Origin of the sequence: Streptomyces kurssanovii (assembly GCF_040677245.1) — a bacterium.
GTDB classification, from domain to species: domain Bacteria; phylum Actinomycetota; class Actinomycetes; order Streptomycetales; family Streptomycetaceae; genus Streptomyces; species Streptomyces kurssanovii.
Window position 1 is genome coordinate 55,899 of sequence record NZ_JBFAQK010000022.1, and the last position, 49,870, is coordinate 105,768.

Consider the following 49,870-nt stretch of genomic DNA (forward strand, 5'->3'; position numbering starts at 1 on the left):
TGGCGCCGTCGTAGAGGATCCGGTCGTAGATCTCGTCGGAGCAGACCACCAGGTTGTGGCGCCGGGCGATCTCGGTGAGGCTGCGCAGCATCTCGTCGTCGTAGACGGCGCCCGTCGGGTTGTTCGGGTTGATGATCACGATCGCCTTGGTGCGGTCGGTGATCTTGCGCTCGATGTCCGCGAGGTCGGGCATCCAGTCGGACTGCTCGTCGCACCGGTAGTGCACGGCCGTGCCGCCGGACAGCGACACCGACGCCGTCCACAGCGGGTAGTCGGGCGCCGGTACGAGTACCTCGTCGCCGTCGTCGAGCAGCGCCTGCATCGACATCTGGATCAGCTCGGAGACACCGTTGCCCAGATAGATGTCCTCGACGCCGAGCTCGATGCCCTTGGTCTGGTAGTGCTGCATCACCGCCCGCCGCGCGGACAGCAGCCCCTTCGCGTCGCCGTAACCATGGGCGGTGCTGAGGTTGCGGAGGATGTCCTCGAGGATCTCCGGCGGGCACTCGAACCCGAAGGCGGCCGGGTTGCCGGTGTTCAGCTTGAGGATGCGATGACCTGCCGCCTCGAGCCGCATTGCCTCCTCGAGGACCGGGCCCCGGATTTCGTAACAGACGTTTGCGAGCTTCGTGGACTGGATCACCTGCATGTCTGTGAGCTTACGGGCGGACCACCCTGATCGCTCCGTGTTTATGGGCCACCGGGTGCACGGCGTGAATGTCTGCTTTGCTGCCCGCCGGGTGGCACGGTCGCGGCCCCTTCGAAACCGGGGCGAGGAAGGCCGGACGCCTGTGAAACCGGCAGTGGGCGGCATGGGTGTTGTCCTCGTCACCTTCCGGTAGGGTGACTCGCCCGAGCAGGCTCCCGGCGATCCGGGAGCGGTGCCACGACCGAGGAGGTGAGACCCATTCCCGCAGGAGCAGTCTGGGCGCTCTCTCCCACAGCCGTACGGTCCACCGGGCACAGGTGACCGCGAGGGCGCCCCCGCCGGTGCCCCCGAAAGGCTTTCATGTCGGTCCCCGAGCTGTACCCGTCCCCTTCCTCCGTCTCGTCCGTCGTCTCCGCGCTCCGCTCCGCCGGCTGCGTCTTCGCCGAGGACGAGGCGGATCTGTTGATCTCCGCGGCCCGCGACCACCACGAACTCGCCGCCATGGTCGAGCGGCGCGTCGTCGGTCTCCCGCTGGAGCACGTGCTCGGCTGGGCCGAGTTCTGCGGCGTACGCGTGGCCGTCGACCCAGGGGTCTTCGTGCCCCGTCGCCGCAGTGAGTTCCTCGTCGCACGTGCCATCGCCCTGGCCCCGCCCCGCCCCGTCGTCGTCGACCTGTGCTGCGGTTCCGGAGCGCTGGGGGCGGCGGTGCTGCGCGCCGCCGGCGCCGGTGAGCTGCACGCCGCCGACATCGAGCCCGCCGCCGTACGGTGCGCCCGGCGCAACGTCGAGCCCGTCGGCGGCCGGGTTCATGAGGGGGACCTCTACGACCCGCTGCCGGCCGCGCTGGCCGGCCGGGTCGACGTGCTCATCGCCAACGCCCCGTACGTACCCACCGGCGAGATCGGGCTGCTACCGTCCGAGGCCCGCGACTTCGAGCCCCTGGTCGCTCTCGACGGCGGCGCCGACGGGCTCGACATCCAGCGCCGGGTGACCGCGCGGGCCGGCCGGTGGCTGGCACCCGGCGGGTCCCTGCTCATCGAGACCAGCGAGCGGCAGGCGCCCGCCACCGTGGCCGCCTTCACCCGCCACGGACTCGAGACGGAGGTGGCCGTCTGCGCCGATCTGGACGCCACCGTCGTCATCGGGACACGGCCGCGTCACCACGACGGCGCGGACGGCGCCCGGGCCGGCCGGCCCGGCGGCCGGCATGGCGGGGCCCCGGGGCGATGACGCACCCGGGGCCCTGCCGGTCGGCGCGGTCGGCGCCGACCCGAAGTGTCAGACGTTGGCGCAGCCGTTGCCGCCGGCCGGGTTCAGCAGACCGATCACGCTGATCGCGTTCCCGCAGGCGTTGATCGGGGCGTGGATCGGGATCTGGACGAGGTTCCCGGAGATCACGCCCGGGGAGCCGGCGACGACGCCGTCGGCACCCGAGTCGGCCATGGCGGGCGCCGCGCTGCCCAGAGCCATGATGATGCCCGCGACGACTGCTGCAGCCTTCATGTGCTTCATTTCGATCCTCTCAGCAGTGACACCATGCGTGGCCACGACCTTCGCGCCACGCTGCCGGATTCGGTGCAGGCGTGCGTCACCGCAGAACTAGTAACGATTTGTTTCCCGCGCGGAAGCAACTCCGAGGCCGGTGATTGGAAAAGTCACTCGTATGCCTCATGATTCATTCTTCGAACCGTGTTCCGGATTTCGCTCTCGAATTCCGTGATACGGCCGCTCATTTGTTCCGGGGCAAGGCGACGCCCCCGGGCGCGTGTCGCGCTCGGGGGCGTACCGGGGGAAGGTGCGACTAGTCGACGGCCGAGCCGTTGCCGGACAGGACCGGGATGTCGCTGAGGATGTGCGACAGCGGCTCGTCACCCTTGGCCTGGGTGGAGTTCTCGACGCACTGCTGGTTCTGCGGCGCCGACAGGATCGGCACGTCCTGGACGGCGATCGGGACCAGGCCGATGAGGGAGCCCACGTTGGCCTTGGCCGGCAGGCCGATGCAGGGCTTGTTGAGCGAGCCCTGGATGAGGCTCATCTGGGGGCTCATGTCGCCGTGGGTGGAGGAGTTGCCGTAGTCCTGCGAGGCGAAGTTGCCGCTCGCCGAGTTGGTGCCCCCGTCGTTGCCGAGGGCCAGAGCCTGCGGGGCCATCATTGCGCCGGCACCCGCCATGGAAGCCGTGACCATGGCCGTCGTCAGAATCTTCTTGATCACTTACTTGTCCCTTTTCGCTATGAACGCTCGAACGAGGAGCAAGCTGATCAACTGCTTCGGCGCCGTTTGGTTCCGGGTGTTCACCCGAATGCCGCAATGTGGATCGGGACTGGTGCACAATTGGCGGCCCTGCAAGCTATCCGATCGGTGAATTCAATATGACAATTTTGGCGACCGGGCCCGTGTCCGCCGAGGAGAAGGGACGGCGGCGGGCCGTCAAGGAGGGCGTCGGCGGCGGCCGGGCCCTCGCCTGGCTGCTCGTGATCACGGGCGCGGCCGGGCTGCTGGCGGCGTGGGTCATCACGATCGACAAGATCAAGCTCGCCGAGGACCCGGCCTTCACCCCGGGCTGCAGTCTCAACCCGGTGGTGTCCTGCGGCAGCGTCATGGAGAGCGACCAGGCGACCGTCTTCGGCTTCCCCAACCCGATGCTGGGCCTGGCGACGTACTCCGTGGTGATCGGCGTCGGCATGGCGCTGCTGGCCGGTGCCCGTTTCGGGCGGGCGTACTGGCTGGGGCTGAACGCCGGCTGCGGTTTCGGTGTCGGCTTCTGCACCTGGCTGCAGTACCAGTCGCTGTACGAGATCAACGCGCTGTGCCTGTGGTGCTCCCTGGCCTGGGTGGCCACGATCTTCATGTTCTGGTCCGTGACCGCGCACAACGTCCGCCACCGGCTGCTGCCCGCGCCCGCCTGGCTGCGCGGCTTCCTCGACGAGTTCGGCTGGGTGCCGCCGGTCCTGCACACCGGTGTGGTCGGCATGCTGATCCTGACCCGCTGGTGGGACTTCTGGACGTCCTGAAGCGGTGTGCGACGACGAAGGACCCCGGCGGCCCGCTGGCCGCCGGGGTCCTTCGTCGTGCGGGGCGACTAGTCGACGGCCGAGCCGTTGCCGGACAGGACCGGGATGTCGTTGAGGAGGTGCGACAGCGGCTCGTCACCCTTGGCCTGGGTGGAGTTCTCGACGCACTGCTGGTTCTGCGGGGCCGACAGGATCGGGATGTCCTGGACGGCGATCGGGACGAGGCCGATCAGGGAGCCGACGTTCGCCTTGAGCGGCAGGCCGACGCAGGGCTTGTTGAGCGAGCCCTGGACGAGGCTCATCTGAGGGCTCATGTCGCCCTCCGTGGAGGCGTTGCCGTAGCTCTGGGTGGCGCCGTTGCCGCTCAGCGAGTTGGTTCCGCCGTCGTTGCCGAGGGCCATCGCCTGCGGCGCCATGGATGCGCCGGCGGCCGCCACGGAGAGCGCCAGCGCTGCCGTAGCCGTAACCTTCTTCAGCATTTTCTGTCCTTCTGTCGCTTGGGTGCCCGCCGATGGAGCGCACTGGACAACCAGGAGCCGAAGCGTTTGGTTCTTGCGATTCACTCCAACGGCCCTGTCGGCCGGGTGCCGTTCCGCGCGCGGGCCGAAGACATGCCGACGGGGACGGCCCGCCGCGCGTCGCGGCGGGGCCGTCCCGGTGGCCGCGGAACCGTCCTGCCCGGTCAGCCGCCCAGTGAGACGCCGCCCAGCATGGGCGTCAGCGAGCCGGCCGTCTTGAGCACCTGCCCCGGGGCGTCGCCCTTGACGTTGTTGAGCTCGGTCGCGCTGCCCGCGACCTCGCTCACCGTGGAGCCCTCGACCGTCTCCATGTCCGGGAGCGAGGTCACCAGCTCGGCGACACCGCCGTTGAGGCTCATGGGCGGCATGCCCGCCGAACCGGCGGCGAAGGCGGGAGAGGCCGCCCCCAGTGCCGCCACGGAACCGGCGATGATCGCGGCTGCCTTCGAGTACTTCATCTTTTCGAATCCCTTTCCCCGGCGGGTTCTCCGCCGTCGACAGGGGTAACGAGCCGCGGACGTACGGGAAACCCCGCATCCCGGCCTTTCTCCCGCGTCCGGCGCGACGTGTCCCCGCCCGCACGCGGTTCCTCTCAACGACCGAACGGCGAAACGGTTTTGCCGGATCACTCGTTGGAATGGCTCCGTTCGCGCCGTCGACGACCTGCCGTCATGTGTGACAGGCCCGTATGTAAGGCGAATGAAATGGCAGCCAAATGGCCGTACGTGCGCGTCCGGCGTGATTTCCAACTAGCTTTCTGACAAAGTGCACTCCTGTTTTGTCGACTTGATCGAAAATGGAGAGCCACCCATGCCGGAGTCGCCGGGCTTCGCTGCGCGAGGCGTCCTGGGAGCACTGCTCTGCACGGCGTTCTCGGCCGCTCCGCTCATGGCCGCGGCGGCCCCGGCCCCCACGCCGCCGGAAGCGTCCGGCATCCCCTTCACGCCGCGTTACCACGCGGTCCACCACGGCGGGATCGTCCGCGCCGCGAACTCCGCCATCACCTGCCGTAGTCCCAAAAGCACGTCGGCCGCGCCCTGTTCGTCCCTCCAGCGGGGTGCGCAGGGAGCCAACGGCGACTACGACATGTTCTACGTCGACCTCGACGACGACCCCAACACGTACAACTCGAGCCGGGCCCGCCTCGCCCTGCCGGCGGACTCCCGCGTGCGTTACGCCCGCCTGTACTGGGGCGGGAACCTCCGCGTCGGTGAACAGAAACCCCCGAAGGACAACGGCCGTGTCCTGATCGCCGAACCGGGCGGTGAGTACAAGGAGGTGCTGGCCGACACCCGGATCGCACACCGTGACGCGGACGGCAGCGACTCGTACCAGGCGTCCGCCGACATCACGCCCCTGGTGCGCGGCAGCGGCACCGGCTACTGGACCGTCGCCCAGGTCAACGTGGCGATGGGCCACTCGGAGGCAGGCGCCTGGGGCGGCTGGACCATGGTCGTGGCCTACGAGAAGGACACCGAACCCCTGCGCGAACTCGTCCTGTGGGACGGCTTCGAGAGCGTCCGCCCCGGCCGCGCGCAGCACTCCGTGACACTGACCGGCCTGCGGATCGGGCCACGCTCCGCCGGACGTGCCGGGCTCGTCGCCTACGACGGCGACCGCGGCGCGCGCGGCGACTCGGTGAGCGTGCGGGCCGACGACGGGAGACCGCTTCTGATCGAAGACCGCGCGAATCCGGCCGACGACGGCATGAATTCGACCATCGCCGATTTCGGCACCACGGTGACCGGACGGCGGCCCGCCCACGTCAACACGCTCGGGTACGACTCCGACGTTTTCGACATCCGGCCCGCCCTGACGGACGGCGCGAATTCGCTGACGTTCCGCTTCGGCGCCGAAGACAACGGGCATTTCCTCGGCGCTCTCTTCGTGCAGGCCGACGCGCGCCGCTGATTCACGCACCCACAGTCCACCGCGTTCGAAGAAGGCCGCACGTGCTGCAAAGAAACTGGACTGAGAAAAGCCGAATGACGGTGTTCCACCTGGTTCAGCCGGTGGAGGGGGGAGTCGCACGGGTCGTCACCGACCTGGTCAGGGCACAGGTCCGCGAGGGCATCCGGACCGTCGTCGCCTGCCCCCCGCAAGGGCAGCTTCCCCACCTGGCGGCACAGGCCGGCGCGCAGGTGCGTCCGTGGCCCGCCGGGCGGGAGCCGGGTCCACGGCTCGCGGGCGAAGTACGGGCCGTCACCCGGCTGATCCGGGCCGGCGCACCGCACATCGTGCACGCGCACAGCGCCAAGGCCGGGCTCGCCGGGCGGCTCGCCGTACGCGGCCGGGTACCGACGGTCTTCCAGCCGCACGCCTGGTCGTTCGACGCGGTACGGGGGCGCAGCGCCGAACTCGCCCTGACATGGGAGCGCCACGGCACGCGCTGGAGCACCCGCACCCTCTGCGTCAGCGAGAGCGAGCGCCGCGCGGGCGAAGCGGCGGGCATCCGTGCCCGCTGGGCGGTGATCCGCAACGGCATCGACCTGACGTACTTCACCCCTCGCGGCCGCGGCGGCCGAGAGGCGGCCCGCGCCCTGCTGCCGGAGCTGAACCGTATGCCCGCGCCGACGCCCCTCGTCGTCTGCGTGGGCCGCTTGTGCCGGCAGAAGGGACAGGACGTGCTGCTGCGGGCCTGGACCGAGGTGGCCCGCGCGGTCCCCGGCGCCCGGCTCGTCCTGGTCGGCGACGGGCCGGACCGGGAGGCGCTGCGACGGGGCGCCCCGCCGGGGGTGCTCTTCGCCGGCGACCGCGCCGACATCCGGCCGTGGCTGCACGCCGCGGACGTGGCCGTACTGCCCTCGCGCTGGGAGGGCATGGCGCTCGCCCCGCTGGAGGCGATGGCCTGCGGGCTGCCCGTCGTGGTCACCGACGTCGGAGGCGCCAGGGAGAGCCTGCCGCCCGGCCAGGAGCCGCACGCGCTGGTTCCGCCGGAGGACCCGCCCGCGCTCGCCGCGGCGCTGGCCCGGCTGCTGACCGGTCCCGCGCTCCGTCAGGACCTGGGCCGCCGGGCCGAGGAGCACACACGGGCCACGTCCGACGTGCGCACGACGGCAGCTGCCGTCATGCGCCTGTACCAGGAACTACTGAGCCCGCACCGGCCCTTGACGAGGGAGCGCAGCGAACGATGACGACGGAGAGTGCCCCCGCTCCTCACAGCGCCCGGGCGACGGCCGCCCGCCGCCCGGCGCCCTCGGTCCACGCGCCGCGCCGCACGGCGGCCCGCCGTCCACCCGTCCGTTCGCACCGCCTGTCCGCCCGCCGTGAACGTCCGACCGCGCTGCTCCTGGCCGACGCCACCGCCGCCGTCGTCACCCTGGCCCTCGCACCGGCCCTGCTGTGGCCCACGGCTCCCTGGCCTGCCGCCTCGGCCGTACCGCTCCTGCTGCTCCAGGGCGTGCTGCACACCTGGCGCGGCCTCTACCGGCACAGGCTGTCGCCGTCCGCGCTCGCCGAACTGCCGGCGCTCCTCGGGCTCGCGACGCTCCAGTGGTACGCCCTCACCGCCGCCTTCGCCGCCCGGGACGCCCACTACGGGGTCATGCTGGCCGCACCGGCCCTCGCCGCCGGCGGCCAGGCGCTGCTCGCCTGCGCCGGCAGGGCGGCCGTCCACCACGCGCGCCGTCGGTCGGCCGCGCGCAGGCCGCGGTCCGCGCTCGTCGTCGGCCGAGGGCCGGTCGCCCAGCAGGTCACCGCGACGCTCTACGCGCACCCCGAGTACGGGATGCGGCCCGTGGGGCAGGTCGATCCCGACGAGCTGGGCGGGCCGGTCCAGACGGCCCTGCCCGTCCTGGTCGGACCGGCGGAGGTCAGCCGCGCGGTCATCCAGAACGCCGTCGGCCACGCCGTCTTCACCCGGCCGCCCGGGACCGGCCCGGAGAGCGCGGCGCTGCTCCGCCTGTTCGCCCGGCACGGCTGCCGGGTGTGGCTCGTCGACGGCACGCCCGCGGAGCACGGCACGCCTCGCGGGGCACCGGGCGGGGACCACCTGTGGGGATTCCCCGTCAGACCGCTGGACGCGGCGCGCCGGCCGTCCGCCCTCGCGGGGAAGCGGGCCATGGACGTGTGCCTCGCCGCCGTCGCCCTCGTCGTGGCAGCGCCCGTGCTGGCCGTCTGCGCGCTCGCCGTCCGTCTCTTCGACGGGCCCGGAGTCATCTTCCGGCAGGAGCGGATCGGCCTGGACGGACGGCCGTTCGTGCTGCTCAAGTTCCGCACCATCAGCCCCGTCGACGAGCACGAGTCCGCCACCCGCTGGAGCGTGGCCGCCGACCGGCGGATGAGCGTCGTCGGCAGCCTGCTGCGCCGCACCTCCCTCGACGAACTGCCGCAGCTGTGGAACGTGCTGCGGGGCGACATGAGCCTCGTCGGCCCCCGGCCGGAACGCCCCTACTTCGTCGCCAGGTTCAGCCATGTCCATCCCGGCTACCAGGCGCGGCACCGGATGCCCGCCGGCATCACCGGGCTCGCGCAGATCCACGGCCTGCGCGGCGACACGTCCATCGAGGAACGCGCCCGCTTCGACAACCACTACATCGACACCTGGTCGCTGTGGCAGGACGTCTGCATCCTCGTCCGCACCGCCGCCTCCGTGCTGAGGCTGGGAGGCAGCTGATATGACAGCCGTCACCTGGACCGCCGTGCGGCACAGGCGCACACCGCCCTTCCTCCGCCTGCTGCCCCTGGTCGCGACCGTGCTGCTGCCGGCGGCACCGCTCCCGGCGGTCGGCGGCGGGGCGGGCACGGTGAGCCCGGCGGACATCGCCTCCGGTGTGCTGGTGGTGTGGTGCGCGGCGCAGATCCTGCACCGCCGCTCCCGGCCACTGACGCCCGCCGCCGCCGTCGTGTTCGGCCTGCCCGTCGTCGGCTTCGCGGTCGCGACGGTGACCGCGGCCCAACCGCACGCCGCGCTGCCCGGGTTCGTGCGCTACCTCCAGGTCTTCGTCCTCGTACCGCTGGCCGTCGTGCTGCTCGTGAAGGACGCGCGTGACTTCCGGATCGTCGCCGGCGCCCTGGTCGTCCTGGCGCTCGTCCAGGGCGCCGTGGGCACCTACCAGTTCGCGACCGGCACCGGCGCCTCCTACATGGGCGAGGACATCCGGGCCGTGGGCACCTTCGGGCCGACGGACGTCATGGGGATGGCGACCGTCGTGTCGTACGGGCTCCTCTCGGCGCTCGCCCTCGCCCTGCGCCCCCCGGCCGACGCGCCAACCTGGCTGAGGCCGTGCGCGTTCACAGCCGCGGCCGTGCTCGTCGTGCCGCTCGCCCTGTCGTTCAGCAGGGGCGCGTGGATCGCCACGGTGATCGCCGCCTTCGCCGTGGTCGCGCTCTGCGGACCGCGGCAGGCGCTGCGGGTCCTCTCGGCGGTGGCCGCGCTCGGCGTCGTACTCGTCGGGGGCCTCGGCATCGGCTCCCAGATGATCTCCGAGCGCGTCAGCAGCATCACCCGTGTCACCGACGCGCCGGACCGGTCGGTCGGCGACCGGTACGCGATGTGGGCGGCGGCGGCCGGGATGTGGCGCGACGAGCCGGCGGCGGGGGTCGGGCTGAAGGGCTTCCCGGCACACCGCGACGGTCATGCGTCGATCGGCCTGTCCGCCGGCAGCGACATCGCCGGTGCGGGCAGGGAGTTCGAGAAGCAGCCGCTGCTGTCGCCGCACAACATGTACCTGCTCGTCCTCGGCGAGCAGGGCCTGATCGGGCTGACCGCGTTCGCCGGCAGCCTCGCCGCCGTCCTCGTCCTCGGCCTGCGCCGGCTCGCCGGCGGACCGCGCGGGCGGGCCGCGGACTGCGGGCTGACGGCGGTGGGCCTGATGCTCTGGCAGACCGTCGACTTCCTCTACGCGGACATCGGCGGCCCGTCGACGGCCCTCACGGGCGTGCTGCTGGGCCTGGCCGCCTGGTGGGCGCTCGGCGGAACGAGGCGCGCGTGACCGACGACCCGCGCCCGGCCGCCGGCCGTCGCCCCCCGGGAGGCGCGTCCCTGGCTCCGGGCCGCCACGCGACACCGCCGGCGGCCGCCGCCGGAGCCGCGCCTGCCCTTGCCCAGGAACGGGTGAGCCGGGGCGGGATCCCTCACGGCGCCGCCGACGGCGGACCTCCCCACGAAGGCGGCGAGCAGCGGCCCGTCGTGGCCGGGGAGCCGCGCGGGAGACCGGCACGGCGGGGCCTCGGCACGGCTACCGGGCCGTTCTCCCGGGCCGCCGCACCGGCGCGGGGGCGGCACGCCCGCGGGGGCGGGCGGACGGGCGGCGCGGGGCGCGGCACACCGCCCGCGCTCGGGCGGTTCCTCGTCCGGGCCGCCGCGGTCACTGCCGGGCTCACCGCGGCAGGGGCCGTGCTCGGGCTGGTGCGGGACCAGACCATCGCGCACTACTTCGGGGCCGGCGTGGAGAGCGACGCCTTCCTCATCGCCTGGACCGTCCCCGAGATGGCGTCCACGCTCCTCATCGAGGACGCGATGGCACTGCTGCTGGTGCCCGCGTTCAGCCATGCCCTCGCCCGGCGGGCCGCCGGCCGCCGGATCGCCGATCCCGTGGGGGAACTGGTCTCCGCCACCTTCCCGCGGCTGTTCGCCCTGCTGACCTGTGCCGCCGCCCTGCTGCTCATCGGCGCGCCGCTCGTCGTGCGGGTGCTCGCGCCGGGCTTCGGCGACCCGGGGCTCGCCGTCGACTGCACCCGGATGACCGCGCTGACCGTCCTCACCTTCGGCGTCACCGGATACCTCAGCGCCGCCCTGCGCGCCCACGGCAGCTTCCTCCGCCCGGCGAGCGTCTACGTCGCCTACAACGCCGGCATCATCGCCACGACGCTCGCCCTGCACTCCGTGTGGGGCGTCCGCGCCGCCGCGGCCGGTGTCGCCGTCGGCAGCCTGCTCATGGTGGCCGTGCAACTGCCCGCCTTCGCCCGCCGTGTGACCCTGCGGCCCCTGGTGCGCCGCCCCCGGTCCAAGGCGCCCCTCCTCGGCGCCGCCGTCCTCGCCCCCGTCGTGCTCTTCGCCGTCAGCCGACAGTCCCAGGTCCTCGTCGAACGCTTCCTCGCCGCGCCGCTCCCCGCCGGGGCGATCTCCCATCTCAACTACGCGCAGAAGGTCGCGCAGATGCCGATGGTGCTGTCGCTGATGGTGTGCACGGTGACGTTCCCCGTCGTCGCCAAGGCCATGGCGGAGGGCGACCGCGACCGCGCCCGCCGCCGCGTCGAGCAGGACCTCGCCATGGCCGGCGCGACGGTGCTGCTCGGCACCTCGATGGTGATCGGGTACGCGCCCCAGATCATCGAAGTGCTCTTCCAACGCGGCGCGTTCGACGCGCAGGACACCGAAACCACCGCCACCGTCATGCGCGTGTACGCCGCCGGCCTCCTCGGCCACTGCCTCGTCGGCGCGCTCGGCCGGCCGTTCTTCTCCTCCGGCCGGCCCACCTGGTTCCCGGCCGCCGCGATGGCCGCGGGGCTCGCCGTCACCGTCGCCGCCGGTGCCGTCACCGTCGGCGCCTTCGGCGTGAACGGCATCGCGGCCGCCAACGCCGCCGGCATCAGCACCACCGCGCTGCTGCTGTTGTGCGGCCTCGGATCCCGGGGGGTCGCCATCCGGGTGCGCTCGGTCGGCGTCCGTATCGGACGGCTCACGGTGGCCGCGGCCGCCGCCACGGCGGCCGGCCTCTTCGCCGCGCCGCTGACCGGCGGCCCGCTGCGGAGTCTCGCCGTCGGCTGTCTGCTGCTGCCCGCCGTCTTCCTGCTCACCGCCCGCGCCCTGCGCGCCCCCGAAGCCGTACACCTGCTGGGACTCGCCCGACGGAGGCTGCTTCATGACCACTGACACCGCGGCGCCACCCGCCGCCCCGGCCCTCGCCCGGCCGTGGATCCTGATGTACCACGCCGTGGGCGACCCCACCAACGACCCGTACGGCATCGCCGTCGCGCCCGACCGTCTCGAACTCCACCTGCGCTGGCTGCGCGACCGCGGCCTGCGCGGGGTCGGGGTGGCCGACCTGCTGCGCGCCCACAGCGCGGGCGACGCCGCCGGCCTCGTCGGCCTCACCTTCGACGACGGGTACGCGGACTTCGTCGAGACGGCGCTGCCGCTCCTGGCCAGGCACGACTGCACGGCCACCGTGTTCGTACTGCCCGGCCGGCTCGGCGGCACCAACGAGTGGGACCCCGAGGGTCCGCGCCGGCCGCTGCTCACCGGCCGGCAGATCAGGGCCGCCGCGGACGCGGGCACCGAGATCGCCTCGCACGGTCTGTTCCACCGCCGGCTGGCGGGCTGCCCGGACGACGTACTCCTCGAGGAGACCGCCCGCAGCCGCGAACTGCTCCACGAACTCACCGGCACGGCCCCGGCCGGGTTCTGCTACCCGTACGGCATCTTCGACCGGCGCGCCGCCGACGCCGTGCGCCGCGCGGGCTACACGTACGCCTGCGCCATCGCCCCCGGCGCGGCGGCCGGCCCGTACGCCCTGCCCCGCACGCACATCAGCCAGGCCGACCGCGGCACCCGGCTGTGGGCGAAGCGGCTGCGGCACCGGGCACGCCACCGTCCGGCGCTCGGCCCGGCGCGCCTCGGCGGTGCCGGATGAGGGTCCTGCACATCATCACCGGTCTCGGCGTCGGCGGCGCGGAACAGCAACTGCGGCTGCTGCTGCGCCATCTCCCCGCCGAGTGCGACGTCGTGACCCTGACCAATCCCGGTCCGGTCGCCGACGGGCTGCGCGCGGACGGGGTGTCGGTCACCCACCTCGGCATGCGGAGCAACACGGATCTCACGGCCCTGCCGCGACTGGCCGGGCTCGTCCGGCGTGGCCGTTACGACCTCGTGCACACACACCTGTACCGGGCCTGCGTCTACGGGCGGATCGCCGCCCGGCTGGCCGGGGTGCGGGCCGCCGTCGCCACCGAACACTCCCTGGGCGGCCAGGAGATCGAGGGCCGGCCGCTCACGCGGGGCACCCGCGCGCTGTACCTCACCACCGAACGCCTCGGCGCCGCCACCGTCGCCGTGTCCCCGACCGTGGCGGGCCGGCTCCGCGACTGGGGCGTCCCCGGCCCCCGCATCCACGTCGTGCCCAACGGAATCGACGCGGCCCGCTTCCGTTTCGACGCCTCCGGGCGGCGCGCCACCCGGAGGCGGCTCGGCGTCCCCGCCGACGCCTATGTGGTCGGCGGCGTGGGCCGGCTCGTTCCCGGCAAACGCTTCGACGTCCTGATCGAGGCGGTCGCCGCGCTGCCCGACGTCCGGCTGCTGCTCGCCGGCGACGGTCCGGAGCGGGACGCGCTGCACGCCCTCGCCGTACGGCTCCGGGCCGCCGACCGGATCCGGCTGCTCGGCGAGTGCGACGCCGACGGCGTCGCCGCGCTGCTGTCCGCCGTGGACCTGTTCGTGTCGGCCTCCCGCGAAGAGGCGTTCGGGCTCGCCGTGGTCGAGGCCCTCGCCGCCGGGCTGCCGGTACTGCACAGCACCTGCCCCGCCGTCGACGACCTTCCGCAGGCCGACGCACCGGGCGCCACCCGGCTGCGCGACGGCGGCGTCCGTCAGCTCGCGGAAGCGCTGCGGGCCCGCACGACCGCGGGCCCCTGCCGGCTGCCGCCGCCCCGCGCGGTCGGCCGCTACGACATCGCACGGGGCAGCAGCCTCCTGATGGACGTGTACGCGCACGCCCTGGACACCGCCCGGCCGGACCGCGCCCGGCCGGAGCACTTCCATCCCGACCCGACCCGGAGAGCACTCCCATGACCGAGACGCCCGAGCAGGAGCCCGCCGCCCGCGGCCGGTTCCGCCGCCTCGCGAAGATCACCCTGCCCGTCTGGTGGCCCCTGCCGGTCTGCGCCCTGCTCGGCACGGCCTGCGGTGCCTCCTACGGCCTGCTCAAAGCACCCGAGTACGCCTCCACCAGCTATGTCGTCGCCGTGGCCGCCAAGGGCTCCGACCCCGCCGCGGCGCTCGGCTTCGCCCAGGCCTACGGGCGGATCGCGACCAGCGACTCGACCCTGGCGTACGCGCGTGTCGCGGCCGGCGTGCCGGCGGGCGAACTGCGCGACCGGGTGGAGACGGAGACGTCCCCCGACTCGCCGATGATCGCGATCACCGGCACGTCCACCGATCCGGACCGGGCCGCCGACATCGCCAACGCGGTCGCCGACGCCGTGTTCGTGAGCAGCAATCAGGTGTCCAAGAACACCGGCGTCTCCCTGACCCTCTTCTCGCAGGCCGTATCCCCTGACGAGTCCGTCTCCCCGTCGCTGCCCGTCGCCACCGCGGTCGGCGGCTGCGCGGGAGGACTGCTCGGCGGGCTGGCGCTGCTCGTGGGACCGCGCCGCAGGGCCGTCGTCACCACCGCGGGTGTGCCCGCCCCCGCGCACCGCGCCGAACCGGCGGGCGAACGGGAGCGGGTGTGACCCCCGGCGGCGGGCGGCTGATCTCCGTCACCCTGTGCCGCGACCCGGAGGCCTTCGCCGCACTGGCACCGGAGTGGAACCGGCTGCACGACGACTGCCCCACCGCCACCCCCTTCCAGAGCCATGCCTGGCTCCATTCCTGGTGGCGTTCCTACGGCACGAGCGGCCGGCTGCGCGTCGTGCTCGTCCGCCGCGACGGCCGGCTGATCGGCGCCGCACCGCTGACGCTCACGCACGGCCCCATGCCGCTGCTCGTGCCGATGGGCGGCGTGATCTCCGACCACTGCGACGTACTGGTCGACGGCGGCGACGTCCGGGCAGCGGTGGGGGCGCTGGAGCGGGGCCTGCACAGGGCGGCACGCCATGCGCTGATCGACCTGCGCGAGGTGCGTCCCGGCGCGGCGGCGGAGCGGCTCTACGAGAGCTGGAAGGGCGCCCGCGCCCGGCTCGACGACTCGGTCTGCATGGAGCTCCCGGCCGCTCCCGTCGAGGAGCTCGCCAAGCGCATGACGAGTGCCAGGGCGCAGCGTGTGCGCGCCAAACTGCGCAAGATCGACGCGCTGAAGATCGAGGCCCACCCCGTGCCCGAGGCGGAAGTCGCGGAGGCCGTCGCGCACTTGCTGCGGCTGCACGAACTCCAGTGGCGGGGCCGCGCCGTCAACCCGGAGCACCTCAGACCCCGGTTCGCCGCCCATCTGGTGCGCGCCACGCGGGCGATGGTCCGCCGCGGCGAGGCCGTCCTGACGGAGTTCCGGATGGAGGGCGAGGTCGTCGCGGCCGCGCTCACCCTGCGCTCGGGGAGCATGGCGGGCGGCTATCTGTACGGGGCGGACCCCGCGCTGCGGGACCGGAAGGCCGACGTGGCGACCATGCTGCTGCGCCACGACGCGCGGCAGGCCGCCGACGACGGGCGGGGCGTACTCAGCCTGCTGCGGGGGGCGGAGCCGTACAAGGCGCACTGGCGGCCGGAGACCGTCACCAACCAGCGGCTGCTGCTCGCCCCGGCCGCGCTGGAGCCGCTGCTGCGGCTGCACGAGACACGCGCCCGGCTGCGCGACCGGGCCGCCGGTGCGGTGCGCGAGCGGCTGCCCGCCGCACGCGAGTGGCGCGACCGGCTGGGCAGCCGGCGGGCGGCCGCCGCGAGGCGCTGACACGCCTCGGGCCGCCGCCCGCACGTCCCGGGGGCCGCGGCGTGCCGGGGCGCGAATGCCCCGGCCGCACCGCCGCCGGCTTCCGCTGTCAGAAACCCGGCTGTCCGTCCGGCCACGGGAATTCGACACAGAACTGCCGGTCTCCCACCCACTGTGCGACCCAGTCCCCGAGGTCCATGGGGACGCACCAGTCGACGGGGTTCATCACGATGTCGTCCGGCAGCGGCGAGGGGAGCGGCACGCCGGGGTCCGTGCCGTCCGGCGGTGCGGGCTGCGGCGGTGACGGTTCGGCGGGCGGCTCCAGCGGCCCGGGCCCGGTGGGATCCGGCCCGACGGGACCGGGCTCGACAGGCACCGGCTCGGCAGGGACGGGTTCGACCGGGCCGGGGTCGGCGGGCACGGGCTCCGCGGGACCGGGCTTCGCAAACAACTTCGAGCGGAACACTTTCGAGGACTGCGGATTGTCTTCGCACTGCCACACCCCGTGCGGGCAGTAGTCTGTGATCGTCTGGTAGAGCGGCTTGTGACGGTCGATCCATTCGAGCATGCGGCGCATGTACTCGGGATTGTCGCCGTTCCGGAAAAGCCCCCACTCCGGATACGAGATCGCCTTGTTGTGCGCCGCGGCGAACTCGACCTGCTTCCGCAATCCGTACGGAGCATTCACCTGTTCGTCGAACGTCCCGCCCGGAGGCTGGTCGTACGAGTCCATTCCGATGATGTCGACCACGTCGTCACCGGGGTAGCACTCGGTCCAGGGAATGGCGTCCTGACCGCGATTCGGAGCGAAGTCGAATCGGAACTTCTGCCCGGGGACGGAACGCATGGCCGTGACGATGCGGTTCCAGTACGCCTTCCACGCCTCGGGGTCCGGCGCACAACGGTGTGTGTACGTCGTGCCGTTCATCTCCCAGCCGAGGACGATCACCGTGTCCGGGACACCCGACTCGACCAGCCGGGCCGCGAGGGTGCGGAAGTGCTTGTCGAAGCTGCCCTGTGCCCCGGCGGTCAGCAGCGCCTTGACCGCGAAGTCCGGCAGCCGCGCCTCGTTGCGCTCCAGCATCGGGACGTTGAGGACGAACATCCGGTCCTCGGCGCCGCGCCGCCAGTCGGCCCACGGACGCAGGAACTCCGGCCGGCCCTCGATGTTGGCCCAGCGGTCGCCCGGGAGGTACGTGTGAGCGACCTTCAACTCCCGCCCGCCGAGCCAACGGGACAGTTCGGCCATGCGCTCGACACCGGGCGGACCGTAGTGGAGATAGGCCCCCACGGCCACCGGTGGCTTCTCCGGAGAATCAGGACCGTCGTTCGCGCGGGGGGCCGCACCCGCGGTCGATATTCCGGAAACAGCGCTGGAGACGAGAAGACCGGCGGTGACCGTTCCGATGCCCGTGCGGATGAGACGGCGCCTCTGTGGCATGAATTCCTCCTCTGTGGGGCCCGTACCGGGATGCAACGACCGTAGGCAGAAAGTCGTACGAACGGGCTGCCCGAAGAGGAGTCGGTAGGCCATTAGCGAAGAGGCGCGCTCCAGTCAGGACCATCCAGGTGAAAGATATGACTCGAATGCCGATCATCGACACGGGAGTGCCCGCTCTCGTGCTCCGGCTCGACCGGAATCCCTTTCACCACGGCACCCTCGGAGCCGTCAGATCGCTGGGCCGCGCCGGTGTGGAGGTGCATGCCGTGGTCGAGTCGGCGCGCAGCCCGGTCGCCCGGTCCCGCTATCTGCACCGGGCCCATGTCCGACCTCCGGGCGAACTCCGCCCGGAGGACTTCGTCGACCTGCTGCTCGACGTGTCCGAACGGATCGGCCGGCCCGCCGTGCTCATCGCCATGGACGACCTCGGGGCCGTCAGCATCGCCGCCAACGCCCCCCGTCTCGTCCCGCGGTTCCTCTTCCCCGACCAGACCGCCGACGCCACGGCGGGGCTCGCCGACAAGGCCGAGCTGGTCCGGCTGTGCGAGCGGGCCGGGATCGCGCACCCGGAAACGGTCGTCCCGGGGAGCGCCGCCGAGGCCGCCGCCGCGGTGCGGCAGCTCGGGCTGCCACTGGTCGCCAAGTGGAGCAGGCCGTGGCTGCTGGACCCGCGGACGGGCCTGCGCAGCACGAGCCTTGTCACCTCGCCCGTCGCGGTGCGGCGGCTGTTCGAGCGCACCGGACAGGCCGGCAGCAGGCTGGTGCTCCAGCGGCTGCTGCCCGAAGGGCCGTCGTGCGACTGGTTCTTCCACGGCTACTTCTCCCGGCGGTCGGACCTGCTGCTCGGCGGCACCGGCCGCAAGGAGCTCTCCTGGCCGCCCGGGGCCGGGCTGACCGCGAAAGGCAGTTGGCAGCACAACGACGAGGTACGGGCGGCGGCGCTCGAACTGGTGGCGCACTCGGGCTACCGGGGGATCCTCGACCTCGACTTCCGGCGCGACCCGGCGGGCGGCGCCTACCGGCTCCTCGACGTCAACCCGCGGCCCGGCGCGCAGTTCCGGCTCTTCACCGACGAGGGCGGGCTCGACGTCGTGCGGTCCCTCTACCTGGACCTCACGGGCAGCCCGGTGCCGCGGACCGCCGACCGGCCGGGACGGGTCTTCGTGGCGGAGAACTACGCGCTGCTCTCCGCGGTCACCGGCGGCCGGCACCGGACCCGCGGACGCGCCGGCGCCGCGCACCGTGGGGTCGAGACCGCCTGGTTCGCCCGCGACGACCTGCTGCCGTTCCTCGCCATGGCGGGAGCCGGGCTGCGACGCGGCCTCGTCAAGGGCACGGACCGCCTGCGACCGCTGCCGCGGCAGTGGACATCGCCTTCCATCGCCGGACCAGAGGCCACACCAGAAGGAGCGGGAACCGGATCATGTACGACTTGGCAGTGATCGGCGCCGGCCCGTACGGGCTCTCCGTCGCGGCACACGCCGCCGCGGCGGGGATGAGCCTGCGGGTGTTCGGCAGAACCATGGCCTCCTGGCGGGACCACATGCCGGCAGGGATGTTCCTCAAGTCGGAGCCCTGGGCCTCCGACCTGTCGGACCCGGGCGCCAAGTACACCCTCGCCGACTACGCCGCCGTGCGCGGCTTCGAGGCGGCGCACGGCCGTCCGCTCCCGATCGCCGACTTCGCCGGGTACGGCATGTGGTTCGCCGAGCACGCGGCGCCGCCCGTCGAGGAACGGACCGTCACCCGGGTCGTCCCGTCGACCCGCTGCTTCCGGGTGGAGACGGCGGACGGCGACGGCATCGAGGCGCGGACGGTGGCGCTCGCCGTCGGCATCATGCCCTTCCGGCGCGTGCCCGAGCCGCTCGCGGCGCTGCCCCCGTCCCTCTGCTCGCACAGCAGCGGCCACCTCGACCCGAGCGGGTTCGGCGACCTCGACGTCACCGTCGTCGGAGCCGGCCAGGCGGCACTGGAGACGGCGACCCTGCTCGCCGAGCACGGGGCACGGCCGCAGCTCGTGGCCCGCACGGACCGGATCCGGTGGAACACCGTGCCCCTGCCGCAGCGGCGCGGACGGCTGAGCACCCTGCGCACCCCGCTCAGCGGTCTCGGCAGCGGCTGGACCACCTGGGCGTGGTCGCGGCTGCCCGGGGCGGTGGGCCGGCTGCCGACCGGCCCCCGGGAACGCCTGACGGCCGGCGCGCTCGGACCGGCGGGCGCCTGGTGGCTCCGCGACCGCTACGAACAGCGGGTGCCCGAACTGCTCGGCCACAGCCTTCGGCGGGCCTCGGTGCGGGACGACGGCCGGGTGCGGCTGGAGCTGAACACGCCCGGCGGCGGGACCCGTTCGCTCGACACCGGCCATGTCGTCGCGGCGACCGGCTTCGTACCGGACCTGGACCGGCTGGGCCTGCTCGACCCGGGTCTCCGGCAGGCGCTGCGCCGGGCGGGCACCGGGCGGGCGCCGGCGCTGACCCCTCGGTTCGAGTCAAGCTGCCCGGGGCTGTTCTTCGCCGGTCTGCTGACCGCTCCGACGTTCGGTCCCGCCATGCGGTTCGTGTACGGCACGGCGTTCACCGCCGACCGGCTCGTCGGCGGTGTGCGGCGCCGGCTGCGCCGATGACGTGCCGGACGGCGGGACCGGGGCGGTGCGCTCAGGCCGGGTGCCGGTCGTAGAGCCAGCCCCTGCGGGACTGCGGGGTGGCGGGCCTGGTGGCCGGTTCCTCCGCGACGGGTGGCGGAGGCGGGAAGAGACTCAGCCTCGTCCACTCCCCGTCCGGCCTGCCCGGCATGGTGCGGCCGGCGGCCGTCCACTCACGCGCCAGCTGGTCGTAAATAGGACTGCTGCCCGTCGGCGCGGCCGTCGGATCCGTTCTCGTCTGGACGCGCTGCCATCGAGCCGGCGCGGTAATCCTTGCCATATGACCGCAAACGCGCGGCCGGGGCCGAAGTCACTGCCGAGGCCGGGTGGTGGGGGACGGGTGGAACGGTCTTTCGAGCCGGTCGCCCACGGCAGTGAGATTCACCCGTACGACTCGGGGCGCGCCGCGTCCGATCACCCCTGCGGGAACCGAAGATACGCATCAACGCGCGCCGCGGAAAAGGGGATCGATGCGACACATGGCGACCGTGCTGGTGTTGCCGGCACTCCTCGCGGGCCTCACCGCATGCCAGAGCACCGGCGGCACCCGTGCGCAGCCGGCGCCCGGGGCGTCCGCCGGGGCGTCGCGGGCGGCCGCGACCGGCATCGGCGACACCGCCGACATCGGCGGCGCCCGGTTCGGCGAGCACCTGCGGGTCGTCCTGCGTGGCTTCGTCGACCCCGCCGTGGCGACGGGGACCTCACCGCGGCCCGCCACCGGACACCGCTGGGTCGGCGTGGAGCTCGGCCTCGCCAACGTCGGCGGCACGGCCCACGAGTCACCCCTCGGCAGGACGTGGGTCGTCGACGACCGCGGCAAGCGTCACCCGGCCGTCCCCTCCGGGGAGCTGACGACCGGCCTCCCGCTGAAGGTACGGACGCTGACCGTCGGTGAACACGCCGACGGATGGCTGGTCTTCGAGGTGCCGTTCGGCCGCCGCGCCGTGGGGCTCGACTGCACGGTCGGTGGCGAGCGGCACAGCTGGCGGCTGTGAGGCAACCGCGGGCGGCCTCGCTCGGCGTGGAGGAACGGCACTTCACCGTCCGGTTCCCCCGTCCAGGTGAACGAGGGCCGGAAGGCGGCGTGCCCGCCACTAGGGTGCCGAGCCATGACCACAGCGAACACCCCCCGATCCGCCGTGAACCGCAGCCGGCTGGGCACGCTCTCCCTGCTCGCATGGACCGGGGATCCCGCTCAGGGACATGACACGCCCTATCTGCTCACCTACTCCCTCGGCGACGGCAGCGACGGGCCGGCCGCGGGGGAGGAGGCCGCCCTCGCCATGATCGCGGAGCTCGGGCTGACCGTCGGCGACACGATGCACGACCACACGCACGACGGCTCGCACCCGATCCAGCTGCTGGTCGAAGGCGGCCAGGCCGTCGTCAACATGCCCTACCTGAAGGCGCAGTGCCCCGCGCCGCCCGAGTGGCTGGCCGCCGCGGACCGGCGCGGCCACGTCCACTTCATGATCGCGAGCCGCCCGTGGCCCGAGGGGACGCCGGGCGAGCCCGTCAGGGACGAGGCCTTCCAGTCCTTCCTCGGTGACGAGACCACCCTCACCAGCTCGGCGCACGTACTGCTGCCGGTGTCGCGGCTGCGCCGCTGACATGGAGCCTCGGCCAGGAGCCCGCGTCCAGGGGCTCCGGTCAGAGGCTCCGGGGTCAGGAAGCTTCGAAGGCGAAACGGAGCGACCGGACGCGGTTGTCGAAACTGGAGTCGACCAGGCACGGCGCGCCCACCGTCCGGAGGCCGCCGGTCCTGGTGAGCAGTTCACGGAACAGGGCCTTCATCTCCTGCCTGGCCAGGTGCGCGCCCAGGCAGTGGTGCGGGCCGCCACCGCCGTACCCCAGGTGCGGATTGGGGCTGCGCGTGATGTCGAAGGCGTCCGGATCGTCGAAGACGGCCTCGTCACGGTTGGCCGACGCGTAGAACAGCACCACCTTCTCGCCGGGACGGAAACCGTGGCCGCCGAGCTCGCACTCGGCGGCCACCGTGCGGCGGAACTGGATGATCGGGGTCGAGTGACGGACGATCTCCTCCACGGCGCCGTCCGCGTACCCGTCGAAGTCCGACTCCAACAGGGCCCGCTGGTCAGGGTGTTCGCTGAGCAGCGACAGCCCGTGCGCGATCGCGTTACGCGTCGTCTCCACGCCCGCGACCAGCAGCAGCGAGAAGAACGCGCCCAACTGCCGCGAGTTCAGCGCCTGGCCTCCCACGTCCGCGCACACCAGGGCGGAGATGAGATCCCCCCTGGGGCTGCGGCGCCGTTCACGGGCCAGGCCCGCCATCACCAGCTGCATATGGGCCAGGGCGCGCAGTCCGCGGCCGGGCATCCGGAGCCTGGACCGCAGGCCGCGCTGCACGCCCACGTTCTCGGAGGCCTGGTCGATTCGGGCCGCGATCTCGGCGCGGGCCCCGCACGGGACGCCCATCAGGTCACAGATCACCTCGAACGGCATGCGCGAGGCGACCGAGGGGACGAAGTCCTGCGGACGGCCGGCCAGCATCTCGCCGACGATGCGCCGTGCGACCTCCCGGACGTTGTCCTCGGTGGCGGCCAGCAGCCTCGGCGTGAACGAACGGGCCACGATCCGGCGCAGCGTGGCATGTTCCGCACCGTCCATGTTGACCATGGAGTTCCCGAAGACCGCCTTGGCCCAGGAGGCCGGCTCCGGAGTGGTGACACCCGGCGCGCTGGCGAAGTCACGCGGCCGCCGGCTCGCCTCGGCGACGTCGGCGTGCCGGACCAGCGCGTAGAAGCCGGGACGGTCCCCGAACCGCACGGGGGTGTCGCGTGCGCGGAGCTCGGCGAAGGCGGCGAGCCGGGCCGGACGCGGCAGCCGCCAGAACGACGGATCGGACAGATCGGCCTCGGGGGCGTGTGCGGCCGGCCGCGCAGCGGCCTGGCCGGGAATCTCCCTACCCACGGCAACCTCCAGGTGCTCGGGGCCACATGCTGGCCCATCGCGGCGTCAGCATGCGTCCCGACATTGCTGCGGACGGGCGGAATTTGCACGGGTTCGGCCGTCCGGATCGTTGTGGCAGGGCGACGGAGACTCCGTTCGGCACATGAGGGGACGTACACAGCGATGAAGTTGACCACCCGGGGAACTCTGGCGGCGGTACTGGCATGCGTGGGCTCGGCCGTGGCGGCGGCGCCCGCGGTCGCCGGGACGTCCGTGCCGGTCGTCCTGCCGCTCGAGAGCCTGGAGACGGCGGTACCGGTCGAGGCGCCCGACCTGCGCACCGGAGTGCCGGTCCCCGTGCCCGGCGCGCCCGAAGGGCCGCGGCACGTGACCGGGACCCTGCTGCCGCAGGACACGCTGCCTTCGGTGCCCGTCAGCAGCGAACTGCCCCGGACGCTGCTGGAGGTCCCGGTGGAGAACCCGCTCGGCGAGGGCGACCTCGGCGTCGCGGAGGTGGTGGGGCAGGAGTCGGACGTGAAGCTGGCGAGCCCCGGTGCGTCGCTCGGCGCGCCCGTGACCGCCCCCACCGGCGCGTTCGGACTGCCCGAGCCCACTCTGCCGCAGGCCGCGCTGGTCGCGCCCCTGCTCCAGGCCTCGCCGGCCGGCACCCTGCTGTTCCGCTAGCGGACACGGCCGCTCCCTCGGACGGGGGAGCAACCCTTTGACGGCGCCGTCGTTGTCCCCCACGAGGACCGCCGTCGACACGGCGGCGCGGTACGTCGCGGGGGACGGCGGTCATCGCGTGAGGACACCGACGGGAGGGGCGACGCCATGAGCACGGGCACCAGGGGCGCCACCCTCGGCGGAGCGGTGACGGGCGGCCGGTCTCCCGCCCGCCGGCTGGTACTGCGGGCCCTCTTCACGGTCGGGGCCCTCGCCGGCACGGCCGGGGCGCTGCTGCCGCTCCTCGCCAGGCGCGGCGGGGACGCCGGGGAGTCCGGCGGGAACAGGACGGCGACGTCACGGTCGCTGGAGCGGTTCGCCGAGACGTACCAGGGCCGGCACATCCAGGGCAGTGCCACGGTGATGGTCCCCGCCGGCGACGAGGACCGGCACGCGGACGGGGCAGCCGCCGACCGGGTCCGCTCCGGCCGGCCCGCCGGGGCCGCCCGGCAGGTACCGAGCGTGGAGGTCCGCATCGACGGCCGCCCGCTGCATGTCATGCGGCGGGCCGACGGCACGTACCTGAGCCTCGTCAACCACTACGAATCGTTCCCGACGCTACGGGACGTGGCCCGCGCGGCCGTCGACGAACTGGGCGACGCCCAGCTCTCCTTGACACCCATGACCGCCGTGCACAGCGCCTGAACAGGGAGGGTCGGCACCCCGTGTACACCCGCAAGAACCAGCGGAACCTGACCCGTTCGGAGAAGCGGCGGCTGGTCGGGGCGCTGCTGGGACTCAAGCGCTCCGGCCGGTACGACGAGTTCGTCAGGATGCACGGCGAGTACTACGTCTCCGACGCGGAGGACCGTCCGCGTGCCGCCCACATGACGCCGTCGTTCTTCCCCTGGCACCGCGGCTTCCTGCTGGAGTTCGAGCGGGCGCTGCAGAAGATCGACTCCAGTGTGTCCGTCCCGTACTGGGACTGGACGACGGACAACTCGCCCGCGTCGCCGCTGTGGGCCGACGATCTCATGGGCGGCACCGGACGCCGCGGCGACCGGCAGGTCATGACCGGACCCTTCGCCCACGTCAACGGAGACTGGCGGATCGACGCCCGGATCTCCGAGGGCGACTTCCTCACCCGCGACCTGGGCCGCCCGGGCAACCCGGTGTCCCTGCCGACGAAGGCCGAGGTGGCCCAGGCGCTGGACGATCCGCTCTACGACGCCGCGCCGTGGGACTCCACGGTGTCGCGTGGTTTCCGCAACCGGATGGAGGGCTGGAGCGCCGGCGGCTCCGACCGCTGGCGCCTGCACAACCGGGTCCACCGATGGGTCGGCGGCCTGATGATGAGCGCCACGTCTCCCGACGACCCGGTCTTCTGGCTCCACCACGCGTACATGGACCTGCTGTGGACGCGCTGGCAGAAGGCGCACCCGGGGTCCCGCTATCTGCCGGACAAGAGGCTCGAACGGTCCGATCCGCAGTACGGGCGGGTCTTCTCGGCCGACGAGCCGATGCCGCCGTGGGACATGAAGCCGTCGGCGCTGATGGACCACACACGCTTCTACCGGTACGCCTGAACGGACCCTCACACATGGCCCGGTCGCCGGGCACCCCCCTGATGTCCGGCGGGCACGACCGCCGTGTCCGGGCGGGCATGACTGCGGCCTCCCCCGGAGTGGTGAAGGGGAGGCCGCAGCGGTCGGTGTGGTCAGCCGCCGTAGGCGCCGTGGTCGCCACCGTCGACGTTCGCGCACACGTTGCCGAAGGTCGGGTTGAGCAGGGCGATGACGTTCACGGTGTTGCCGCAGACGTTGACCGGCACGTGCAGGGGCACCTGGACCGCGTTGCCGGACACGACGCCGGGGGAGCCGGCAGCGCCACCGTGCGCTCCGGCATCGGCGGCAGCCATGCCGGCGCCGCCGGCCAGGATGGCACCAGTGCCGGCGACTACGGCGGCTGCCTTCGCGATACGCGACATCAACTTCTCCTTGCGGGACGAGAGTGGGCCGCAGGATTGCGGCCAGCACGTTCCGTTCAACGCCGGAACCGACCGGGCGGTAACGGATCAAAATCAAACTTGTCGCTCGATCCGACCAGGCGTCCGGCCCAGCGCCCTGTCCGCAGCCGACCATCGATCGTTTGTTCGGTTTCAGGGGTACCGTGAGAGACATGGCAGCACATCTCCAGGGATCACTCTTCGACCAGACCGACGACATCCGTCTCGGTCCGCTCGGCGACATCCGGCGCACCGTGCTCGGGGACGGCGCCTGGATCGACGTCCTGCCCGGCTGGCTCTCCGGAGCGGACGCCCTGTTCGACGAGCTCGTCGGCACCGTGCCCTGGCGGGCGGAACGACGGCAGATGTACGAGCGGGTGGTCGACGTGCCGAGGCTGCTCGCCTACTACGGGGAGGACGACCCGCTTCCGCATCCCGTGCTGGACCAGGGACGGGACGCCCTGTCGCGGCACTACGCCGAGGAGCTCGGCGAGCCGTTCCGCACCGCCGGTCTCTGCTACTACCGGGACGGCCGGGACAGCGTCGCCTGGCACGGGGACACCATCGGTCGCGGCTCGCGCGAGGACACCATGGTCGCCATCCTCTCCGTCGGCGCGCCGCGCGAGCTGGCCCTCCGGCCCCGGCGGGGCGGCGGCGCGCAGGTGCGCAAGGCGCTCGGTCACGGCGACCTGATCGTGATGGGCGGCTCGTGCCAGCGGACCTGGGAGCACGCCGTCCTCAAGACGGCGCGCCCGGTCGGACCGCGCATCAGCGTCCAGTACCGGCCGCGGGGCGTGCGCTAGCGCGACGTCAGGGTGTGCGGCGTACGGCGCGGCCGGCGAGCACGCCGGTGCGGGCGCCGTCCTCGACCACGAACCGGCCGTCGATCAGCACGTGCGGGATGCCGACGGGCAGCGTGCGCGGCTCCTCGAAGGTCGAGCCCGCCGCCACCGTCCGCGGATCGAACAGCACCAGGTCGGCGCGGTACCCCTCGCGGACCAGACCCCGGTCGGGCAGCCGCAGCCGGGCGGCCGGGCGGGAGGTCAGATGGGCGACGGCCTCCTCCAGCGACAGGATGCCCAGCTCGCGCGCGTACCGGCCGAGGTACTGCGGGAACGTGCCGTAGGCCCGCGGATGCGGCTTGTCGCCCTGGAGGATGCCGTCGCTCCCGCCGGTGTGGACCCGGTGGCGCATGATCTGACGCACGTTCTCCTCGTGGCCGACGTGCTGGAGGATCGTCGAACCGAGCCGGTCCGCGATCAGCAGCCGCCGGGCGGTCGCCCAAGGGGCCTCGCCGCGCTCGTCGGCCGACTGCTGGATGGTCCGGCCGACGTGACCCGCCACGGCCGGATCGCTCACTCCGGAGATCTCGATGGTGTCCCACTCGATCGGGACGCCGTGGCAGCCGTCGGAGCCGACGACCTCCAGGTGGTGCCGGATCCTCTCGGCCGTCGCGTCGTCCCGCAGCCGCGCCAGGACCGCGTCGGGGCCGCCCTCGCCGGCCCAGCTCGGCAGCATCGCCACGAGCGTGGTGCAGCCGGGGGTGTACGGATAGGTGTCCAGGGAGATGTCCGCGCCGGCGTCCAGCGCGTCGTCGAGCAGCGCGAGCAGATCGGGCGCCTTGCCCTTGTTCACACCGAAGTTCATGGTGGCGTGCGCGAGATGCAGGGCACAGCCGGCCTCGCGGGTCAGGTTCACCATCTCCTCGTACGCCTGGAGGGCGCCGGCGCCGTAGGAGCGGTGATGCGGGCAGTAGTAGCCGTCGTACCCGGCCACCACGCGGCACAGCTCGGCCAGCTCCGAGTCGTTCGCGTACATTCCCGGCGTGTACGTCAGGCCGGACGACATGCCGACCGCGCCCTGTGCCATGCCCTCGGCCACCAGCTGCTTCATGCGCGTGAGCTCGGCGTCGGTGGCGGGGCGGTCCTCCCAGCCCATCGCGTACATCCGCACCGTGCCCTGCGGGATCAGGTACGCGGCGTTCACCGCGATGCCCTCACCGCCGAAGTTCCGGTCGAGGCGGTCCAGGTACTCGCCCACCGAACGCCAGTCGAAGTCGATGTCGGAACCGTCGCCGTTCCAGCCCGTGATGGCCTTGCGCACGGCGGCGAGGGTGTCGTCGTCGACGGGCGCGTACGACAGTCCGTCCTGCCCCAGCACCTCGAGGGTCACGCCCTGGGCGGCCTTCGCGGAATGGTCGGGGTCGCGCAGCAGCGCCAGATCGGAGTGCGCGTGCATGTCGATGAAGCCGGGGGCCAGGGCGAGACCGTCCGCGTCGAGGACGCGGGGGGCGGTGGGGCGGGGGCCGGTGCCTTCTCGCCGTATCTCGGCGATACGGCCGTCGCGGATGCCGACGTCGGCACGGAAGGAGGCACCGCCGGTGCCGTCGATGACGCGGGCGTCGCGGATGACGAGGTGCATGGGGGTGCCTTTCGGGGGGCGCGGCGGGGGTGCGGGTGGCGCCTGCGGCGGGCGTGTTCCCCTCCCCGCCCCTTCGCCGAAACCGGGCTCTGCCCGGACCCGGCACCGCGCTGCGCGCGGTGTTTCGGGGCTCCGCCCCCGGACCCCCGCGCCTCAAACGCCGGCGGGGCTGAAGTTGCCTCCGCCGCCGGCGAGGCTGGAGTTGCCCGGCTGGGCTGAAGCGCCGCGCAGCGGCATTTCCAGCCTGCCTGGGGGCACCTCCCACGGCCAGGCCGTAAGGGGAGTTCGAGGGCACCGCGCGAAGCGCGATACACCGCCCGCAGGGCGGTACGGGGTCCGGGGCCTGCACGCCACGCGGCGGAGCCGCACATCGGCACAGCGGGAAGGGGCGGGTGGGGGAACAGCCAGCCGCAGGTCAGAAGAACGTGCGGATGAAGTCCGTCACCGTGCCGTCCTCCTCCACCACGGGAATCAGCTGCCACTTGTCGAACGACGTGCACGGATGCGACAGCCCCATCCCCACCCAGTCGCCGACCTCCAGGTCCGCGTCCGGGGTGGTGGTGAGCCAGCCGTGCTGGTCGGAGAGGCCGGTGACGGTGATGCCGTCGGCGGGGCGGATGCCGCCGGTGCGGGCGTCGCGGACGGCCTGGGCCTTCGGGAGGTCGAGGTCGTACGCCGCGTCCCGCTTGCCCGCGTTGACGAAGGCCTGGTCGGGGGTGGGCCGTGAGACGACCTGGGCCCACAGGCGGAACGCGGGCTGGAGCGCGCCCTCCTCCGGGACCCGGTTGAAGGGGGTGAGGTGCCGGTAGTGGCCGTCGTCGTGCGAGACGTACGCGCCGGAGCGCAGCAGCTTCAGCACGGGGCGGGACAGTCCGGGGATCTCGGCGAAGACGTCGGCGACCGCGTCGAACCACGCGCTGCCGCCCGCGCTGATCACGATCTCGTCGGTGCCGGCGAAGCGGCCCGAGCCGTCGAAGTCCGCGGCGATCGCCACCAGCCGCCGCAGCCAGCCGCGTACCCGGTCGCCGTCGGCCTGCGGGACCTCGCCCTCGTATCCGGCCACGCCGACCAGGCGCAGCGTTCCGGTGGCCGCCACCGCGTCGGCGACCGCGGCGCAGTCCGCCTCCGTACGGGCTCCGGTGCGGGCGCCGTCTCCGGCGCCGAGTTCGACCACGACGTCGAGGGGGCGCGAGACGCCCCGCAGGGCCTCGTCCATGAGCTCGACGCCGCGGACGGAGTCGACGTAGCAGATGAGGCGGAAGTCCGGGTCGGTGTCGAGTTCGCCGGCGATCCAGCGCAGGGCGGCCGCGTCGACGACCTCGTTGGCGAGGAAGATCCGCCGGATCCCGTAGGCGCGGTAGACCCGGGCCTGGTGGGGGACGGCCGCGGTGATGCCCCAGGCGCCGCGCTCCAGTTGGCGTGCGAAGAGCTGCGGTGACATCGAGGTCTTGCCGTGCGGGGCGAAGGCCAGGCCGTGGCGCTCCGAGTACGTCTCGAGCAGGGCGAGGTTGTGCTCGACGGACTCGGCGGACAGCGCCAGGACGGGAGTGGTGAAGCCGCCGGTGAAGAGATTGCGGCGGGAAGCCGCCAGCTCACCGACGGTGAGGCCTTCCGCGTCGGGCGGGAGCGCCTTGAACCGGTGGTCGGCCGGTTCGTCGGCGAGCCGTGCGACGGCGTTGTCGGCAGCCATGGGAGCCCTCCTCCATCGCGTTGCAGTATGTGCAACGCCCATTGCGTATTTCGCTTGAGGCTGTCTAACATCCGAGCCGACGCGGGGTCAATGGGCCCAGCGACCGACCCAGCGAGGAGCCCACGCGATCATGACCGCGAGCGCGTACGGACCCATGGACGTCGTCTGCCTCGGCGAGTCCATGGTCACGTTCCTGCCCACCCGGGCAGGGCGTCTCGCCGATGTGCCGTCCTTCGTCCGCGGCATCGGCGGCGCCGAGTCCAATGTGGCATGCGCGCTCGCCGCCGCGGGACACCGCACACGCTGGGTGGGCCGGGTCGGCGCCGACGGCTTCGGCGACCACCTCGTGTCGGCGATCACCGCGTACGGGGTGGACACCTCGGCGGTGACCCGGGACCCGGAACGCCCGACGGGCGTCTACTTCCGCACGGCGACCGACCGGGCGACGGACGCCCACGAGGTCGTCTACTACCGCGCGGGCTCCGCCGCGTCGGCGATGTCCCCCCGCACCGTGCCGTCCGACGCGGTCCGGTCCGGCCGCGTGCTGCACCTCTCCGGCATCACGGCCGCCCTCTCGCCCGACTGCCTCGCCCTGATGCGCGACCTCACGGCCCGGCGGGACGGAGGCCCGCTCGTCTCGTTCGACGTGAACCACCGGCCCGGCCTGTGGCGTGACCCGTCCGCCGCGGACGTCCTGCTGGAGCTGGCCCGCGGGGCGGACATCGTGTTCGTCGGGGAGGACGAGGCGGAGGAGGCGTGGGGCGTACGGGGCGCGGACGCGATCCGCGCGGCGCTCCCGGAGCCGTCGGTGGTGGTCGTGAAGCGGGGTGCGGCGGGAGCGGTGTCCTTCACCCGCCGCCCGGACCCCGCCCTCGGCAACGACCCCGGCGCCGGCAGCGACACCGTCACCACCGTCCCCGCGCCCCGCGTCGCCGTCACCGCCCCCGTCGGGGCCGGTGACGCCTTCGCCGCCGGGTTCCTGTCCGCCACGCTCCGCGGGCTCACGGCGCGGCAGCGGCTGCGGCACGGGCACCTGTGGGCCGCGGCCGCACTCACCGTCCCCGGGGACCTGGCGGCGCCGCCCGCCGCCGGTCACGCCGACCGGCTGGCCGCCCTGGACGACGAGGCCTGGGGGAGACTGCACCTCGGCCCCGGGTGGACGGGGGAGGACCAGGAGGTACGTACACCATGAGCCAGACCGTCGACCGAGCGCTGAGCATCCTTCCGCTGCTCGCGGAGGGGCCGGCCGACCTCGGGCAGGTCGCCGACCGCCTCGGCGTGCACAAGTCCACCGCGCTGCGGCTGCTGCGCACCCTGCACGAGCACGGCCTCGTCCACCGCCAGCAGGACCAGCGCTACCGCCTCGGCGCACGCCTGTTCGCGCTGGCGCAGGAGGCCGTGGAGAACCTCGACATACGCGAGATCGCCCATCCGCATCTCGTCGCCCTCAACGAGCAGATCGGGCACACCGTCCATCTCGCCGTGTACGAGGAGAGCGAGGTCCTCTACATCGACAAGGTCGAGAGCCGCTACCCGGTGCGGATGTACTCCCGTATCGGCAAGCCCGTCGCGATCACCGTCGCGGCCGTGGCGAAGCTGCTGCTGGCCGATCTGCCGGAGGCCGAGCGGCGCGCACTCGCCGAGAAGCTCGACTTCCCCATGTACACGTCCCGTTCGATCCCGAACGCCGGCGCCTTCCTCAAGGAGCTGGCGACCGTGCGCGAACAGGGCTGGGCCACCGACCTGGGTGGCCACGAGGAGTCCATCAACTGCGTCGGGGCCCCCATCCGCGGTGCGGACGGCCGGGTCGTCGCCGCCATGTCGGTGTCCGCGCCGAACGTCGTCGTCACGGCCGACGAACTCCTCACCCTCCTCCCGCTGGTGCGCCGCACCGCCGACGCCATCAGCCGGGAGTACTCAGGACAAGCACCCCGACAGGAAGAACGCCCATGACCGAGAAGACCGCCCTCACCCCGAGCACCCACACCGCGCCGCCCGCCAGGTTCTCCCACGGTGTGCGCAAGGGCAACATCCTCCAGGTCGCCGGTCAGGTCGGCTTCCTGCCGGCCGAGGAGGGCAAGGCCCCCACCCCCGCGGGACCCACCCTGCGTGAGCAGACCCTCCAGACCTTCGCCAATGTCCAGGCGATCCTCGAGGAGGGCGGCGCGAGCTGGGACGACGTGATGATGATCCGCGTCTACCTCACGGACACGGCGCACTTCGCCGAGATGAACGAGATCTACAACGAGTACTTCAAGGATCTGACGGTCGCCCCCGCCGCCCGTACGACCGTCTACGTCGGCCTCCCCGCCGGCCTGCTCATCGAGATCGACGCCCTGGCCGTCCTGGACTGATCTTCCTGAACCCGCCGCTCCACGGCACGGCGCTCCCCGAAGCGCCGTGCCGCGCTCCCCCCTGGCCGAAAACAGGCGGAAAGCGCCTGGATCCGCCTGAAATCCCCTGAACGGACGCTCCCCATGTTCCTCGCCGCTGACGCGCCCCCACCGCCCGTACCGCACACGGGCGGACTGCTCACCCTCATCGACGGCACCGCCGGTCTGCTGACCGTCGCCGCGCTCGGTATCGCGCTGCTGCTCGTCCTGATCATCAAGGTCCGGCTGCAGCCGTTCGTCGCGCTGCTCGCCGTCTCCATAGCCGTCGGCCTCGCGGCGGGCCTGTCGGTCACCGAACTCTTCGGCACGGTGCAGAAGTCCGCGGCCGTCTCGGTCATCGAGTCCGGCATGGGCGGCATCCTCGGCCATGTCGCCATCATCATCGGCCTCGGCACGATGCTCGGTGCGATCCTCGAAGTGAGCGGCGGCGCCGAGGTGTTGTCCTCCCGCCTGCTGAACCTCTTCGGCGAGAAGCGGGCCCCGCTCGCCATGGGCCTCACCGGCCTGATCTTCGGCATCCCGGTCTTCTTCGACGTCGGTATCTTCGTCCTCGCGCCGATCGTCTACGCGGCGGCCAAGCGCTCCGGCAAGTCGATCATCCTCTACGCCATGCCGCTGCTGGCCGGTCTGTCGATGACCCACGCGTTCCTCCCGCCGCACCCCGGTCCGGTCGCCGCCGCCGGCCTGTTCGACGTCTCCCTCGGCTGGGTCATCCTGATGGGCGTCGTCGTCGGCATCCCCGCCGTCATCGCGGCCTGGGGCTACGCCGCGTGGATCGGCAAGCGGCTGTTCGTCGAGGTCCCGCAGGACATGCTGGAGGCGGCGGAGGACGCCAAGGCCGCCGTCGCCGCCGAGCAGGCGGCGGCGGGCCGGCAGCCGCAGGAGGCGCCGGTCGCGCTCGGCACCGTCCTCGCCATCATCGGTACGCCGCTGGTGCTGATCCTCGCCGCGACGTTCTCCTCCATCGCGCTCGAGGAGTCCACGCTCCGCTCGGTCGTCGAGTTCTTCGGCAACCCGTTCGTCGCCCTGACGATCGCGCTGGTCATGGCGTACTGGCTGCTCGGCATCCGGCGCGGCTGGTCCCGCAAGTCGCTCGAGTCGGTCTCCACCCAGTCCCTCAAGCCGGTCGGCAACATCCTGCTCGTCGTCGGCGCGGGCGGTGTGTTCGGCGCGGTCCTGAAGGCGAGCGGCGTCGCGCAGGCCCTGTCCGACACCTTCAACGACGTCGGCCTGCCGATCATCGTGCTCGCCTACCTGATCTCCCTGGTGCTGCGCGTGGCGCAGGGCTCGGCGACGGTCGCGATCGTCACCACGGCCGGCATCGTGCTGCCCCTCGTCGAGAACGGCGGCCACTCGCAGGCGTTCCTGGCGCTCGTCATCATGGCGATCTCGGCGGGTTCGATCTTCGCCTCGCACGTCAACGACGGCGGATTCTGGATCGTCGCCAAGTACTTCGGCATCTCGGAACGGGACACGCTCAAGTCGTGGACGGTCCTCGAGTCGGTGCTGTCGGTCGCGGGCTTCGCGGTCGCCGCGGCGCTGAGTCTGGTCGTCTAGCGACGCCAGGGGCAGGGGGGAGGGACGCGTCCCTCCCCCCTGCCCCTTAGGCTCGGCGCGTGCTGACATACGAACAGGTGCGTGACTGGGTCCGCGGCAGGTACGGCCCCCGGCATGCCGAGCGGCGGATCACCGACATCGGGTACGCCTATGCGGTCAGCACCCAGCCGGACGCGTATCTGGACGGGGACACGTCCGCGATGACGTACGGCAACGGGCCCGAGCTCGTGGTGAAACGGACCGGCGCCGTCTGGCAGTTCGGGTCCGGCCCCGCGACGATGCCGTTGTACGACGTCCGTTCGGAGGACGAGCTGCGCCGGGCGATGGCGGCCCTGCTTCCCGGGTGGGACCCCGACCGGCCGCACGAATCGGTCCCGGTGACGCAGGCGCAGCCCGGGTTCCCGCCGGTGGCACCGGCGTATCCGGCGAGTCCGGCCGCCCCGCCGGCGTACCCGCCCGCCCCGGCGTATCCCATGAGCCCTGCGGGCCCGCCCGCTCACCCCGCGAGCCCGGCCGCACCGCCGGCGTACCCCATGAACCCCGCGGCCCCCGCGGCGTACCCGACGAGTCCGGTCGCCCCGGCGGCGTACCCGGCCGCGCCCCAAGGGCCCGAGTTCGTCGCCGCGGACGCGGACAACGCGGTGCTCGTCGACGCGGTGGGTGTCTCGTTCGACCAGCGGGACGTCGTCACCGACTTCGTCTGGCAGGACGTCCAGGCCGTCCACCACACCGTCCGCGGTCTGTGCCTGCTGGTCGGAGTGACCCACCGGAACGGCGTGTTCCATGAATGCCGGGTCGGCGCCGGCCGGCAGAAGAAGCTCCGGGAGTGGTCGCAGCAGCTCGCCCTGACGCTCGGCCACTACCGAGGCGGCGGCCCCGGCATGTGACCGACCCGGCGGGCGGTCCCGGTCAGCCGAGGCAGAGGACGAGCAGACACACCTTGGCCGGGGAGGTCGTCGCCGTGTCCGTCGGGCGGGTCTGCGGTTCGTCGGCCCCGGACCCCGACGTGGCGGGCGCGGTGGGGGACGGCCGGACGGCGGGGTCCGTCGTCGCCGGCGCGGTGGTCGGTGAGTCGGGGGCCTTCGTCGGCCGGGCCTGCGGTGCCTCGGGCGCCGCGGACACGGTGCGCGCCGGCACCGCCCGGTCGGGTGCGGTGGTCGGGGCCGAGGAAGCAGGCGCGGTCCGCGGGGCGGAGACGGCGGCCTCGGACGAGCGGGGCTCGGGAGATTTCGTGGCGCGTTCGGCGGGCTGCGTGGGGGACGCGACGGGCCGGCTCTTCCTGGCCTCGTCCGGGACCGTCGGGTCCGGTGCGGCGGCCGCGCTCGCGCCGCCCTTGCCGGAGTCGGTGGGCAGCGCGGCGATCGTCAGCGCTCCGCCGACGATCGCGAGCGCCGTGCCCGCGGCGGCCCGCCGCTTGTTCTTCTTCCAGCGGGCCAGCTGCCGCCGGCGGGCGGCACGGCCCTGCCCGGTGGACGTGCCGCCGGCCGTCGCGCCGTCCTGGCCGATGCCGGAGGCGGCCTCCGGCCGGGCGGGGAACTCCTCGGCCCCGTACGGCTCCCAGGCCGTGGCGGCCGTCGCCGCGGTGGTCCCCACGCGGTGCGTGGGCGGGGCTATGTCAGGGGCGTACGCGCCGCAGCCGGGGCACACCAGGGCGCCGTTGAGGTGCCGACGGCATGAGGAGCAGTAGTCCATGTGCTTCTTCCTGTGCTGACTACGCCGCCAAGGACATCGGCGACCTGTTCACGTTGAGCGTGCTGGGCCGGTCGGCGAGCAACGCTAACGGCGGCTGCCGGAGGCGGTGCGCAGTACCTGTGACGCTTTTGGAAAGATTGCCTTTCACCGCTCCGGAGGGATTGCGCTCCCGGACGGCCGTACTCGTGCCCGGATGTGCCGGTGCCGCGCGGGAGGTGTCCCGCGCGGCACCGGTCGTCGAACGGTCAGGCGCAGTACTGCTGCTCCTTGCCGATGGAGCGGTACATGCAGTCCGAGTTCTCCAGGAGTTGGAGCACCGCGTCGCGGTTGCGGCTCGTCTCGCGCTCGATCACCTCGTCGGGCGGGTAGAAGCCGCCGCCGCCGAAGCCGGCCGGGTACATCTCGAAGGTGTACCCGAAGATCTTCTGGTTGCCCCACAGCCAGTCGTCGATCGAACCGTCGGTGATGTAGAGGTCGCTCGACTGCTCCGCGGTGTAGCCGTTGCTCGCGGCCATCTTCCTTCCGACCGCGGCGAAGGCGTCACGGTCGTCCTGGGTCATGCCGGGGGCGGTGTCGGCGTTGGTCCAGCCGAACGGCCAGAGCACCAGCTCGCTGTACGTGTGGAAATCGATGCCCGTGGCGATCTGCTGCTTGCCGCCGACCACCCGGCTGCGGACGAAGTCGGCGACGACCTTCACCTCGGGAGCGGACTCGGCGGCCCTGCCGCGGTAGGTCTCCGAGCCGGTCGAGCCCGAGGAGCCGCCGCAGCAGCCCCACTTGTAGTTCCAGTTGCGGTTCATGTCGGTGCCGACGTACGACGAGCCGGAGTTCGGCTGCCGGTTCTTGCGCCAGCTGCGGTAGGAGCCGGAGGCGATGTCGTACTCGCCGCCGTCCGGGTTGAGGTCCGGGACGATCCAGATCTCGCGGCCGTTCACCGCATTGGTGATCCGCGAGTCGCTGCCGTAGTCCTCGCCGAACTCGCGCAGCAGGTAGAGCGCCATCTCGACGGTGAGATGCTCGCGGGCGTGCTGGTGGTGCGTGAAGAGGATCTCCGGCTCGTTCTCGTCCGTGCCCACGTTGTCGCTGATCTTGACGGCGACGATGTCACGGCCCTGGTAGCTCTTGCCGATGACCCGCTTGCTCATGATGTTCGGATACTGCGCCACGCGCTGGTTGATCTCGGCCGTCATCTCCGCGTAGTTGTGGTAGCGGGAGTCGGCCGACGGGAAGTCGAACGGCTTCACGTCCGCCGCCGTGCGGTGCCGCGGCGGCGCGGGCAGCGCCTCGAGAGTGTGTCCGAGGGCGCGAAGCCGCCGGGCCTCCGCGGCCGTTGCGCTGACCACGACCGTGTGGTCGTCGGCCTCGTCGATCGACACACCGGCGCTGGCGATTGCGGTGCGTTCGGCGACGGTGTCGGGCCCGTGGATCCGGTACTGCCTGATCTGCTCGTCCTCGGCGGCGGCGGGTGCCGGCCGGTCCGGTGACGGTGCGGCGCCGGCGCTGATGGGCGCGGCCACCGCGAGCGCGAGGGCGGCCGCGAGGGTGGCGGCCTTCCTCCGGTTCGCACGTATGCGAAGTCGCATGCTGTCTCCTGGGTGGGGAGTTGTGGGGGGTGCTCAGGTGCGACGTGCGGGTCTGTGCCGGTGTTCGAGCACATCGTGTCGGGGTGACATGCTCGGGTCAAGGAGAGCTTCGGCCGATCCTGGCCGCCGCAGGATCGGTACAGCCCCTTGCGCGATCACCCGCGCGGCGCTTTGGTGACAGCGATCACCTGGGACGAGCGGAAGGCGGCTGTGCCATGGCAGGCACCACCGAGCAGGACGCGGACGGGACGCTCTCCGTGCCGCGCAAGTCGAGCTGGAGGTACATCGGGCCCGGGATCGTCGTCGCGGCGACCGGTGTCGGGGCCGGAGACCTGGTCGCGACGCTGATCGCGGGCAGCAAGTTCGGATACACGCTGATGTGGGCGGCCGTCATCGGCTGCGTCGTCAAGATCTCGCTGGCCGAGGCGTGCGGACGCTGGCACCTGGCGACCGGGCGCACCCTCTTCGAGGGCTGGCGGTCCCTCGGGAAGTGGACCACCGTCTACTTCGCCGTCTACGTGGTCGTCTGGGGATTCGTCTACGGGGCCACCGCGATGTCCTCCAGCGCGCTCCCCATCGTCGCCCTGTTCCCGGACGGCCCGAGCCTCAAGGTGTGGGCGGTCCTCACGGGCCTGGTCGGCCTGGTCTTCGTCTGGTTCAACCGGTACGCCGTCTTCGAGAAGGTCATGACGGCGCTCATCGGCATCATGTTCGTCGTCGTGGTGTACGTCGCGATCCGCGTCACGCCCGATGTCGGCGCCGCGTTGGCGGGCCTGGCCCCGGTGCTGCCCGACGGGTCGCTGCTCTACACCCTCGGCTTGATCGGCGGTGTCGGCGGCACGATCACCATGGCCGCGTACGGCTACTGGGTCAACGCCAAGGGCTGGACGAACACCGGCTGGATGAAGGTCATGCGCCTGGACAACCGGGTCGCCTACATCACCACCGGCGTCTTCGTCGTCGCGATGCTCATCGTCGGCGCCGAGCTGCTGCACGCCTCCCACCTCGCCCTCACCAAGGGCGACAGGGGGCTGATCGACCTCGGGACCGTCCTGGAGGACAAGTACGGCGCGGTGACCGCCAAGCTGTTCCTCGTCGGCTTCTTCGCCACCTCGTTCTCGTCCCTGATCGGCGTGTGGCACGGCGTCAGCCTGATGTTCGCCGACTTCGTCGAGCGCTTGCAGCTCGACCGCAAGGGCGTACCCGTCGAGAAGGGCACCGTGGAGGAGGTGGCGGCCGGCCGGAAGGAGCGCTCGCTGCCGTTCCGGGCGTACCTGCTCTGGCTGACGTTCCCGCCGATCGCGCTGCTCTTCCTGGACCAGCCGTTCGGCCTCGTCGTCGCCTACGGCGTGCTGGGCGCGTTCTTCATGCCGTTCCTGGCGCTCACCCTGATCTGGCTGCTCAACTCCTCACGCACCCCGGCCGAGTGGCGCAACGGCATCCTCAGCAACGTGATGCTGGCCGCCGCGGGGCTGCTGTTCGTCGTGCTGTGCGTCCAGCAGGTGCGCGAACTGCCCTGGTGAGCGCGCATGCGACGAGGGCCCGTGCCGCCGGGGGAGCGGCGGTACGGGCCCTCGTCGTCCATGGGGGGTGCTAGGGCAGGTTGTGGACGTGCGGTCCGACCGCGTTGGACCAGGCGTTGCCCGCCGTCGCGTCCCAGTTGGTGGACCAGGTCATCGCGCCCCGCAGGCCAGGGTAGGTCTTCGAGGGCTTGAACGAGCCGCAGTTCGTGCCGCGGGCCAGGCAGTCGAGAGCGTTCTTCACGATCGACGGGTCGACGTAGCCGCTTCCCGCGCCGCGGGTGGAGGCCGGGACACCGAGGCCGACCTGGGAGGCGTCGAGGCCGCCCTCGAGCTGGATGCAGGCCAGCGCGGTCAGGAAGTCGACCGAGCCCTGCGAGTACACCTTGCCGTCGCAGCCGAGCATCGAGCCGCTGTTGTAGTACTGCATGTTGACGACGGTGAGGATGTCCTTCACGGCCAGCGCGGTCTTGAAGTACTCCGTGCCGGTGTTCTGCATGTCGATGGTCTGCGGCGCCATCGTCAGCACCAGCGACGAGCCCGCCTTCTGCGACAGCTGGCGCAGCGCCTTGGTCAGGTACGTCGAGTTGATGCCGTGCTCCAGGTCGATGTCGACCCCGCTGAAGCCGTATTCCTGCATCAGCGCGTAGGCGCTGTTCGCGAAGGCCGTGGCGGACGCGTCACTGTTGATGGTGACGTTGCCCTTCTCGCCGCCGACCGAGATGATCACGGACTTGCCCGCGGCCTTCTTCGCGGCGACGTCCGCCTTGAAGTCGGCGACGGAGGCGTATCCCACGGCCGGGTCGAGGTTGAAGACGATCTGGCCCGGCGTGGTCGTGGAGTCGGCGAACGACACCGCGATGATGTCGTACTGCGACTGCACGTCGCGCAGCTTCTGCACGGTGGCGCCGTTGTTGAAGTTCTGCCAGTAGCCCGTCAGCGCGTGCTTCGGCACCGCGGGGTTGCCCGGGTTGCCGCCCGTGGGTCCGGTCCTGCCGGTGACCGCGGCCGACTTGGCCGACTCGCCCGCCGTGTTCGTGGCCGTGACCTGGAACTGGTACGAGGTGTCCGCGGAGAGACCGGTCACCGTCGCCGACGTACCGGAGACGGACTGGACCCTCGCGCCGTCACGGTAGACGTTGTAGCCGGTCGCGCCGGAGACCGCGCCCCAGCTGAGGGCCACGGAGGAGGACGTCACCGCGCCGACGGTGGGAGCCGCGGGCACCGGCGGGACCACCGGGTCCGGATCGGTGCCGCCACCGCCGTCCGGGCCGAAGACGTTCACGTCGTCGGCGTAATAGGCGGCCTGGCCGTACCAGCCGTGGGTGTAGACGGTCACCGACGTGGTGTTGGCGCCCGTGGTGAAAGAGGTGGTGAGCTTCGTCCAGCTGCTGCCGCCCGGCGTCCAGGTGGACACGTCCGTCGTCCCGGTGCCGCTCGCCCCCAGGTACACGTAGCTGCCCTGCACCCACGCGCTCAGCGAGTACGTCGAGTTCGGTTTGACCGCGACGCTCTGCGAGCACTTGGCGTTGTCCTGGCCGGCGGGCGTGGCCTTCAGCGCGGAGGCGCCGCTGTGCACCGGGGAGGAGACGGCGGCCCCGCTGCCGCCGGAGCAGGACCAGTTGGTGAGGCCCGACTCGAAGCCGGCGTTCTTCGCGACGTTGACGTCGGCGGCCTGCGCGGTCCCGGCGGTGCCCATGAGCGTCAGCCCGGTGCCGACCGCGAGCGCCAGACCGGCGCCCAGGGCCCTCCTGCCGGATCGCGCCGGGCGGTTCCAGGCAGGACCCGGCCATCTCCGTGAGCGTGTGGTGCGGTCCACTTGCGGCCTCCGGTGGGGGAGTTGGGGGGTGGGGATGGGGATTGCGGACGGTGGCCACCGTTGGGCGTACAAACTGGTCCAGACCAATCGGGTTGTCAAGACCTCTGGCAGTGATTGGTCCCCGGAACGGTGTTCACTGCCTGGGCGGGGGTGGCTAGAGTGCTCATGCAGGAACACGGAGTAGCGAGCACCAGCAGCAGGAGCACGGAGCAGTAGGGATCTGCGGCCGCCGGACACCCCGGTGTCCGGAGCTGAACGGGGAACGAGCGTGCCGACCGCAATAGCAGTCACCAGCGCCGACCTGGTGCTACCGCCCACCGATCGACAGACGCCCACCGCCGCCCTGCTCCACCCGCCGGAGGAGGCTCCCCTCGACGCCGCGCTCAGCGACATGAGCGTCCTGCTCGAGCAGCACGGCTACGTCGTCGGCCTCTACCCCGCCTCGCTCCCCGCCGCCCACCAGCGCCGGCTGCACACGGTCCGTGCCGTGCTGGAGAGCGACCGCATCGCCCTGCTCAAGCTCGACCTGCCGCCGCTCGGCGTCGCCGTGCTCGCCCGGCAGCTACGGCAGCTGTCGATCTGCGACTTCGGCGCCGGAGTCGTCGCCTCGGCCGCCCGGTTGCTCTCCCACTACATCTACGCCGGCGCCCTGCTCGGATCCGTCGCCCGGCTCGACCGCATCCCGGTGAGCCTCACGTCCCACGCCAAGTCCTGGATGCCGGGCTCCCAGTTCGGTGTGCTGGCCGGCCCCCGGCCCCAGATGGTCAAGCTCGGCGGGGCGGGCCGGCTGGCAGGGCCCGACTTCGCCACGCAGCTGATCGTCGCCAGAGGGCAGCTCCAGTCGGAGTGGGTGACCGGCACCCTCGCCCCGGCCTGGCGCGTGCAGCAGCTCCACGAGGTCCCGCTGCCCCAGGACTCCGCGCGCTGGTGGGGGACGGGACGGCTGATCGAGTTCGCCGCCTTCATCCCCGACATCTCGGTCCTCTACCAACTGGTGTCTTCCGTACGGCGAGAGGTGTGCACATGGTGCGGCATCCAACTCATCGGTGACCGCTGCGGCTTCTGCTCCGCCCCGCTCACGGCCGCTTCCAGCCGCACCGGGGCGACCAGGGCGCTGACCGCGGGGCCATGAACAGCCACGCCCGGCCGCCTGCCGTGACCACCCCCACGGCCGCCGCCTCAGCCGCCGCCCGCGCCGCGTCGTCCACCGCACCGACCGCTTCCGCCTGCCCCGCCGTGCCTGCCGCGTCCGTACCGTCCGCCCCATTCGTCCCACGTCATCGAACGAGGTCGTCCCACCCATGAATTCACGGCAGCGCCGCGGCGTTCTCCTGATTCTGCTCTCGGTCGTCTGCGGCGTCGCCGCGTTCGCCGGCGTGCTCACCGTGATCGCCGACGTGAACTCGAAGGTCGGACCCGAGACCACCGCCTACCGCGTCAAGAGCGACATAGCCCCCTACACACCGCTCGAGGCCGGGCAGTTCGAGAAGGTCTCGATACCCGAACGCTGGCTGTCCCGGAGCGCGGTGACCGACCTCGGCGTACTGCGGGGCAAGATCGCCGTGACCGAGCTGCGTAGCGGATCCCTGCTCCAGAGCGACATGATCGTGCAGAAGCCGGAGCTGGAGAGCGGTCAGCAGGAGATCGCCATCATGATCGACGCGGCGACGGGCGTGGCCGGAAAGATCCGGCCGGGCAACCTGGTCAACATCTTCGCCACCTTCGCCGCGCAGAACGACTCCGGCACCGACCAGTCCCGGCTCATCGTCGCGAACGCCAAGGTCATCGACGTCGGAGAGCTCACCGCCCTCGACCGCAGGAGCGGCGACCGCGGCAACGCCCCCCGCGAGGCGGTGCCCATCACCTTCGCGCTGAACACGGCGGACGCCCAGCGCGTCGCCTACGCCGAGTCCTTCGCCGAACATGTGCGCCTGGCCCTGCTGCCCGACGGGAGCCCCACCACCCTGCGGCCCGGTGACGGCAGCTACGACCTCTCAGAAGACAAGAACAAGTGAGGGCCGGATGACGACGCGTATCCTCCCCGCCGTCGGCGACCCCGACGCCGCCCGGTCCATCGTCAGCCTCCTGGGCCGGCTCCCCGACGCGGAACCGGCACCACCGGTCGGCGACTCCACCTCGCTCGTCGACATGCTGGCCCGGCTCGCCGCCGAGTCGCTCGACGAACTCCCGGAAGTCGTCCTGGTCCACGAGCGCATCGGGCCGCTGCCCGCCCTCGAACTGATCCGGGACGTCGCCCTGCGCTTCCCGGCCGTCGGCGTCGTGCTCGTCACCGCCGACACCAGTCCGGGCCTGTACTCGGCGGCCATGGACTCCGGCGCCCGCGGCCTCGTCGCCCTCCCCCTCGTGTACGAGGAGCTGGCGCAGCGCGTCCAGGCGGCGGCCGGCTGGGCGGCGGGCGTACGCCGGCACCTCGGCCACGGTCCCGAGGCGGCGCTCGGCGGACCGGGCGGCACCGTCGTCACCGTGAGCGGCGCCAAGGGCGGCGTCGGCACGACCGTCACGGCGATCCAGCTTGCCCTGGCCTCGGCGGCCTCCGGTCACTCCGTCGCCCTCGTCGACCTCGACCTCCAGGGCGGTGACGTCGCCTCCTACCTGGACGTCCAGTTCCGCCGCTCCATCGTGGACCTCGCGGCCATCCGGGACATCGGCGCCCGGGTCCTCCAGGACGCCGTCTTCAACCACGAGACGGGCGTGGCCCTGCTCCTCGCCCCGGCGGAGGGCGAACGCGCGGAGGACGTCAGCGACCGGCTCGTCCGGCAGACCCTCGGCGCCCTGCGGCAGCGGTACGAGACCGTGGTCGTCGACTGCGGCACACAGGTCAACACCGCCAACGCCGCCGCCATCGAGTCGGCCGACACCACCCTGCTGCTGACGCTGCCGGACGTGGTGACCGTACGGGCCACCAAGCGGATGGTGCGGCTCTGGGACCGGCTCCAGATCCGCAAGGCGGAGGAGACGATCACCGTCGTCAACCGCCATACGCGGACCACGGAGATCCAGCCGCCGCTGGTCTCGAAGATCACCGCCACGAAGGTGGCACGCACGGCGATCCCCGCGAACTTCAAGGAGCTCCAGGGCGCCGTCGACGCGGGCCGTATGCAGGACCTCGACGCCAAGTCCTCCGTCAAGCAGGCCATGTGGGCGCTGGCGGGCGAGCTGGGGCTGGTCAAGGACGTGCAGGGGGACGTGAAGCAGAGCCGCTTCGGGGCCGGACGCCGGCACGGGCGCGCGAAATGACAGCGCCCGCCCCGCGCATACGGGACGACCGGGGCCAGTCGGCGATCGAGTTCACCGGCATGGTGCCGATCATCCTCGTGACGCTGGCCGTCCTGTGGCAGTCGGCACTCGTCGGCTACACGTTCGTGCTCGCGGGCAACGCGGCGGACAAGGCGGTCGCCGCAGGGGCGCGGGCGGAGGGCGGCGGCGCGGCGGCCTGCGCGGCGGCCGCGGAGGAGGACCTGACCGGCGGCTGGTCGGCGGCCGTCACCTGCGGGCCGGACGGAGACCTGTACAAGGCCGAGGTCTCCTTGGAGGTGCCGCTGCTGTTCCCCGGCGTCAACCTGCCGATCACGGTCAAGGGCCGGGCGGGCGCGGCCGCCGAACGGAGGGACGGGCCATGAGACGCCGGGACCTCCGGGACGACCGCGGCCAGAGCGCCGTCGAATACGGCGGCTGGCTGTTCCTGCTGCTCTTCGTGATGACGATCGCGGTGCAGGTGGGCCTCGCCGTGTACGCGGCCCAGCAGGCCGGCACCGCGGCCCGCGCCGCGGCGCGGGTGGCCGCGCAGGACGAGGCGACGACCAGCCCCCAGGCCGCCGGGCAGCAGGCGCTCAGCTCCTGGCTCGACGCCTCCGTCGCCGCCCGCCAGGACGGCGACGCGGTCACCGCCGACGTCACGGTCACCATCCCCGGCGTGGTCCCCGGCATCAGCTTCGGCACCGTCACCAAGTCCGCCACCATGCCTCTCGACAGGGAGTCGACACGATGAGCCTGCGCGCACGCATCCAGCGCATCGACGGCCCCGAGCCGGCGAACGGCCAGAGCGAGGAGAGCCGACTCGTCGGCGTCTACCGGGCCAAGCTCCTCGAGGAGATCGACCTCGCCGAGATGTCCACCCTCGCCGCCGCCGAACGCCGCGTCCGCCTGGAGCGCGTACTCGGCCACATCATCAGCCGCGAGGGCCCCGTCCTGTCCACCGGCGAGCGCTCCCACCTCGTCCGGCGGGTCGTCGACGAGGCGCTCGGCCTCGGCATCCTCGAACCGCTCCTCGAGGACGCGTCCATCAGCGAGATCATGGTGAACGGCCCCGAACAGGTCTTCGTCGAACGTGACGGCCGGCTGGAGCAGCTGCCGCTGCGGTTCTCCTCCACCGAGCAGCTGATGCAGACCATCGAGCGCATCGTCTCCACCGTCAACCGCCGCGTCGACGAGGCGAACCCCATGGTCGACGCCCGGCTCCCCAGCGGTGAGCGGGTCAACGTCATCATCCCGCCGCTCTCCCTGACCGGCCCCGTGCTGACCATCCGCCGCTTCCCCCGCGCCTTCACGCTCCAGGAGATGATCGGCCTCGGGTCCCTCGACGAGCACATCCTTATGCTGCTCGCGGGCCTGGTACGCGCCAAGTTCAACGTGATCGTCTCCGGCGCGACCGGCACCGGCAAGACCACCCTCCTCAACGCCCTGTCCGGCCTCATCCCGGACGGCGAACGCATCGTCACCATCGAGGACTCCGCCGAACTCCGGCTCCAGCAGACCCATGTGATCACCCTGGAGTCCCGCCCCGCCAACGTCGAGGGCAAGGGCCGCATCACCATCCGCGACCTCGTACGCAACTCCCTGCGCATGCGGCCCGACCGCATCATCGTCGGCGAGGTGCGCGGCGGGGAGACCCTCGACATGCTCCAGGCCATGTCGACCGGCCACGACGGCTCGCTCGCCACCGTCCACGCCAACAGCGCGGAGGACGCGCTGATGCGGCTCCAGACGCTCAGCTCCATGTCCGAGGTCGAGCTGCCGTTCGTGGCCATCCACGACCAGATCAACAGCGCCGTCGACGTCGTCGTCCAGCTGACCCGGCACGCGGACGGGGCACGCCGCATCACCGAGATCGCCGTCGTCGACTCGTACGGCCGTGAGGACTACCGCTTCGTGACCGTCTGCCGGTTCGAGGCGGAACCGCCGGCCGGGGACGGGCGCGTACACGGCAGGTTCCGGTACTTCCCGCTGCCCCGGCGGGTCGCGGAACGCCTCTACATGGCGGGCGAGGCGATCCCGCCGGCCTTCGGGGTCGGCGAGTCGCAACTGGAGCTCGCCACCCGGGTGCCACCGGGCCTGAGCCCGGTGCCCGACCCACGCACCGGCCACTCACCGGAAGGGCACCGCCCGCGATGAACCTGCCCCTGGTGACCCTCGGCGTCACGCTGCTCGGCTGCGTACTCGCCGTCCTCGGCGTGCGCTCCTGGTCGGTGGGCCAGGCGCGACGCCAGGCGCTGGTCGACCGCATGTCGCAGTCCGGACCACTCGCCCTCGAGAGCGGCCGCCGGCGCCGTTTCGCGGGAGTGGACCGCAGGCTCCGCGGCACCCGGCTCGGCCGGCGCATCGAGCGGAACATCTCCGCGACCGGCCTGGAACTGACCGCCGGGGAGTACGCCGTCTACGTCGTGGCCACCCTGCTGGCGCTCTACTTCGTCGTCGGCTCGGTCTTCGCGCCGTTCTTCGGCCTGCTCGCCGTCCTGATCGGCGTCTGGGGCGCGAACGGCTTCCTCAACTGGCAGCGGGCCAAACGCACCGAGGCGTTCATCAGCCAGCTCCCCGAACTCACCCGGGTGCTCGCCAACGCCACCCAGGCCGGGCTCGCCCTGCGCACCGCGATCGGCATGGCCGTGGAGGAACTCGACGACCCGGCGCGCGAGGAACTGCGCCGCGTCGCCGACCAACTGGCCCTCGGCCGCTCCCTCGACGACGCGCTCGGCGACCTCGTCGAACGCCTCCCCTCACGCGAACTCACCGTGCTCGTGTCCACCCTGATCCTCTCCAACCGGGCGGGCGGCACCATCGTCACCTCACTGCGCAACCTCACCGAGACCCTGGAGGAACGCAAGGAGACCCGGCGGGAGGTCACCACCCTCCTCTCGCAGGTCAAGGTGACGGCGGTGGCCGTCCCGGTGCTCGGCCTCGGCTTCCTGCTCGTCATCAACGGCATGCGGGACGGGGCCCTGGAGGACATGACCGGCGCACTCGGCGGGCGCGTCGCCGTACTGATCGCGGCCGGTCTGTACGCACTCGGCTTCATCCTCATCAACCGGCTCACCCGCGTCCGCATCTGAGACCTGACCAGAAGGGAGGAGACCCACATGCTCGGACTTGCCCTGGCCGCCGTGATCGGCGCCGCGGTCGCCGGCGTCTTCCACGGCATACGCATGTACCGGGCGGAGGCCAAACTCCCCGGCGACCTCGCCATCGCCCTGGAGGTCGGCGCCACCCGCACCAGCTACCCGGGCATGGCCATCGACCGCCTCGGCATGCGCTGGGCGCCCTCGGTACTGAGACTGATGGGCACCCGCCAGGTCGACCGCGTCCGCCGCAGGCTGGACATGGCCGGCAACCCCGGCGGCCTGACCGTGGACCGGTACGCGGCCCGCCGCGCCGTGTACGGGATCCTCGGCGGGCTCGTCGCCTTCGGGATGCTCATGAACGGGCAGGTCGTCCTCGCCGTCCTGTTCCTGCTCTACGGCCTGTTCTGGACGGACGTCCTGCTCAGGGCGGCCATCGCCCGCCGCCGGGACGACATCGAACGCACCCTGCCCGACTTCCTCGACGTACTCGCCGTCGTCGTCTCCGCCGGCCTCGGCTTCCGGCAGGCCCTGGAGCGCGTCGCGGAGAAGTACGAGGGCCCCTGGTCCGACGAACTGCGTATCACCCTCCGGCAGATGGACATGGGCATGGGCCGGCGCGAGGCCTTCGAACAACTGCGCCGCCGCAACGAGTCGGAGCAGGTGTCCATGTTCGTCTCCGCGCTCCAGCAGGGCGAGGAACTGGGCGCCCCGATCGTCGACACCCTGATCCAGATCGCCAACGACATGCGCAGGACCGACGCCCAGAACGCCAGAAGGAAGGCGGCGAAGGCCGTCCCGAAGGCGACGCTGATCGTCACGAGCTTCATGCTTCCCGGGACGATGATCCTCATCGTCGCGGGCTTCTACTACGCGGCCGACGTGGACTTCGGCGCGATCTTCGGAGGCTGAGGGGTGAGGTTGCCGCGATGAAGGGTTCACGAGCGATTCGACCAACGGTCTTCGCTCACGCAAGCGAATGTGGGAGATTCTCCTCGGAGGCCCGGCGTAGCCGGGAGACTCCATGGAGTGATCAGCGGCGAGGGAGGCCGGACCGACATGAACCAGCGGTCCGTCGAAGGGGAACGAGGGGTACGCCATGAGGGACTTCGGCCTGCACAAGGTCGCGGCTGCGATCGGACTCCGCCGGGACGGACTCCGCGACGATCGGGGGCAGGGGTCGATCGAGTACGTCGGGATCACGATTCTGGTGGTGGCGATCGTGGTGCTGCTGCTGAACACGAACATGGGCACCGAGATCGCGAACACGTTCACCGAAAAGATCAATTCGGTGCTCGGCGGCGGTGGCGGTGGCTGAGCCGTTCCGGGCCGGACGATGACGGCCAGGCGACCCCGCTCTACATGGCAGCCGTGGTCGGCCTTCTCTTTCTCGTCCTTGTGTACCTGGCATTCGGCCAAGCCGATGTGACCCGCAACGGTACGCAGACCGCGGCCGACGCGGCCGCACTGGCAGCAGCCCAGGAATCCAGGGATCAGCTTGAATTGACAGACCTCCTCGACGACTTGGAGGCGATCCTTGACGGTGAAGTGCCGGCGGGTACCCCGGACGGTTGCGGGCGGGCTGCCGACTTCGCCGACCGGAACGAAGCTGTGGCCGACGGTTGCACGCCGCTGAACGACGGCCGATGGGGCTTCACCGTCAACGTCGAGTCCCGGGAGTCCATGGGAGACAGCATCATCGAAGGCACCGGCAGCAAGCACGCAACGGCACATGCCACCGCCGTCGTCGAACCACGCTGCACCTTCACCCCTGGGGAGAGTGCGCCCACGGAGCCGGGTGAAGGAGACGATGCCGACGAGGAGAAGCCCTTGCCGGGCAAGCTGCTGTGCGACTCCGAGGAGTGGGTCGTCGACCCCGACGAGCCCGATCTGCTGCCGGACATGGCAGACCTTTTCACCGTCCGACTGGCCGAGGACTGAGCCGATGAACGCAAAGGAACAGGATTGATGAGCAAGCGGCATATGAGGACCAGGAGCTGGGCCGCGGCAGCTGTGCTGTCGTCCGCCTTGATCCTCACTCTGTCGGCCTGTGGCGGTGACGGTGATGATTCGGGCCCGAAGGGTTCGTCGTCATCAGCACCCGCCGGATCCAAGGGTGGAGACAAGGCCAGTTCCACTCCGGAGTCGGCCCCGAGTGCACCGAGCGAGCCCATCGCAACGGTCAAGGGTGACCAGGGGGTGGAGATGTCCGTGTTCTCGGCACGAAGGGACGAGGGTGGCTTTTTGACCCTGGACGGCGTCATCAAGAACACCGGGTCGGAACAATTCACCACCCCCGTCCAGTGGAGCGGCCTGGAGCAGTCCGTCGCAGCCACCGGTCGCTCGTTCGCCGGCATGACCCTCGTCGACTCGGGCGGCAAGAAGCGGTACTACGTGCTGCGCGACACGGACAACCGTCCGCTCACCACCTACGCATACCGCACCCGCATGGAGCCCGGCGACTCCCTCACCTTCTTCGCCCAGTTCCCCGCGCCACCGGCGGGCACCACACAACTCGCCCTCCAGTTCCCCGGCTTCCCCAGCACCACGATCGAGCTGTCGTGATGCGCCCCGCGACCAGGATCACCGTGACCGCCGCCGTCCTCGCGGGTGCGCTCTCCGCCGGCCTGCTCGCCGGCGGCAGCGCCTTCGCCGACGACGGCCCCTACGCGGCGCCGCCCGCCGAGGCTCCCGTCAAGGTCGACGCCAACGACTCGGACCTGAAGCTCCCCGAGGGTGCGACGCTCGCCGACCCGAAGGTCATCGACATCAAGTCCGTCGTCGAGGACATCAGCGGTGAGGAGCGCCGCGAGGAGACGAACTCGGACATCAAGTTCGCCCTCCAGGCCGAGGTCCTCTTCGGCAAGGACAGCGCCAAGCTCTCCGGCGAGGCCACGTCCCGTATCTCGGCGATCGCCGTCGAGATCAAGAACCAGAACGCCAAGAAGATCCGGGTGTTCGGCTTCACCGACGACCTCGGCTCCGAGGCGCACGGCGACAAGCTGTCGAAGGAGCGCGCCGACGCCGTGCACAGCGTGCTCTCGCAGCAGTTGAGCGCCGAGGGGATCACGTACGAGATCCGCGGTTACGGCGAGGACTATCCGATCGCGAGCAACACGTCGGAGGAGGGCCGCCGGAAGAACCGCCGGGTCGAGGTGTCGTTCCCCAGGGAGTGACCGCCCCGCACGACTGCCACAGCAGGGGGACCGGCTCGAGCTGTGCCCTCATGACCTCGGCGCCGCCGAGGCGCCAAAAACTGGGTGCTCCTGCCCAGGTGACGCTCCCGACGATGCGCGGCTTGACGACTTCCTGGTCCGTAGGCGCGACCCAGGCGCTCCCCCTGCCCGGTCGTCCGCCTGATGTGGGGCCGCCCTCATGGTCTTGATGGTCGCGGCTCCGGGGCGTGCGTCAAGGGCGCTCGGTCGTTCCTCCCTCGCGTCGCTGCGCGATGGGCTGCGCCCACCCTTGACCCCCGCCCCTG

51 protein-coding genes (1 of these 51 running past the window's edge) are annotated in these 49,870 nt (G+C 72.1%); 37 read left to right on the forward strand and 14 right to left on the reverse strand.

Features of this window, described 5'->3' with window-relative positions; translation table 11 throughout:
* Positions 1–649 carry the 5' portion of a pyridoxal phosphate-dependent aminotransferase gene (locus AB0K36_RS17785; RefSeq protein WP_005312781.1) on the reverse strand. The gene continues 563 nt to the left of window position 1, outside the view, so 649 of the gene's 1,212 nt are visible here — the first part of the coding sequence; it begins with the start codon at positions 647–649; the stop codon falls past the left edge of the window.
* A 360-nt stretch (positions 650–1,009) separates the two neighbouring features.
* Between AB0K36_RS17785 and AB0K36_RS17790 the strand changes: the two genes are divergently transcribed.
* A complete protein-coding gene (locus tag AB0K36_RS17790; RefSeq protein WP_364594845.1) occupies positions 1,010–1,879 on the forward strand; it encodes a putative protein N(5)-glutamine methyltransferase in 870 nt (289 codons plus the stop codon).
* Positions 1,880–1,927: 48 nt separating this feature from the next.
* Here the strand turns inward: AB0K36_RS17790 and AB0K36_RS17795 are convergent, their stop codons facing one another.
* Both AB0K36_RS17795 and AB0K36_RS17800 read right to left on the reverse strand, forming a co-directional pair.
* Positions 1,928–2,161, reverse strand: coding sequence for a chaplin (locus AB0K36_RS17795; RefSeq protein WP_364594848.1), 234 nt, complete (start codon positions 2,159–2,161; stop codon positions 1,928–1,930).
* Positions 2,162–2,450: 289 nt separating this feature from the next.
* Entirely contained in the window at positions 2,451–2,861 is a 411-nt protein-coding gene (locus tag AB0K36_RS17800; protein ID WP_364594851.1) for a rodlin, read from the reverse strand.
* A 158-nt stretch (positions 2,862–3,019) separates the two neighbouring features.
* Between AB0K36_RS17800 and AB0K36_RS17805 the strand changes: the two genes are divergently transcribed.
* Positions 3,020–3,661 (forward strand): vitamin K epoxide reductase family protein, encoded by a 642-nt coding sequence (locus AB0K36_RS17805; RefSeq protein ID WP_364594854.1) that lies wholly within the window; start codon positions 3,020–3,022, stop codon positions 3,659–3,661.
* A gap of 68 nt (positions 3,662–3,729) precedes the next feature.
* On the opposite strand, the gene AB0K36_RS17810 is transcribed toward AB0K36_RS17805, so the two are convergent.
* A complete protein-coding gene (locus AB0K36_RS17810; RefSeq protein WP_364594857.1) occupies positions 3,730–4,140 on the reverse strand; it encodes a rodlin in 411 nt (136 codons plus the stop codon).
* A 203-nt stretch (positions 4,141–4,343) separates the two neighbouring features.
* Positions 4,344–4,637 carry a hypothetical protein gene (locus AB0K36_RS17815; protein WP_364594860.1) on the reverse strand — a complete coding sequence of 98 codons (294 nt, stop codon included), beginning with the start codon at positions 4,635–4,637 and terminating at the stop codon, positions 4,344–4,346.
* A gap of 352 nt (positions 4,638–4,989) precedes the next feature.
* On the opposite strand from AB0K36_RS17815, the gene AB0K36_RS17820 reads away from it, so the two are divergent.
* The 9 genes from AB0K36_RS17820 to AB0K36_RS17860 all read left to right on the forward strand — a co-directional run bounded on the left by AB0K36_RS17820 (position 4,990) and on the right by AB0K36_RS17860 (position 15,722).
* Complete coding sequence (locus AB0K36_RS17820) at positions 4,990–6,090, forward strand: DUF3344 domain-containing protein (protein WP_364594863.1); 1,101 nt, start codon at positions 4,990–4,992, stop codon at positions 6,088–6,090.
* Positions 6,091–6,131: 41 nt separating this feature from the next.
* Entirely contained in the window at positions 6,132–7,313 is a 1,182-nt protein-coding gene (locus tag AB0K36_RS17825; protein WP_435877883.1) for a glycosyltransferase, read from the forward strand.
* Positions 7,310–8,794: an exopolysaccharide biosynthesis polyprenyl glycosylphosphotransferase gene (locus tag AB0K36_RS17830; RefSeq protein WP_364594868.1), complete on the forward strand. Its 1,485-nt coding sequence runs from the start codon at positions 7,310–7,312 to the stop codon at positions 8,792–8,794. Before AB0K36_RS17825 ends, AB0K36_RS17830 begins: the two co-directional genes overlap by 4 nt.
* A 1-nt stretch (position 8,795) precedes the next feature.
* A complete protein-coding gene (locus tag AB0K36_RS17835; protein ID WP_364594871.1) occupies positions 8,796–10,112 on the forward strand; it encodes an O-antigen ligase family protein in 1,317 nt (438 codons plus the stop codon).
* Positions 10,113–10,309: 197 nt separating this feature from the next.
* Positions 10,310–11,995: a murein biosynthesis integral membrane protein MurJ gene (murJ, locus tag AB0K36_RS17840; protein ID WP_435877885.1), complete on the forward strand. Its 1,686-nt coding sequence runs from the start codon at positions 10,310–10,312 to the stop codon at positions 11,993–11,995.
* On the forward strand, positions 11,985–12,755 hold the full coding sequence (locus tag AB0K36_RS17845; RefSeq protein WP_364594877.1) for a polysaccharide deacetylase family protein: 771 nt from the start codon (positions 11,985–11,987) through the stop codon (positions 12,753–12,755). The genes murJ and AB0K36_RS17845 overlap by 11 nt, the downstream gene beginning before the upstream one ends.
* Positions 12,752–13,909 (forward strand): glycosyltransferase, encoded by a 1,158-nt coding sequence (locus tag AB0K36_RS17850; protein WP_364594880.1) that lies wholly within the window; start codon positions 12,752–12,754, stop codon positions 13,907–13,909. The genes AB0K36_RS17845 and AB0K36_RS17850 overlap by 4 nt, the downstream gene beginning before the upstream one ends.
* Entirely contained in the window at positions 13,906–14,571 is a 666-nt protein-coding gene (locus AB0K36_RS17855; RefSeq protein ID WP_364594883.1) for a YveK family protein, read from the forward strand. Before AB0K36_RS17850 ends, AB0K36_RS17855 begins: the two co-directional genes overlap by 4 nt.
* Positions 14,568–15,722 (forward strand): GNAT family N-acetyltransferase, encoded by a 1,155-nt coding sequence (locus AB0K36_RS17860; RefSeq protein WP_364594886.1) that lies wholly within the window; start codon positions 14,568–14,570, stop codon positions 15,720–15,722. Before AB0K36_RS17855 ends, AB0K36_RS17860 begins: the two co-directional genes overlap by 4 nt.
* 88 nt (positions 15,723–15,810) lie before the next feature.
* On the opposite strand, the gene AB0K36_RS17865 is transcribed toward AB0K36_RS17860, so the two are convergent.
* Positions 15,811–17,142: a glycoside hydrolase family 26 protein gene (locus AB0K36_RS17865; RefSeq protein ID WP_364594889.1), complete on the reverse strand. Its 1,332-nt coding sequence runs from the start codon at positions 17,140–17,142 to the stop codon at positions 15,811–15,813.
* Positions 17,143–17,279: 137 nt separating this feature from the next.
* Here AB0K36_RS17865 and AB0K36_RS17870 point away from each other — a divergent pair, with 137 nt between their 5' ends.
* A complete protein-coding gene (locus AB0K36_RS17870; protein WP_364594892.1) occupies positions 17,280–18,584 on the forward strand; it encodes a carboxylate--amine ligase in 1,305 nt (434 codons plus the stop codon).
* Positions 18,566–19,765: an NAD(P)-binding domain-containing protein gene (locus AB0K36_RS17875; RefSeq protein ID WP_364594895.1), complete on the forward strand. Its 1,200-nt coding sequence runs from the start codon at positions 18,566–18,568 to the stop codon at positions 19,763–19,765. Before AB0K36_RS17870 ends, AB0K36_RS17875 begins: the two co-directional genes overlap by 19 nt.
* A gap of 31 nt (positions 19,766–19,796) precedes the next feature.
* Here AB0K36_RS17875 and AB0K36_RS17880 read toward each other — a convergent pair whose 3' ends face one another.
* Positions 19,797–20,063 carry a hypothetical protein gene (locus tag AB0K36_RS17880; RefSeq protein ID WP_364594898.1) on the reverse strand — a complete coding sequence of 89 codons (267 nt, stop codon included), beginning with the start codon at positions 20,061–20,063 and terminating at the stop codon, positions 19,797–19,799.
* A 190-nt stretch (positions 20,064–20,253) separates the two neighbouring features.
* On the opposite strand from AB0K36_RS17880, the gene AB0K36_RS17885 reads away from it, so the two are divergent.
* Positions 20,254–20,778: a DUF4352 domain-containing protein gene (locus AB0K36_RS17885; protein WP_364594901.1), complete on the forward strand. Its 525-nt coding sequence runs from the start codon at positions 20,254–20,256 to the stop codon at positions 20,776–20,778.
* 114 nt (positions 20,779–20,892) lie between these two features.
* The gene (locus tag AB0K36_RS17890) at positions 20,893–21,393 is read left to right on the forward strand and encodes a DUF5949 family protein (protein WP_364594904.1); all 501 of its coding nucleotides are present in this window, start codon (positions 20,893–20,895) and stop codon (positions 21,391–21,393) included.
* Between the two features lie 55 nt (positions 21,394–21,448).
* Here AB0K36_RS17890 and AB0K36_RS17895 read toward each other — a convergent pair whose 3' ends face one another.
* A complete protein-coding gene (locus AB0K36_RS17895; protein ID WP_364594907.1) occupies positions 21,449–22,714 on the reverse strand; it encodes a cytochrome P450 in 1,266 nt (421 codons plus the stop codon).
* 162 nt (positions 22,715–22,876) lie between these two features.
* On the opposite strand from AB0K36_RS17895, the gene AB0K36_RS17900 reads away from it, so the two are divergent.
* The 3 genes from AB0K36_RS17900 to AB0K36_RS17910 all read left to right on the forward strand — a co-directional run bounded on the left by AB0K36_RS17900 (position 22,877) and on the right by AB0K36_RS17910 (position 24,942).
* The gene (locus AB0K36_RS17900; RefSeq protein WP_364594910.1) at positions 22,877–23,377 is read left to right on the forward strand and encodes a hypothetical protein; all 501 of its coding nucleotides are present in this window, start codon (positions 22,877–22,879) and stop codon (positions 23,375–23,377) included.
* A gap of 147 nt (positions 23,378–23,524) precedes the next feature.
* Positions 23,525–24,061 (forward strand): tyrosinase family oxidase copper chaperone, encoded by a 537-nt coding sequence (locus tag AB0K36_RS17905; RefSeq protein ID WP_364594913.1) that lies wholly within the window; start codon positions 23,525–23,527, stop codon positions 24,059–24,061.
* A gap of 20 nt (positions 24,062–24,081) precedes the next feature.
* Positions 24,082–24,942, forward strand: a complete 861-nt coding sequence (locus tag AB0K36_RS17910; protein ID WP_364594916.1) for a tyrosinase family protein — start codon at positions 24,082–24,084, stop codon at positions 24,940–24,942.
* A gap of 131 nt (positions 24,943–25,073) precedes the next feature.
* On the opposite strand, the gene AB0K36_RS17915 is transcribed toward AB0K36_RS17910, so the two are convergent.
* Positions 25,074–25,343: a chaplin gene (locus AB0K36_RS17915; protein ID WP_364594919.1), complete on the reverse strand. Its 270-nt coding sequence runs from the start codon at positions 25,341–25,343 to the stop codon at positions 25,074–25,076.
* 191 nt (positions 25,344–25,534) lie between these two features.
* On the opposite strand from AB0K36_RS17915, the gene AB0K36_RS17920 reads away from it, so the two are divergent.
* Positions 25,535–26,164: an alpha-ketoglutarate-dependent dioxygenase AlkB gene (locus AB0K36_RS17920; RefSeq protein ID WP_364594922.1), complete on the forward strand. Its 630-nt coding sequence runs from the start codon at positions 25,535–25,537 to the stop codon at positions 26,162–26,164.
* A 7-nt stretch (positions 26,165–26,171) separates the two neighbouring features.
* On the opposite strand, the gene AB0K36_RS17925 is transcribed toward AB0K36_RS17920, so the two are convergent.
* Both AB0K36_RS17925 and AB0K36_RS17930 read right to left on the reverse strand, forming a co-directional pair.
* Positions 26,172–27,782, reverse strand: a complete 1,611-nt coding sequence (locus tag AB0K36_RS17925; protein WP_364594925.1) for an N-acyl-D-amino-acid deacylase family protein — start codon at positions 27,780–27,782, stop codon at positions 26,172–26,174.
* Positions 27,783–28,197: 415 nt separating this feature from the next.
* Positions 28,198–29,472, reverse strand: a complete 1,275-nt coding sequence (locus AB0K36_RS17930; protein ID WP_364594928.1) for an amino acid deaminase — start codon at positions 29,470–29,472, stop codon at positions 28,198–28,200.
* A 130-nt stretch (positions 29,473–29,602) separates the two neighbouring features.
* Between AB0K36_RS17930 and AB0K36_RS17935 the strand changes: the two genes are divergently transcribed.
* The 5 genes from AB0K36_RS17935 (at position 29,603) to AB0K36_RS17955 (ending at position 34,309) form a co-directional block, all read left to right on the forward strand.
* Positions 29,603–30,664: a sugar kinase gene (locus tag AB0K36_RS17935; RefSeq protein ID WP_364594931.1), complete on the forward strand. Its 1,062-nt coding sequence runs from the start codon at positions 29,603–29,605 to the stop codon at positions 30,662–30,664.
* Complete coding sequence (locus tag AB0K36_RS17940) at positions 30,661–31,425, forward strand: IclR family transcriptional regulator (RefSeq protein WP_364594934.1); 765 nt, start codon at positions 30,661–30,663, stop codon at positions 31,423–31,425. Before AB0K36_RS17935 ends, AB0K36_RS17940 begins: the two co-directional genes overlap by 4 nt.
* Complete coding sequence (locus AB0K36_RS17945) at positions 31,422–31,826, forward strand: RidA family protein (RefSeq protein ID WP_364594937.1); 405 nt, start codon at positions 31,422–31,424, stop codon at positions 31,824–31,826. The genes AB0K36_RS17940 and AB0K36_RS17945 overlap by 4 nt, the downstream gene beginning before the upstream one ends.
* Before the next feature lie 123 nt (positions 31,827–31,949).
* On the forward strand, positions 31,950–33,422 hold the full coding sequence (locus AB0K36_RS17950) for a GntP family permease (RefSeq protein WP_364594940.1): 1,473 nt from the start codon (positions 31,950–31,952) through the stop codon (positions 33,420–33,422).
* 59 nt (positions 33,423–33,481) lie between these two features.
* Positions 33,482–34,309 carry a hypothetical protein gene (locus tag AB0K36_RS17955; protein ID WP_364594943.1) on the forward strand — a complete coding sequence of 276 codons (828 nt, stop codon included), beginning with the start codon at positions 33,482–33,484 and terminating at the stop codon, positions 34,307–34,309.
* Positions 34,310–34,331: 22 nt separating this feature from the next.
* Here the strand turns inward: AB0K36_RS17955 and AB0K36_RS17960 are convergent, their stop codons facing one another.
* Positions 34,332–35,114 carry an SCO2400 family protein gene (locus AB0K36_RS17960; RefSeq protein WP_364594945.1) on the reverse strand — a complete coding sequence of 261 codons (783 nt, stop codon included), beginning with the start codon at positions 35,112–35,114 and terminating at the stop codon, positions 34,332–34,334.
* Positions 35,115–35,359: 245 nt separating this feature from the next.
* Entirely contained in the window at positions 35,360–36,697 is a 1,338-nt protein-coding gene (locus AB0K36_RS17965; protein ID WP_364594948.1) for a M14 family metallopeptidase, read from the reverse strand.
* Between the two features lie 215 nt (positions 36,698–36,912).
* On the opposite strand from AB0K36_RS17965, the gene AB0K36_RS17970 reads away from it, so the two are divergent.
* On the forward strand, positions 36,913–38,220 hold the full coding sequence (locus AB0K36_RS17970; RefSeq protein ID WP_364594950.1) for an Nramp family divalent metal transporter: 1,308 nt from the start codon (positions 36,913–36,915) through the stop codon (positions 38,218–38,220).
* 70 nt (positions 38,221–38,290) lie between these two features.
* On the opposite strand, the gene AB0K36_RS17975 is transcribed toward AB0K36_RS17970, so the two are convergent.
* Positions 38,291–40,036, reverse strand: coding sequence for a chitinase (locus AB0K36_RS17975; RefSeq protein ID WP_435877884.1), 1,746 nt, complete (start codon positions 40,034–40,036; stop codon positions 38,291–38,293).
* Positions 40,037–40,304: 268 nt separating this feature from the next.
* On the opposite strand from AB0K36_RS17975, the gene AB0K36_RS17980 reads away from it, so the two are divergent.
* The 12 genes from AB0K36_RS17980 to AB0K36_RS18035 all read left to right on the forward strand — a co-directional run bounded on the left by AB0K36_RS17980 (position 40,305) and on the right by AB0K36_RS18035 (position 49,565).
* The gene (locus AB0K36_RS17980) at positions 40,305–41,168 is read left to right on the forward strand and encodes a hypothetical protein (protein ID WP_364594952.1); all 864 of its coding nucleotides are present in this window, start codon (positions 40,305–40,307) and stop codon (positions 41,166–41,168) included.
* 169 nt (positions 41,169–41,337) lie between these two features.
* Positions 41,338–42,051 (forward strand): Flp pilus assembly protein CpaB, encoded by a 714-nt coding sequence (gene cpaB, locus AB0K36_RS17985; RefSeq protein ID WP_364594954.1) that lies wholly within the window; start codon positions 41,338–41,340, stop codon positions 42,049–42,051.
* Between the two features lie 7 nt (positions 42,052–42,058).
* Positions 42,059–43,294: a CpaE/TadZ family protein gene (locus AB0K36_RS17990; protein ID WP_364594957.1), complete on the forward strand. Its 1,236-nt coding sequence runs from the start codon at positions 42,059–42,061 to the stop codon at positions 43,292–43,294.
* Positions 43,291–43,677 carry a pilus assembly protein gene (locus tag AB0K36_RS17995; protein WP_364594960.1) on the forward strand — a complete coding sequence of 129 codons (387 nt, stop codon included), beginning with the start codon at positions 43,291–43,293 and terminating at the stop codon, positions 43,675–43,677. Before AB0K36_RS17990 ends, AB0K36_RS17995 begins: the two co-directional genes overlap by 4 nt.
* The gene (locus AB0K36_RS18000; RefSeq protein ID WP_307708044.1) at positions 43,674–44,045 is read left to right on the forward strand and encodes a TadE/TadG family type IV pilus assembly protein; all 372 of its coding nucleotides are present in this window, start codon (positions 43,674–43,676) and stop codon (positions 44,043–44,045) included. The genes AB0K36_RS17995 and AB0K36_RS18000 overlap by 4 nt, the downstream gene beginning before the upstream one ends.
* Positions 44,042–45,448 carry a TadA family conjugal transfer-associated ATPase gene (locus AB0K36_RS18005; protein ID WP_364594963.1) on the forward strand — a complete coding sequence of 469 codons (1,407 nt, stop codon included), beginning with the start codon at positions 44,042–44,044 and terminating at the stop codon, positions 45,446–45,448. Before AB0K36_RS18000 ends, AB0K36_RS18005 begins: the two co-directional genes overlap by 4 nt.
* Positions 45,445–46,383 (forward strand): type II secretion system F family protein, encoded by a 939-nt coding sequence (locus AB0K36_RS18010; RefSeq protein WP_364594966.1) that lies wholly within the window; start codon positions 45,445–45,447, stop codon positions 46,381–46,383. The genes AB0K36_RS18005 and AB0K36_RS18010 overlap by 4 nt, the downstream gene beginning before the upstream one ends.
* Before the next feature lie 27 nt (positions 46,384–46,410).
* Positions 46,411–47,301: a DUF5936 domain-containing protein gene (locus tag AB0K36_RS18015; protein WP_364594969.1), complete on the forward strand. Its 891-nt coding sequence runs from the start codon at positions 46,411–46,413 to the stop codon at positions 47,299–47,301.
* A 187-nt stretch (positions 47,302–47,488) separates the two neighbouring features.
* On the forward strand, positions 47,489–47,707 hold the full coding sequence (locus tag AB0K36_RS18020; RefSeq protein WP_364594989.1) for a hypothetical protein: 219 nt from the start codon (positions 47,489–47,491) through the stop codon (positions 47,705–47,707).
* Complete coding sequence (locus tag AB0K36_RS18025; protein WP_364594991.1) at positions 47,704–48,330, forward strand: pilus assembly protein TadG-related protein; 627 nt, start codon at positions 47,704–47,706, stop codon at positions 48,328–48,330. Before AB0K36_RS18020 ends, AB0K36_RS18025 begins: the two co-directional genes overlap by 4 nt.
* A gap of 264 nt (positions 48,331–48,594) precedes the next feature.
* Positions 48,595–48,954, forward strand: a complete 360-nt coding sequence (locus AB0K36_RS18030) for a hypothetical protein (protein WP_364594972.1) — start codon at positions 48,595–48,597, stop codon at positions 48,952–48,954.
* Positions 48,954–49,565, forward strand: coding sequence for an OmpA family protein (locus AB0K36_RS18035; protein WP_364594994.1), 612 nt, complete (start codon positions 48,954–48,956; stop codon positions 49,563–49,565). The genes AB0K36_RS18030 and AB0K36_RS18035 overlap by 1 nt, the downstream gene beginning before the upstream one ends.
* Positions 49,566–49,870: the final 305 nt, after the last annotated feature.

Coding starts and splice junctions, on each gene's coding strand:
- AB0K36_RS17790 (WP_364594845.1), top strand. CDS start 1,010: ATGTCGGTCCCCGAGCTGTACCCGTCCCCTTCCTCCGTCTCGTCCGTC.
- AB0K36_RS17795 (WP_364594848.1), bottom strand. CDS start 2,161: ATGAAGCACATGAAGGCTGCAGCAGTCGTCGCGGGCATCATCATGGCT.
- AB0K36_RS17805 (WP_364594854.1), top strand. CDS start 3,020: ATGACAATTTTGGCGACCGGGCCCGTGTCCGCCGAGGAGAAGGGACGG.
- AB0K36_RS17810 (WP_364594857.1), bottom strand. CDS start 4,140: ATGCTGAAGAAGGTTACGGCTACGGCAGCGCTGGCGCTCTCCGTGGCG.
- AB0K36_RS17815 (WP_364594860.1), bottom strand. CDS start 4,637: ATGAAGTACTCGAAGGCAGCCGCGATCATCGCCGGTTCCGTGGCGGCA.
- AB0K36_RS17820 (WP_364594863.1), top strand. CDS start 4,990: ATGCCGGAGTCGCCGGGCTTCGCTGCGCGAGGCGTCCTGGGAGCACTG.
- AB0K36_RS17830 (WP_364594868.1), top strand. CDS start 7,310: ATGACGACGGAGAGTGCCCCCGCTCCTCACAGCGCCCGGGCGACGGCC.
- AB0K36_RS17835 (WP_364594871.1), top strand. CDS start 8,796: ATGACAGCCGTCACCTGGACCGCCGTGCGGCACAGGCGCACACCGCCC.
- AB0K36_RS17845 (WP_364594877.1), top strand. CDS start 11,985: ATGACCACTGACACCGCGGCGCCACCCGCCGCCCCGGCCCTCGCCCGG.
- AB0K36_RS17850 (WP_364594880.1), top strand. CDS start 12,752: ATGAGGGTCCTGCACATCATCACCGGTCTCGGCGTCGGCGGCGCGGAA.
- AB0K36_RS17855 (WP_364594883.1), top strand. CDS start 13,906: ATGACCGAGACGCCCGAGCAGGAGCCCGCCGCCCGCGGCCGGTTCCGC.
- AB0K36_RS17865 (WP_364594889.1), bottom strand. CDS start 17,142: ATGCCACAGAGGCGCCGTCTCATCCGCACGGGCATCGGAACGGTCACC.
- AB0K36_RS17870 (WP_364594892.1), top strand. CDS start 17,280: ATGACTCGAATGCCGATCATCGACACGGGAGTGCCCGCTCTCGTGCTC.
- AB0K36_RS17875 (WP_364594895.1), top strand. CDS start 18,566: ATGTACGACTTGGCAGTGATCGGCGCCGGCCCGTACGGGCTCTCCGTC.
- AB0K36_RS17880 (WP_364594898.1), bottom strand. CDS start 20,063: ATGGCAAGGATTACCGCGCCGGCTCGATGGCAGCGCGTCCAGACGAGA.
- AB0K36_RS17885 (WP_364594901.1), top strand. CDS start 20,254: ATGCGACACATGGCGACCGTGCTGGTGTTGCCGGCACTCCTCGCGGGC.
- AB0K36_RS17890 (WP_364594904.1), top strand. CDS start 20,893: ATGACCACAGCGAACACCCCCCGATCCGCCGTGAACCGCAGCCGGCTG.
- AB0K36_RS17900 (WP_364594910.1), top strand. CDS start 22,877: ATGAAGTTGACCACCCGGGGAACTCTGGCGGCGGTACTGGCATGCGTG.
- AB0K36_RS17905 (WP_364594913.1), top strand. CDS start 23,525: ATGAGCACGGGCACCAGGGGCGCCACCCTCGGCGGAGCGGTGACGGGC.
- AB0K36_RS17915 (WP_364594919.1), bottom strand. CDS start 25,343: ATGTCGCGTATCGCGAAGGCAGCCGCCGTAGTCGCCGGCACTGGTGCC.
- AB0K36_RS17920 (WP_364594922.1), top strand. CDS start 25,535: ATGGCAGCACATCTCCAGGGATCACTCTTCGACCAGACCGACGACATC.
- AB0K36_RS17925 (WP_364594925.1), bottom strand. CDS start 27,782: ATGCACCTCGTCATCCGCGACGCCCGCGTCATCGACGGCACCGGCGGT.
- AB0K36_RS17930 (WP_364594928.1), bottom strand. CDS start 29,472: ATGGCTGCCGACAACGCCGTCGCACGGCTCGCCGACGAACCGGCCGAC.
- AB0K36_RS17935 (WP_364594931.1), top strand. CDS start 29,603: ATGACCGCGAGCGCGTACGGACCCATGGACGTCGTCTGCCTCGGCGAG.
- AB0K36_RS17940 (WP_364594934.1), top strand. CDS start 30,661: ATGAGCCAGACCGTCGACCGAGCGCTGAGCATCCTTCCGCTGCTCGCG.
- AB0K36_RS17945 (WP_364594937.1), top strand. CDS start 31,422: ATGACCGAGAAGACCGCCCTCACCCCGAGCACCCACACCGCGCCGCCC.
- AB0K36_RS17950 (WP_364594940.1), top strand. CDS start 31,950: ATGTTCCTCGCCGCTGACGCGCCCCCACCGCCCGTACCGCACACGGGC.
- AB0K36_RS17960 (WP_364594945.1), bottom strand. CDS start 35,114: ATGGACTACTGCTCCTCATGCCGTCGGCACCTCAACGGCGCCCTGGTG.
- AB0K36_RS17965 (WP_364594948.1), bottom strand. CDS start 36,697: ATGCGACTTCGCATACGTGCGAACCGGAGGAAGGCCGCCACCCTCGCG.
- AB0K36_RS17970 (WP_364594950.1), top strand. CDS start 36,913: ATGGCAGGCACCACCGAGCAGGACGCGGACGGGACGCTCTCCGTGCCG.
- cpaB (WP_364594954.1), top strand. CDS start 41,338: ATGAATTCACGGCAGCGCCGCGGCGTTCTCCTGATTCTGCTCTCGGTC.
- AB0K36_RS17990 (WP_364594957.1), top strand. CDS start 42,059: ATGACGACGCGTATCCTCCCCGCCGTCGGCGACCCCGACGCCGCCCGG.
- AB0K36_RS17995 (WP_364594960.1), top strand. CDS start 43,291: ATGACAGCGCCCGCCCCGCGCATACGGGACGACCGGGGCCAGTCGGCG.
- AB0K36_RS18000 (WP_307708044.1), top strand. CDS start 43,674: ATGAGACGCCGGGACCTCCGGGACGACCGCGGCCAGAGCGCCGTCGAA.
- AB0K36_RS18005 (WP_364594963.1), top strand. CDS start 44,042: ATGAGCCTGCGCGCACGCATCCAGCGCATCGACGGCCCCGAGCCGGCG.
- AB0K36_RS18010 (WP_364594966.1), top strand. CDS start 45,445: ATGAACCTGCCCCTGGTGACCCTCGGCGTCACGCTGCTCGGCTGCGTA.
- AB0K36_RS18015 (WP_364594969.1), top strand. CDS start 46,411: ATGCTCGGACTTGCCCTGGCCGCCGTGATCGGCGCCGCGGTCGCCGGC.
- AB0K36_RS18020 (WP_364594989.1), top strand. CDS start 47,489: ATGAGGGACTTCGGCCTGCACAAGGTCGCGGCTGCGATCGGACTCCGC.
- AB0K36_RS18030 (WP_364594972.1), top strand. CDS start 48,595: ATGTCCGTGTTCTCGGCACGAAGGGACGAGGGTGGCTTTTTGACCCTG.
- AB0K36_RS18035 (WP_364594994.1), top strand. CDS start 48,954: ATGCGCCCCGCGACCAGGATCACCGTGACCGCCGCCGTCCTCGCGGGT.